The sequence below is a fragment of the Nocardia sp. genome, from assembly GCF_025465275.1.
Classification (GTDB): Bacteria; Actinomycetota; Actinomycetes; order Mycobacteriales; family Mycobacteriaceae; genus Nocardia.
Genome location: NZ_JAODNK010000027.1, coordinates 1 through 57,671 on the forward strand (window position 1 = coordinate 1; position 57,671 = coordinate 57,671).

52 protein-coding genes, 2 tRNA genes and 1 riboswitch (1 of these 55 running past the window's edge) are annotated in these 57,671 nt (G+C 66.2%); of the genes, 24 read left to right on the plus strand and 30 right to left on the minus strand.

What is annotated here, in order from left to right; genetic code table 11:
- Positions 1-2,020 (plus strand): DUF4118 domain-containing protein (locus JWN03_RS06480; protein WP_297611151.1); only part of this gene is annotated, 2,020 nt, incomplete at its 5' end.
- The gene (locus tag JWN03_RS06485) at positions 2,017-2,718 is read left to right on the plus strand and encodes a response regulator (RefSeq protein ID WP_297611153.1); all 702 of its coding nucleotides are present in this window, start codon (positions 2,017-2,019) and stop codon (positions 2,716-2,718) included. The genes JWN03_RS06480 and JWN03_RS06485, both read left to right, overlap by 4 nt.
- Before the next feature lies 1 nt (position 2,719).
- On the opposite strand, the gene JWN03_RS06490 is transcribed toward JWN03_RS06485, so the two are convergent.
- Together JWN03_RS06490 and JWN03_RS06495 are read right to left on the minus strand one after the other, a co-directional pair.
- A complete protein-coding gene (locus tag JWN03_RS06490) occupies positions 2,720-3,901 on the minus strand; it encodes a cytochrome P450 (RefSeq protein ID WP_297611156.1) in 1,182 nt (393 codons plus the stop codon).
- A 1,002-nt stretch (positions 3,902-4,903) separates the two neighbouring features.
- Positions 4,904-6,409 (minus strand): HNH endonuclease signature motif containing protein, encoded by a 1,506-nt coding sequence (locus JWN03_RS06495; protein WP_297611159.1) that lies wholly within the window; start codon positions 6,407-6,409, stop codon positions 4,904-4,906.
- 227 nt (positions 6,410-6,636) lie between these two features.
- On the opposite strand from JWN03_RS06495, the gene JWN03_RS06500 reads away from it, so the two are divergent.
- The 6 genes from JWN03_RS06500 to JWN03_RS06525 all read left to right on the plus strand — a co-directional run bounded on the left by JWN03_RS06500 (position 6,637) and on the right by JWN03_RS06525 (position 10,766).
- Entirely contained in the window at positions 6,637-7,317 is a 681-nt protein-coding gene (locus JWN03_RS06500; protein WP_297611162.1) for an HAD family hydrolase, read from the plus strand.
- 59 nt (positions 7,318-7,376) lie between these two features.
- Positions 7,377-7,841, plus strand: coding sequence for an OsmC family protein (locus tag JWN03_RS06505; RefSeq protein ID WP_297611165.1), 465 nt, complete (start codon positions 7,377-7,379; stop codon positions 7,839-7,841).
- Positions 7,838-8,119: an acylphosphatase gene (locus JWN03_RS06510; RefSeq protein ID WP_297611167.1), complete on the plus strand. Its 282-nt coding sequence runs from the start codon at positions 7,838-7,840 to the stop codon at positions 8,117-8,119. Before JWN03_RS06505 ends, JWN03_RS06510 begins: the two co-directional genes overlap by 4 nt.
- A gap of 93 nt (positions 8,120-8,212) precedes the next feature.
- Positions 8,213-9,100 carry a hypothetical protein gene (locus tag JWN03_RS06515; RefSeq protein ID WP_297611170.1) on the plus strand — a complete coding sequence of 296 codons (888 nt, stop codon included), beginning with the start codon at positions 8,213-8,215 and terminating at the stop codon, positions 9,098-9,100.
- Entirely contained in the window at positions 9,100-10,266 is a 1,167-nt protein-coding gene (locus JWN03_RS06520) for a glutathionylspermidine synthase family protein (RefSeq protein ID WP_297611173.1), read from the plus strand. Before JWN03_RS06515 ends, JWN03_RS06520 begins: the two co-directional genes overlap by 1 nt.
- Before the next feature lie 50 nt (positions 10,267-10,316).
- Positions 10,317-10,766, plus strand: coding sequence for a DUF350 domain-containing protein (locus JWN03_RS06525; protein WP_297611521.1), 450 nt, complete (start codon positions 10,317-10,319; stop codon positions 10,764-10,766).
- Here JWN03_RS06525 and JWN03_RS06530 read toward each other — a convergent pair.
- The 6 genes from JWN03_RS06530 to JWN03_RS06555 form a co-directional block, all read right to left on the minus strand.
- Positions 10,763-11,347 carry a dihydrofolate reductase family protein gene (locus tag JWN03_RS06530; protein ID WP_297611176.1) on the minus strand — a complete coding sequence of 195 codons (585 nt, stop codon included), beginning with the start codon at positions 11,345-11,347 and terminating at the stop codon, positions 10,763-10,765. The two genes, JWN03_RS06525 and JWN03_RS06530, sit on opposite strands and share 4 nt — an antisense overlap.
- Before the next feature lie 138 nt (positions 11,348-11,485).
- Positions 11,486-12,343, minus strand: a complete 858-nt coding sequence (gene mutM, locus JWN03_RS06535; RefSeq protein ID WP_297611180.1) for a bifunctional DNA-formamidopyrimidine glycosylase/DNA-(apurinic or apyrimidinic site) lyase — start codon at positions 12,341-12,343, stop codon at positions 11,486-11,488.
- A gap of 5 nt (positions 12,344-12,348) precedes the next feature.
- Positions 12,349-13,110 carry a ribonuclease III gene (rnc, locus tag JWN03_RS06540; RefSeq protein ID WP_297611183.1) on the minus strand — a complete coding sequence of 254 codons (762 nt, stop codon included), beginning with the start codon at positions 13,108-13,110 and terminating at the stop codon, positions 12,349-12,351.
- A gap of 19 nt (positions 13,111-13,129) precedes the next feature.
- Positions 13,130-13,312, minus strand: coding sequence for a 50S ribosomal protein L32 (gene rpmF, locus JWN03_RS06545; protein WP_297611186.1), 183 nt, complete (start codon positions 13,310-13,312; stop codon positions 13,130-13,132).
- Positions 13,313-13,314: 2 nt separating this feature from the next.
- A complete protein-coding gene (locus JWN03_RS06550; RefSeq protein WP_441342946.1) occupies positions 13,315-13,950 on the minus strand; it encodes a YceD family protein in 636 nt (211 codons plus the stop codon).
- Positions 13,951-14,090: 140 nt separating this feature from the next.
- The gene (locus tag JWN03_RS06555) at positions 14,091-14,837 is read right to left on the minus strand and encodes a DivIVA domain-containing protein (RefSeq protein ID WP_297611189.1); all 747 of its coding nucleotides are present in this window, start codon (positions 14,835-14,837) and stop codon (positions 14,091-14,093) included.
- A gap of 227 nt (positions 14,838-15,064) precedes the next feature.
- Here JWN03_RS06555 and JWN03_RS06560 point away from each other — a divergent pair, with 227 nt between their 5' ends.
- Positions 15,065-15,622 (plus strand): GtrA family protein, encoded by a 558-nt coding sequence (locus JWN03_RS06560; protein ID WP_297611192.1) that lies wholly within the window; start codon positions 15,065-15,067, stop codon positions 15,620-15,622.
- Positions 15,623-15,901: 279 nt separating this feature from the next.
- Positions 15,902-16,873 carry a hypothetical protein gene (locus tag JWN03_RS06565; protein WP_297611195.1) on the plus strand — a complete coding sequence of 324 codons (972 nt, stop codon included), beginning with the start codon at positions 15,902-15,904 and terminating at the stop codon, positions 16,871-16,873.
- 226 nt (positions 16,874-17,099) lie between these two features.
- Here JWN03_RS06565 and coaD read toward each other — a convergent pair whose 3' ends face one another.
- The 3 genes from coaD to JWN03_RS06580 all read right to left on the minus strand — a co-directional run bounded on the left by coaD (position 17,100) and on the right by JWN03_RS06580 (position 21,787).
- Positions 17,100-17,585, minus strand: a complete 486-nt coding sequence (gene coaD, locus JWN03_RS06570; RefSeq protein WP_297611198.1) for a pantetheine-phosphate adenylyltransferase — start codon at positions 17,583-17,585, stop codon at positions 17,100-17,102.
- A 216-nt stretch (positions 17,586-17,801) separates the two neighbouring features.
- Entirely contained in the window at positions 17,802-18,386 is a 585-nt protein-coding gene (rsmD, locus tag JWN03_RS06575; RefSeq protein ID WP_297611200.1) for a 16S rRNA (guanine(966)-N(2))-methyltransferase RsmD, read from the minus strand.
- Positions 18,383-21,787, minus strand: a complete 3,405-nt coding sequence (locus tag JWN03_RS06580; RefSeq protein ID WP_297611203.1) for a pyruvate carboxylase — start codon at positions 21,785-21,787, stop codon at positions 18,383-18,385. Before JWN03_RS06580 ends, rsmD begins: the two co-directional genes overlap by 4 nt.
- Before the next feature lie 325 nt (positions 21,788-22,112).
- Positions 22,113-22,307, plus strand: a riboswitch (cobalamin riboswitch).
- A gap of 143 nt (positions 22,308-22,450) precedes the next feature.
- On the opposite strand from JWN03_RS06580, the gene metE reads away from it, so the two are divergent.
- The 3 genes from metE to JWN03_RS06595 all read left to right on the plus strand — a co-directional run bounded on the left by metE (position 22,451) and on the right by JWN03_RS06595 (position 26,416).
- Positions 22,451-24,712, plus strand: coding sequence for a 5-methyltetrahydropteroyltriglutamate--homocysteine S-methyltransferase (gene metE, locus JWN03_RS06585; RefSeq protein WP_297611206.1), 2,262 nt, complete (start codon positions 22,451-22,453; stop codon positions 24,710-24,712).
- A gap of 216 nt (positions 24,713-24,928) precedes the next feature.
- The gene (locus tag JWN03_RS06590; protein WP_297611208.1) at positions 24,929-26,197 is read left to right on the plus strand and encodes an MFS transporter; all 1,269 of its coding nucleotides are present in this window, start codon (positions 24,929-24,931) and stop codon (positions 26,195-26,197) included.
- 39 nt (positions 26,198-26,236) lie between these two features.
- Positions 26,237-26,416, plus strand: a complete 180-nt coding sequence (locus JWN03_RS06595; protein WP_297611211.1) for a DUF1737 domain-containing protein — start codon at positions 26,237-26,239, stop codon at positions 26,414-26,416.
- Between the two features lie 34 nt (positions 26,417-26,450).
- Here JWN03_RS06595 and JWN03_RS06600 read toward each other — a convergent pair whose 3' ends face one another.
- On the minus strand, positions 26,451-27,350 hold the full coding sequence (locus JWN03_RS06600) for a helix-turn-helix domain-containing protein (protein WP_297611214.1): 900 nt from the start codon (positions 27,348-27,350) through the stop codon (positions 26,451-26,453).
- Between the two features lie 105 nt (positions 27,351-27,455).
- Here JWN03_RS06600 and JWN03_RS06605 point away from each other — a divergent pair, with 105 nt between their 5' ends.
- Positions 27,456-28,670: a DUF445 domain-containing protein gene (locus tag JWN03_RS06605; RefSeq protein ID WP_297611217.1), complete on the plus strand. Its 1,215-nt coding sequence runs from the start codon at positions 27,456-27,458 to the stop codon at positions 28,668-28,670.
- Between the two features lie 216 nt (positions 28,671-28,886).
- Positions 28,887-30,308, plus strand: a complete 1,422-nt coding sequence (locus JWN03_RS06610) for a short-chain fatty acyl-CoA regulator family protein (protein ID WP_297611220.1) — start codon at positions 28,887-28,889, stop codon at positions 30,306-30,308.
- A 477-nt stretch (positions 30,309-30,785) separates the two neighbouring features.
- Here JWN03_RS06610 and recG read toward each other — a convergent pair whose 3' ends face one another.
- Both recG and JWN03_RS06620 read right to left on the minus strand, forming a co-directional pair.
- Positions 30,786-33,056 (minus strand): ATP-dependent DNA helicase RecG, encoded by a 2,271-nt coding sequence (gene recG / locus JWN03_RS06615; protein ID WP_297611223.1) that lies wholly within the window; start codon positions 33,054-33,056, stop codon positions 30,786-30,788.
- On the minus strand, positions 33,057-35,216 hold the full coding sequence (locus JWN03_RS06620) for a DAK2 domain-containing protein (protein WP_297611226.1): 2,160 nt from the start codon (positions 35,214-35,216) through the stop codon (positions 33,057-33,059).
- 308 nt (positions 35,217-35,524) lie between these two features.
- On the opposite strand from JWN03_RS06620, the gene rpmB reads away from it, so the two are divergent.
- Together rpmB and JWN03_RS06630 are read left to right on the plus strand one after the other, a co-directional pair.
- Positions 35,525-35,713 carry a 50S ribosomal protein L28 gene (gene rpmB, locus JWN03_RS06625; protein ID WP_209889521.1) on the plus strand — a complete coding sequence of 63 codons (189 nt, stop codon included), beginning with the start codon at positions 35,525-35,527 and terminating at the stop codon, positions 35,711-35,713.
- 81 nt (positions 35,714-35,794) lie between these two features.
- Positions 35,795-36,292 (plus strand): GNAT family N-acetyltransferase, encoded by a 498-nt coding sequence (locus JWN03_RS06630; RefSeq protein ID WP_297611233.1) that lies wholly within the window; start codon positions 35,795-35,797, stop codon positions 36,290-36,292.
- A gap of 1 nt (position 36,293) precedes the next feature.
- On the opposite strand, the gene JWN03_RS06635 is transcribed toward JWN03_RS06630, so the two are convergent.
- The 3 genes from JWN03_RS06635 to JWN03_RS06645 are packed head-to-tail and all read right to left on the minus strand — an operon-like array spanning position 36,294 to position 38,265.
- On the minus strand, positions 36,294-36,557 hold the full coding sequence (locus JWN03_RS06635) for a hypothetical protein (protein WP_297611236.1): 264 nt from the start codon (positions 36,555-36,557) through the stop codon (positions 36,294-36,296).
- 35 nt (positions 36,558-36,592) lie between these two features.
- Positions 36,593-37,270, minus strand: coding sequence for a uracil-DNA glycosylase (locus JWN03_RS06640; RefSeq protein WP_297611239.1), 678 nt, complete (start codon positions 37,268-37,270; stop codon positions 36,593-36,595).
- A gap of 47 nt (positions 37,271-37,317) precedes the next feature.
- Entirely contained in the window at positions 37,318-38,265 is a 948-nt protein-coding gene (locus JWN03_RS06645; protein ID WP_297611526.1) for a thiamine-phosphate kinase, read from the minus strand.
- Between the two features lie 233 nt (positions 38,266-38,498).
- On the opposite strand from JWN03_RS06645, the gene JWN03_RS06650 reads away from it, so the two are divergent.
- Positions 38,499-39,434, plus strand: a complete 936-nt coding sequence (locus JWN03_RS06650; protein ID WP_297611242.1) for a DUF3515 domain-containing protein — start codon at positions 38,499-38,501, stop codon at positions 39,432-39,434.
- On the opposite strand, the gene JWN03_RS06655 is transcribed toward JWN03_RS06650, so the two are convergent.
- The 3 genes from JWN03_RS06655 to JWN03_RS06665 form a co-directional block, all read right to left on the minus strand.
- A complete protein-coding gene (locus tag JWN03_RS06655) occupies positions 39,431-39,721 on the minus strand; it encodes a DUF6191 domain-containing protein (protein WP_297611244.1) in 291 nt (96 codons plus the stop codon). The genes JWN03_RS06650 and JWN03_RS06655 overlap by 4 nt on opposite strands.
- A gap of 86 nt (positions 39,722-39,807) precedes the next feature.
- On the minus strand, positions 39,808-40,902 hold the full coding sequence (locus JWN03_RS06660; RefSeq protein WP_297611247.1) for a D-alanine--D-alanine ligase family protein: 1,095 nt from the start codon (positions 40,900-40,902) through the stop codon (positions 39,808-39,810).
- 43 nt (positions 40,903-40,945) lie between these two features.
- Complete coding sequence (locus tag JWN03_RS06665) at positions 40,946-41,941, minus strand: NAD(P)H-dependent glycerol-3-phosphate dehydrogenase (protein ID WP_297611250.1); 996 nt, start codon at positions 41,939-41,941, stop codon at positions 40,946-40,948.
- A 317-nt stretch (positions 41,942-42,258) separates the two neighbouring features.
- On the opposite strand from JWN03_RS06665, the gene cofC reads away from it, so the two are divergent.
- The 3 genes from cofC (at position 42,259) to JWN03_RS06680 (ending at position 46,144) form a co-directional block, all read left to right on the plus strand.
- Positions 42,259-42,927, plus strand: a complete 669-nt coding sequence (cofC, locus tag JWN03_RS06670; RefSeq protein WP_297611253.1) for a 2-phospho-L-lactate guanylyltransferase — start codon at positions 42,259-42,261, stop codon at positions 42,925-42,927.
- Positions 42,928-42,989: 62 nt separating this feature from the next.
- The gene (locus JWN03_RS06675; RefSeq protein WP_297611256.1) at positions 42,990-45,185 is read left to right on the plus strand and encodes an RNA degradosome polyphosphate kinase; all 2,196 of its coding nucleotides are present in this window, start codon (positions 42,990-42,992) and stop codon (positions 45,183-45,185) included.
- Positions 45,182-46,144 (plus strand): NUDIX hydrolase, encoded by a 963-nt coding sequence (locus tag JWN03_RS06680; protein WP_297611258.1) that lies wholly within the window; start codon positions 45,182-45,184, stop codon positions 46,142-46,144. Before JWN03_RS06675 ends, JWN03_RS06680 begins: the two co-directional genes overlap by 4 nt.
- 210 nt (positions 46,145-46,354) lie before the next feature.
- On the opposite strand, the gene JWN03_RS06685 is transcribed toward JWN03_RS06680, so the two are convergent.
- The 3 genes from JWN03_RS06685 to leuC all read right to left on the minus strand — a co-directional run bounded on the left by JWN03_RS06685 (position 46,355) and on the right by leuC (position 49,229).
- The gene (locus JWN03_RS06685) at positions 46,355-46,999 is read right to left on the minus strand and encodes an HU family DNA-binding protein (protein ID WP_297611261.1); all 645 of its coding nucleotides are present in this window, start codon (positions 46,997-46,999) and stop codon (positions 46,355-46,357) included.
- Between the two features lie 156 nt (positions 47,000-47,155).
- On the minus strand, positions 47,156-47,764 hold the full coding sequence (gene leuD / locus JWN03_RS06690; protein WP_297611264.1) for a 3-isopropylmalate dehydratase small subunit: 609 nt from the start codon (positions 47,762-47,764) through the stop codon (positions 47,156-47,158).
- 40 nt (positions 47,765-47,804) lie between these two features.
- A complete protein-coding gene (leuC, locus tag JWN03_RS06695) occupies positions 47,805-49,229 on the minus strand; it encodes a 3-isopropylmalate dehydratase large subunit (RefSeq protein WP_297611267.1) in 1,425 nt (474 codons plus the stop codon).
- Positions 49,230-49,363: 134 nt separating this feature from the next.
- Here leuC and JWN03_RS06700 point away from each other — a divergent pair, with 134 nt between their 5' ends.
- Both JWN03_RS06700 and JWN03_RS06705 read left to right on the plus strand, forming a co-directional pair.
- Complete coding sequence (locus JWN03_RS06700; RefSeq protein ID WP_297611270.1) at positions 49,364-50,065, plus strand: IclR family transcriptional regulator; 702 nt, start codon at positions 49,364-49,366, stop codon at positions 50,063-50,065.
- 173 nt (positions 50,066-50,238) lie between these two features.
- A complete protein-coding gene (locus JWN03_RS06705; protein ID WP_297611273.1) occupies positions 50,239-50,742 on the plus strand; it encodes a PPOX class F420-dependent oxidoreductase in 504 nt (167 codons plus the stop codon).
- Between the two features lie 80 nt (positions 50,743-50,822).
- Here the strand turns inward: JWN03_RS06705 and JWN03_RS06710 are convergent.
- From JWN03_RS06710 to JWN03_RS06725, 4 genes are all read right to left on the minus strand, one after another.
- A tRNA-Glu gene (locus JWN03_RS06710) sits at positions 50,823-50,895 on the minus strand.
- Between the two features lie 71 nt (positions 50,896-50,966).
- Positions 50,967-51,041: transfer RNA gene (locus JWN03_RS06715), tRNA-Gln, on the minus strand.
- 136 nt (positions 51,042-51,177) lie between these two features.
- Positions 51,178-52,650, minus strand: a complete 1,473-nt coding sequence (gene gltX / locus JWN03_RS06720; protein ID WP_297611276.1) for a glutamate--tRNA ligase — start codon at positions 52,648-52,650, stop codon at positions 51,178-51,180.
- 13 nt (positions 52,651-52,663) lie between these two features.
- On the minus strand, positions 52,664-53,437 hold the full coding sequence (locus JWN03_RS06725) for a fumarylacetoacetate hydrolase family protein (RefSeq protein ID WP_297611278.1): 774 nt from the start codon (positions 53,435-53,437) through the stop codon (positions 52,664-52,666).
- Between the two features lie 325 nt (positions 53,438-53,762).
- On the opposite strand from JWN03_RS06725, the gene JWN03_RS06730 reads away from it, so the two are divergent.
- Positions 53,763-54,941 carry an MFS transporter gene (locus JWN03_RS06730; RefSeq protein ID WP_297611281.1) on the plus strand — a complete coding sequence of 393 codons (1,179 nt, stop codon included), beginning with the start codon at positions 53,763-53,765 and terminating at the stop codon, positions 54,939-54,941.
- Positions 54,942-55,193: 252 nt separating this feature from the next.
- Here the strand turns inward: JWN03_RS06730 and JWN03_RS06735 are convergent, their stop codons facing one another.
- From JWN03_RS06735 to serA, 3 genes are all read right to left on the minus strand, one after another.
- The gene (locus JWN03_RS06735; RefSeq protein WP_297611284.1) at positions 55,194-56,201 is read right to left on the minus strand and encodes a 3-isopropylmalate dehydrogenase; all 1,008 of its coding nucleotides are present in this window, start codon (positions 56,199-56,201) and stop codon (positions 55,194-55,196) included.
- 119 nt (positions 56,202-56,320) lie between these two features.
- Positions 56,321-56,638, minus strand: a complete 318-nt coding sequence (locus JWN03_RS06740) for a hypothetical protein (protein WP_297611287.1) — start codon at positions 56,636-56,638, stop codon at positions 56,321-56,323.
- Between the two features lie 244 nt (positions 56,639-56,882).
- Positions 56,883-57,671 carry the 3' end of a phosphoglycerate dehydrogenase gene (serA, locus tag JWN03_RS06745; RefSeq protein WP_297611291.1) on the minus strand. 810 nt of this gene lie beyond the right edge of the window, so only the last 789 of its 1,599 coding nucleotides appear in the window; the start codon falls outside the window, past its right edge; the stop codon is at positions 56,883-56,885.

Sequence of the window (57,671 nt, forward strand, 5' to 3'; positions counted from 1 at the left end):
AGCGTTGCGGCGCAGGCTCTCCCACGGCAACGTGTACGCGGCGACCAAGGTGGATGCCGCACTGCGCAATTACTTCCGACCCGGCAACCTGACCGCATTGCGCGAACTCGCGCTGCTGTGGCTGGCCGATCAGGTGGATGCGGCATTGGCGAAATACCGTGCGGACCACAAGATCACCGATACCTGGGAAGCCCGCGAGCGCCTGGTCGTGGCGGTCACCGGCGGAGCGGAATCGGAGACCATCGTGCGGCGCGCCAGCCGCATCGCCGCCAAATCCAGCGCCGAATTGATCGTGGTGCACGTGGTACGCGGTGACGGGCTGGCCGGCGTGTCCACCCAGCGGCTGACCCGGCTGCGTGATCTGGCGACCAGCCTGGGCGCGAGCCTGCACACCGTCACCGGCGACGATGTGCCCACGGCGCTACTGGATTTCGCGCGTCAGGTGAACGCCACCCAGCTGGTGCTCGGCACCTCGCGCCGGTCGCGCTGGGCGCGCATGATCGACGAGGGCATCGGCGCGAGCGTGGTGCAGCAGTCGGGCAAGATCGATGTGCACATGGTCACGCATGAGGAATCCAATCGCGGCTTCCGCTGGTCCTCGCTGGCGCCCCGGGACCGCAAACTCGGATCCTGGTCCGCCGCACTGCTCGTCCCCTCGCTGATTTGCGCGGTGACCGGTCTGTGGCTGGACAAGTGGCTGGATCTCGGCGGCGAGAGCGCGCTGTTCTTCATCGGCGTGCTCGTGGTCGCGCTGTTCGGCGGTGTGGCCCCGGCGGCGCTGTCGGCGCTGCTGTCGGGTGTGCTGCTGAACTGGTTCTTCACCGAGCCGCGCTACAGCCTCACCATCGACCAGCTGGACAACTTCCTCACCATCGTGGTGCTGCTCCTGGTGGCAGTCGCGGTATCGGCCCTGGTGGATGTGGCGGCCAAGCGAACGCGGGAGGCGCGCAGGGCATCTCGGCAAGCCGAGCTGCTGACGCTCTTCGCGGGCGCGGTGCTGCACGGCGCGGGTCTGCCGGACCTGCTGGAGCGGGCCCGCGAGACCTACAACCAGGACGCGGTCAGCCTGGCCACCGATGACGAGATCATCGCCTCGGTCGGCGAGCTGCCGCCCGCCACGGCCGCCGAAGCCACGACCGCCGTGGAGGCGGGCGACGATCAGCACTGGCTGCTGCTGCGTGGTCGCGGCGTCAGCTCCGGCGACCGCCTCGTGCTGGGCGCGGTCGCGAATCAGGCTGCGGGCCTGGTGCATCAGAAGCAATTGCAAGCCGAGGCCGGGGCCGCGCAGGCGGTGCTGGAGGCCGACAAACTGCGGCGCGCGCTGCTGTCCGCGGTCAGCCATGATCTGCGCACCCCGCTGGCCGCCGCCAAGGCCGCGGCATCGAGCCTGCGCAGCGACGATGTGGAGTTCTCGCCGGAGGACACCGCCGAATTGCTGGCAACCGTCGAGGAATCGGTGGATCAGCTGACCGCACTGGTCGGCAATCTGCTGGACTCCTCGCGGCTGGCGGTCGGCGTGATCAAACCGCAGATGCGGCGGGTCTACCTCGACGAGGTGGTGCATCACGCGCTCATGAGCATGGGTACCCGCGGGCTGCGGCGCACCGCCATGAGCCGGGTGAAGGTGGAGGTCGGCACGGTGTCGGTGCGCGCCGACAGCGGGTTGCTGGAGCGGGTGCTTGCCAATCTCATCGATAATGCGGTGCGCTACTCCCCCGATGATTCGGCGGTGCGAGTTACCGCGGAGCACACTGGAAAACGCGTGGCCATTACCGTGGTCGACACCGGCCCGGGAGTACCGACCGGTATGGAGGATCAGCTGTTCGAGCCGTTCCAGCGGCTCGGCGACCGCGATAATTCCACCGGCGTCGGACTCGGGTTGTCGGTGGTCCGCGGCTTCGTGGATGCCATGGACGGCACCGTGCACGCCGAGCCCACCCCCGGTGGCGGGCTCACAATGGTGATCGAACTACAAGCGTGCGACGAGTCGCAGCCTTGCGAGGAACAGGAGATCGGGTGACGAAGCCGGCGCCGGCGCCGACCAAAGTCCTGGTGGTCGATGACGAACCACAAATTCTGCGCGCCCTGCGCATCAATCTGTCGGTTCGCGGCTATGAGGTGACCACCGCATCCACCGGGGCCGCGGCCCTGCGCGCGGCCGCCGAGAAACACCCGGATGTGGTCGTGCTGGACCTCGGCCTGCCCGATATGGACGGCATCGAGGTACTGGCCGGACTGCGCGGCTGGTCGACCGCACCGGTGATCGTGCTGTCGGCCCGCACCGACTCGTCGGACAAGGTCGAAGCGCTGGACGCGGGCGCGGACGACTACGTCACCAAGCCGTTCGGCATGGACGAGCTGCTGGCCCGGCTGCGCGCCGCCGTGCGCCGGTCCGCCTCCACCGCGGACACCTCCGAACCGGTGATCGAAACCTCTTCCTTCACAGTCGATCTGAGCGCCAAGAAGGTCACCAAGCACGGCCACGACGTGCACCTCACCCCCACCGAGTGGGGCATGCTGGAAATGCTGGTGCGCAACAAGGGCAAACTCGTCGGCCGCCGCGAACTGCTGCGCGAGGTGTGGGGACCGTCTTATGCCACCGAAACCCATTACCTGCGTGTGTATCTCGCGCAATTGCGGCGCAAGCTCGAGGACGACCCATCACAGCCCAAACACCTGCTCACCGAGGCGGGCATGGGATACCGCTTCCAGGTCTGAGTCAGCGCGACAGGCGGATCGGCAACGACTTCAGGCCATTGTTGAGGTTGGAGCGGATCCGCCGCGCCGGGCCGATCTGCTCGATATCCGGGAAGCGGGCGAGCAGCTCCTCGAAGAACACCCGGCCTTCCATACGGGCCAGATGTACGCCGAGGCAGAAGTGCTGGGCGAGACCGAAGGACAAGTGCGGGTTGGGATTCCGACGAATATCGAAACGCTGGGAATCGGCGAACACCTCCTCGTCACGATTGGCCGAGGTGTACCACATGGCCACCTTGTCCCCGGACTTGATACTGACGCCGCGGATCTCGGTATCGGCGGTAGCGGTGCGCCGGAAGTAGTGCAGCGGATTGGCATAGCGCAGGATCTCTTCCACCGCACCGGGAATCAGCGCGGGATCTTCGCGTAGCGCCCGCAACTGCTCCGGATGCTGCAGCAGCAGTTGCAATCCCGCCGACAGCATGGTCTTGGTGGTGTCGTTGCCCGCGGTGACGAGCTGGGTGAAGAAACTTCCGAACTCGATGTCGGACATGGCTTTTCCGCCGAACTCACCCGCCAGGATGAGCGAAGTCAGATCAGCCTGCGGCTCCTGCTCGCGCCGGGCCATGGAGAATTGGATGGCATAGATCGCCATCTTGGTCAGCTCGGCCGTCACATCGAAATCACCGACCAGCTCCGGATCCTGCTGGCTGGTGGACTGTTCCGCCCAGTGCCGGATATCCGGCCAGTCGGCAGCAGGAATACCGAACAGCCCGCCGACCACCTGACTGGGCAGCACCCCCGCCACATCGTGCACGAATTCGACGTCGCCATCGACACTTTCGAGCAGCTGCCGGGTCAACTCCCGCACCCGCCCCTCCAGCTCGCCGATCACCCGCGCCTTGAAATGCTCGGCCAGCGGCCTGCGGTATTCGGTATGCCGCGGCGGATCCATCATGAGCAGCATGTTCCGGGTCTGCTCCAGCCGTTCCGCCGGCTGATTCTCCAGAATCACGCCCCCGATCTCAGCCGAGAACAACTGCGGATTGCGCGCCACATGGGCCACATCGGCATGCTTCAGCACCGCCCAGTACCCCGGCTCCCCCGGCATCTCCTGCCAGTAAACGGGCTGAGTCCCCCGCAGCTCCGCGAACAGCTCATGGATAGGCCCACCCACATACAGCTCCGGATCGTAGATATCCACGCCCACAGCACACCTCGGCATTCACTGGCAAGTATCCGTACTCCCTTCGGACGCTAACTCGCCCCCACCCACCCCGAGCACATACCCACCACCAATCCCAGTCAGTGGACAACCCCCGCTACACCCCCATCCCCACCCTCAGCCCCAACCCCGTCACTCTTCGTCTTTATATCTTTCGTCTTCCATCTTTCGTCTTTCGTCTTCCATCTCGAGAAGGTGACCACAGCCGGTCGACCCCGCTGGAACCGCAGCTAATCTCTCCCAACTGCGGAAGGTAAGCCGGGTACGTCTCCCGACGTGCCCAGCACGGCCATCTCGAGCTTTGCTCGCACCCCCTGCCACACCAACCCTGCTCGGGATGCAAGAAACCCAGGTGCACCGACCGTTTCGGCATAGAAACCGTAGGGTGTCGGGGACGGAACAGCGGGTGTCTCGGCGGCACAACGGTTATCAGGTCTGTGCCGCACGGACACGGGCTGTGCGGTCAAGGAGAAGGGCTGTGCGGTGCCCGCTTCGGGGGGATTCGAGGCCGCGAGAAGTCGGTGCACCTGGGTTGCTTGCGTCGAAAGAGGGTGTTGGGTTTCCGGGTGCGAGCAAGGCTCGAGATGGCCGTGCTGGTGACGTCGGGAGGGGTACCCCATTTACCTTCCGCAGTACCGAAGTAGCTGCGGTACCGGCCGGAAGACTGGCTGTGGTCCCGTTTCAGAGACGCAAAAAAGACACAACGAACAAGACGAAAGACGCCCGGACATAAAGAACGAAAAGATCAAGAAGCCAAAGAGCAAAACCCGAAAAGCCAAGCCGGGCAACGGCCTGTAGCACCGACGGGACGAACCCTGTAGGTGGGCACCCAGGGTGGGGAATCCTGTTGTCGCGGTGGGGTATTGCTGTCGGGCGGGCCGAACCAGTCCTGCAGGGGCGCGGTGAGACGGAAGGACCACACCGGGCAACGACCTCTAGCACCGACAGGATCAACCTGCCGGTGACACGGGGGCGGGAAATCTATTGTCGCGCCGGGGGTGTGGTGGTTCGGCGGGCGATCCGGTCCTGAACCGGTTGCGGGCGCACCGGATTACAGAAACTGCGGGTCCGCACCGACGGCGGGACAGCGGTCAGCATCTCACCGGGGTGATGGAGGTGGTTGACCTGCGCAGTCCTGGACGGGTCGACATGGGCAGGAGCGATCCACCCGGTGCGGCCCGGGAATCCCGACTCCGGGCCCAGTTTGATGGTTGTCCACCCGCGGGGGCCGTTCTTGACCAGGGCATGGCAGTGATCGCACGCCAAGGTCAGGTTTCCGATATCGGTGCGGCCGCCCTTGCTGAACTCGGTCACATGATGCACCGCGCACATGCTCGCCGGTGCGGTGCAGCCCGGGCGGGTGCACCCGCGTTCGGTCGCGATCAACGCAAGGCGTTGTGCCGGGTTCGCCAGGCGGGCCTCCCCGATGTGCAGGGGCATGCCGTTCTTGTTCTTCACCAGCACGAACGTCTTGGACCGGCGGGCCGCCAACTTGACTGCGTCCTCGACCGGAACACTGCCCCCGGTCGCCAGGGTCGCCACCCCCGCGGTGCGTTCGACGTCCTCGATGCTCATCGTCAGGATCGTCGCCACCGGCAGCCCGCGATGCGAGCCGAGCTTGGCGGGGTTGAAGTCCGGGTGCAGCACCGCCAGCAACGCATCGTGCTGGCGTTGCACCTTGGTGCGCTCGTCGCGGGCTGCGCAGGCCTCCACCAGGTCCCGGGGCAGCTCACCGTCGTCGGCCCACGGACTTTCCTTGTCGTCCGGGTTGCACATGCCCGGGCGGGCGAGTTTGGCCATGACGGCGTCGAACGCCGCTCGGGCGTCGGGGGTGAGCTCGACGGTGAGGGTGGACATCAGGTCGTAGCGTTGCGGACTCACACTCGCACTCCGCAAGCGTTGCCGGTCGGCGTCCTCGGTGAGCGTGCCGTCGGGGTCGAGAAAGCCCAGGACCCTCTCCCCGATCCTCGGCAACTGCGTCGGATCCAAGGCGCGAGCCTGCCGGGTGAGTTGCTGTTCGGCGTAGGCGCGAGCCTCGGGAGCGACCTTGCCGGGCAACCGGTTCATCACAGCCCGGATCACCCGCACATGATCGAGGGAGATCGCCCCCTCGTCCAGGGCCTGGGCCGCGCACGGCAGCACCGGTACCGGATCGGCCTCGTCGTCACCGACGCGATGCCACACCGCGAGATCCTCCGCAGCGCGCCACCGGTTGATCGCATCCCCGTGCGAGATATGCAGCACCGCTTGCAAATACAACGCCGGGCTCCCCGAACCGTTGCGGGCGGGCAGGGAGCGGGCACACGCTTGCACGATCAGGTCCTGGGTCACCGACGCCAACCGGCGGGTGCTGGTCTCGATCTGTTGCATCAACTCGACGATGTCGTTGTCCGACACCGGAATCAACGGCAGTGCGGTGAGGGAATCGACCGCCGCGGCCAGTGCGGCTGCACCGGTCGCGATTGCGGTTTCTCCCCCTGATTCCATGCCTCTATTCTACTCCCGGGAAACAGACCCGGAAAGGCGAATTATGTTGTGATATAAGGCTATTCAGACTATCTGATCTTTACCTTCCCCCTCCTTTCGTTCCATCTCTTCTCGTTTCGTTCTTCTTGTCCAGGCGTCTTTAATCTCCGCCCTTCCTCCTCGTCCTCCGGACGCAAACACCAGGCCCGAAGCAGCCGCCCGATCGCCCATGGATGACCATGTAGACCATGTCCACCAAGGCAGTCATTTTCGATATGGATGGCGTACTCATCGACACCGAACCCATCTGGGAGGAGGTGCGGCGTGAGTACATCGGCGAGATGGACGGGCGCTGGCTGCCCGATACTCAGGACCGGTTCATGGGGATGAGCACCTCTGAATGGTCTATCTACACCAGCGAAGATCTGCTCGACGGCCGCCGCACGCCCGAGCAGGTGGCAGAGGACGTCATCTCGCGCATGGCCGCCCGCTACGCCGACCATCTGCCGCTGATGCCCGATGCCGCGGAGACCGTGCGCGCCTTCGCCGGACAGTTCGTGCTCGGTCTGGCCAGTTCGTCGCCGCGCCGGCTCATCGATGTGGTGCTGGACCACATGGGTGTCACCGACCTGTTCCGCACCACCGTCTCGACCGAGGAGGTCGAGCGCGGTAAGCCCGCACCCGACGGTTACCTCGCCGCTGCGGCCGGGCTCGGCATCCCGCCCGAGCAGTGCGTGGCCATCGAGGACTCCAGCAACGGCCTGCGCGCGGCTCATGCGGCGGGCATGACGGTCATCGCCGTCCCGCACCCGCGCTACCCACCCGCGCCGGACGCGCTCGCGCTGGCCTCATACATTGCCGACGGCGGTTTGAGATCCGTCACACCGGAGCTCGCGGCGAGCCTGGAACCGGTGCCGGAATTCCGCTGACCTCGCGGGCGTTCCGAACCGAACGGTAGTGAACCGAGAACGAATGCGAGGATCTAGGCATGTCCGAACAGACCGCCGCACCGCAGACCGCCGCACCCGCCCAGGCCGCCGAACCGGTCGAGCTGTGGGCCGAGCGCACCGGAACCCGGGCCTACACCGGTCGCAATAATCGTGGCGGCGAAGTGCTCATCGCCTCGGCGGGGGTACCCGGCGCCTTCACCCCGGGCGAGCTGCTGAAGATCGCGCTGGCCGGGTGCACCGGTTTGAGCGCCGACTTCACGCTGTCGCGCAAGCTCGGCGACAACTTCGATTCCATCGTGCGCGTCTCCGGCGACGCCGACCGCGAGAACGAGACCTATCCGGAGCTCAACGAGTCCGTCGAACTGGATCTCAGCGAACTCGACGAGGAAACCCGGCAGCGCATGCTGGTCGCCGCGCAGCGCGCCATCGACAAGGTCTGCACCGTCGGCCGCACCCTCAAGGCGGGCACCACCGTCAATCTGACCTTCCGCGTAGACGAATGACAGCAACCCCGGTCCGGCTCAGCGCCTGGGTGCACGGCCAGGTGCAGGGTGTCGGGTTCCGCTGGTGGACCCGCTCTCGCGCCCTGGAACTGGGCCTGACCGGGTACGCCCGCAATCATCGGGACGGCCGCGTGCACGTGGTCGCCGAAGGCCCGCACGAGAATTGCGACACGCTGCTCACCCTGCTGCGCTCCGGCGACACACCGGGCCGGGTCAACCTCGTCGTAGCGGACTGGGACGCCGCACAGGGGGGCATAATCGGATTCGAAGAGCGTTGATGCGCGACCGGTCGCTAGTGATCAGCACCGATACGTGGCAGCGCATAGAGTCGCTGAGGCGAACAGAGTTCGGCGAGTCCGAGGAGTCCATCGTTGGCCATTGAACGTCTCGGCGGCACCCCTGAGGACCCCGACCACCGCCCCACCCCGCACGGCCCCGACACCCCGCCCGCGGGCGAATCACACCCCACCGAGCCGATACCGGGCGAATCCAGCACGGCCGCGCCGGGTTCCGCGACGACCCCGGACCCGGGTCCGCAGTGGGCTAATTACCCGCTCCCCGGTATCCCCGTCTACCCGCCGCCGGTCTCGAATCCGACCCTCGACCTCCCGAGCCCGACCGTCGAATTCGACGCGTCCCAGATTCCGGGTCCGTCCGATGCGCCCCGGCACGGCACCATGCAGTCGCAGGAAGCCGGCATCACCCAGCCGCGCCCGCCGACGGTCGCCGAGGCGCGAGCCCGCGAAAAGGCCCGCAAACGCGCCGAAGAACAAGCCCAGGCCGCCATCGACGCCGCCGAAGGCAAACGCAAGAAGCGCAAGAAGGTGCTGCTCGGCGGCGCGGCGGTGGTCGGTGTCGCGGCACTCGTGGGAGGCGGATACCTCGCCTACGACGCCATCACTACCCCCGATGTGACGGCGTCCTGCACAGTGGTGGCCAAGAACGGCGAGACCGTGCCCGTCGGTCCGAATCAGACGATCAAGGCCACCCAGGACAACCAGGAAATCGTCGTCCCCGACCAGTACTGCCAGGACGCGCAGGATCCCAACCGCGGCGGCAGCGGTCTCGGCACCGCGGGCCTGTTCTTCCTGGCCGGCCACCAGTACCGCTACTACTACGGCGGCCCCAGCCAGACGATCGGCCACGCACCCACCGGCGGCAGCACCTCGATCCCCAAGGGCGCGAACGTAAAAACCAAGAGCGGCACCACGATTCAGCGCGGCGGCCTCGGTTCCAAGCTCCACGGAGGAGGTTCCTAGTGCGCCGTGTGCGCAGCACCCCGCGCGCGGGCTGGAAGCAGATCATCGAGAGCCAGGGGTTGGTGTACGGCTCACCCGGCGTCGATACCAATGGGCAGCCGCGGCCCTACTGGGACGAATCGGTGCACTACGAGTTCGATATGGACGAGATCCTCGCGCTCGAAGCCCAGGTCGAAGTGCTGCACACCATGTGCCTGCACGCCATCGACAACATCATCCTCACCGAGCGACTCGCCGATTTCGGTCTGCCGCAATGGAGTTGGGAGCACATCACCAACTCGTGGAAGCGCTCGGACCCGCACATCTACGGCCGCTTCGATCTGCGCTACGACGGTCGCGGCCCGGCAAAACTGCTGGAGTACAACGCCGATACGCCGACCTCCCTGCTGGAGGCGTCGATCGTGCAGTGGCACTGGCTGACCGATCTGCACCCGGACGACGATCAGTGGAATTCCCTGCACGAGAAGCTGGTCGAGCGCTGGGGCGAGATGCGCGACATCCTGCCCAGCACCCAATTGCACTTCACCTGGTCGGGCGCGGACGGCAGCGGTGAGGACAATGTCACCACCGCCTATATGCAGGAGACCGCCGCCGAGGCCGGCTTCGACACCATCGCGCTGCCCATCGAAGAGGTCGGATTCGATACGGAGCTGGAACGTTTCGTCGATCTGGCGGAGGCGCCCATCGAATCCATCTTCAAGCTGTACCCGTGGGAATGGGCGCTCGACGACGACTTCGGCAAGCGCATCACGCAATCGCTGCCCAGCACCATGTGGATCGAACCACTGTGGAAGACAATGCTTTCCAACAAGGCGCTGCTCGCGGTGCTCTGGGAGATGTACCCCGGCCACCCGAACCTGTTGCCCGCCTACCTCGATGACCCGCACGAGCTCACCGAGTACATCCGCAAGCCGAAACTCGGCCGCGAGGGTGCGAACATGACCATTGTCGGCCCGGGCATGGAAACCGCCACCGGCGGCGTCTACGGCGAAGAAGGCTTCGTCTACCAAATGCTGGACCCGCTACCGGAATTCGACGGTATGCGGCCGGTGCTGGGCGCCTGGATCGTGGGCGACACCTCCGCCGGACTCGGCATTCGCGAGACCGTGGGCCTGATCACCGACGATACTTCTACTTTCGTACCGCACCGTATTCCGCAGTCCTGACAGAGCATTCCGCAGTTCTGACCCGACAACCCACGGAGGACCGACCGATGATGACCACCGTCGCGCTCGAAGCGGGATACTGGAGCTCCGTCGGCCGGGGCGTGGGAGCCATCGTCCTCTACGCGCTACTGGGTCTGGGCCTCATGCTGGTCGGCTTCTACGCGGTCGACCTGACCACCCCCGGCAAGCTGCGCGCCATGGTCGCCCAAGGGCTGCCCAATGCCGTGGTCGTCAGCTCGGCTGGCATGCTCAGCATGGCCTTCATCGTGGTACTGGCCATCTACGCCCAAGCCGGCAAGCTCTCCGAGGGCCTCATTGCGGCCCTCATCTACGGCCTCGTCGGCATTGTCGCCCAGGTGATCTCGGTCCGCGTCATCGAATACGCCCTCGGCATCGATATCGGCGAAGTCCTGAAGGCCCCCGAATTCAGCACCGACTCCCTGATCGTGGCCGCCGCCCACTTCGCCCTCGGCCTGGTCGTGGCCGTCGCGATCCTCTAGCGCACCCGGCTGTACTTGAGGAAGGCGACGCCGTCCTCGAAGATGCGACTGGTGAGCACCCGGAAGCGGGTGGCCTCGGGCAGCCTGGCGCCCGCACCGAACAGCGGACGGCCGGTGCCCAGGACGATCGGGTAGACCTTCAGGAAGATCTGATCGATCTCCGGCAGCAGGGTCTGGGCCAGCTCACCACCGCCGCACAACCAGATGCCGAGCCCCTTCTCCCGCTTGAGCTCGCGCACCCGCGCCAGCGGATCGTCGGCGATGAGCTCCACATCCGGGTCCGGGGCCTCCGGCAGCGTCTGCGACACCACGTACTGTCGCAGATGCGAATACGGGCTGGAGGTGCCGGTCCGCACGCCGAAATCGTGTGTCTTGCGGCCCATGATCACCGTATCGAAGGTATTACTGGGCTTGGTGTCGAGACCGAGCGCCTCCCGCACCTTGGTGGGCAGGGTCTCCGGATACTGCGCGACGATCGCGGGACCGTGATCACCTCCCACGGGGAAGAAGTCCACCGAACCGTTCTCGGTGGCAATGAACCCGTCGATGGTGGCCGCGACGTAATAGGTGAGTTTGCGCATTGGTCCCTCCAGCCGGCACCACACGTGCCGCTCCCAAAAAGGTAGCGCTTCAGGCCGTTCCATAGGGAGGCTAAACCGAAGAGTGGGCGGCAGGAATCACCGTCACGGCGCAGGCAGTCACCCCCGCGGCATGATCGGTCAGGTACGGGGGCGCGGCTGGCAGCGCGGGCAGGAGAAGGACGAGCGGTTCATGAACTTCTCGCGGACCATCGGCGCACCGCAGCGGCGGCACGGCTCGTGCTCGCGGCCGTAGGCGTTGAGGGAACGCTCGAAGTAGCCGGACTGGCCGTTCACGTTCACATAGAGGGCGTCGAAGGAGGTGCCACCGGCTTGCAGCGCCTCGCTCATCACCGTCCCCGCCTCGGTGAGCAGACCGTGCAGTGCGGGGCGAGTCAGCTTGGCCGCCACCCGCTCTCCGTGAATCCCGGCCCGCCACAGCGCCTCGTCGGCATAGATATTGCCGACGCCGGACACGATGGTCTGATCCAGCAGTAGTCGCTTGATCTCGGACTGCTTGGCGCGCAAGGCCTTCACCACCCGGTCCGCGTCGAACAGCGGATCCAGTGGGTCACGGCCGATGTGCGCCACCGGTTCCGGCAGCAGCGTCCCCTCGACCTCGACCAGATCGGCCAATTGCCAGCCGCCGAAGGTGCGCTGATCGATGAAGCGCAACTCTTGCCCGGAATCGAGGGCAGCGAGAATGTGCGCGTGCTTCTCCAGCGGAGCATCGGCAGGCTGCACCAGCATCTGCCCGCTCATGCCCAGGTGCACAACAAGTGAGGTGTCGGGCTCATCGAAGGTGAGCCACAGGAATTTGCCGCGCCGCTGAGCGGATTCGACCCGCAGGCCGGTGAGGCGGGCGGCAAGATCCGCACCGCCGGGCTCGTGCCGTCGCACCGATCGCGGATGCTTGACGGTCACAGCGCGAACGACGCGGCCCACCACATGTTCGGTGAGACCGCGTCGTACGACTTCGACTTCGGGAAGTTCCGGCATCAGCGTTACTGCGCCGAACCTTCGGCAGGCTTCTCGGCGGCGTTCAGCTGCTGGTAGGCAGTGCCCGCGGCCTTCTGCTCCGCTTCCTTCTTGGAACGGCCCACCCCCTGGCCGTATGCCTTCCCACCGATCACCGCCGTGGCGGTGAATTCTTTGTCGTGGTCGGGCCCGGTGGAGGTGATTTCGTAACTGGGCACGCCGATACCGCGCTCGGCGGTCAGCTCCTGCAGGCTGGTCTTCCAGTCGAGCCCGGCTCCCATGCGGGGGCCACGCTCGAGCAACGCCGCGAACAGCGTCAGCACCACAGTGCGTGCCACATCGATGCCGTGCTCGAGATGCACGGCCCCGAGCAGTGATTCCATGCCATCGGCAAGGATGCTCGGCTTGTCCCGGCCACCGGTGAGCTCTTCGCCCTTACCGAGCAGCAGGTGCACACCGAGACCGCCCGGACCAAGCACCCGGGCCACCTCGGCGAGGGCGTGCATATTCACTACGCTCGCGCGCAGCTTCGCCAGCTCACCTTCGGATTTTTCGGGATGCTCGAGGTACAGACGTTCGGTAATGCTCAGGCCGAGCACGGAGTCGCCCAGAAATTCCAGGCGCTCATTGGTCGGCAGCCCGCCGTTTTCGTAGGCATACGACCGGTGGGTGAGCGCGAGGCGCAACAGGTCCGGTCGCAGGCCGACGCCGAGCGCTTCGAGCAGGCTGGAATGGTCGGCGAAGTCACCCACGGCGGGCACCTCCGCCGCGTCCTTGCTGGCGGTCACGGTCGGCTGGATCAGAGAATCAAACCGCAGCGGTGACCTGGCGGCCCTTGTACGTGCCGCAGGAGGGGCACGCGATGTGCGGCAGGGTCGCCTGGCCGCACGCCCGGTTCGGGCAGGTGATCAGGGTAGGCGCACTGGCCTTCCACTGGCTCCGGCGCGAGTGGGTGTTGGAACGGGACATCCGGCGCTTCGGAACGGCCACGACTACTTCTCCTCTGTCCTCGGACTCACGGCGCTACTGTGCCCCGTGAGTTCAGAATCTGTTGATGGGTCCGGCGCAGCGCCAGAGGCACCGCTTCCGGGGGCTGAATCATGGACGACTTCGTCGTCTACGACGCCGATTTTCGCGAGCCCGGCCCAGCGAGGGTCAAGTATCTCATGACCGTGGCCGGAACCTGCAATCGCCATCCGTACACCGCATTCCGGGCACAATCCCGCACAGTCCGGCTCGCACACCGGTTGTAGCGACAGTTCCAACCCGACGGAGTCGATGACCACCGGCTCGAGTTCGATCATGTCGTCCACCAGACGATGGATCTCGTCTTCCTCGGTGGTCTTCTCGGTATTGCTGTCCGGGTAGGCGAACAGCTCGGTGAGGTACAGCTCGACCTGGTCCGTGAACGGTTCCAGGCAGCGCGAGCATTCACCCTCGACGGGCGCCGACACCGTGCCGATGATCAGCACGCCCTCGGACACCGACTGCATGGTGAGATCGAGCTCGACCTGCGCACCTGCGGGAATGCCGACCAGTTCGAGGCCGATCTTCTCGTCGGTGACGACGGTCCGCTTCAGCTCACGCATCGAGCCGGGCTTACGCCCGAGGCTGCGCGTGTCCAGCATGAAGCCGACGTCGTCGGACGTCGTAAGACGATGACGCGGCTTGGAACCGGATTCGGCGGACATCAGGGACTCACTCACGCTCGGTATGGAATGGGCAACCACTCAACAATACCGAAGCGCTCCCCGTCGGCCCAAACCGGCTACCGGCGGAACTCCGCCGCGTAATCCTGCACGTTCGTGCCGGAACGCACCTGGTGGCGGCCGCGCCCGATAATCCGGAGGGTGCTGTGCAGGGTCTCCTCGAAGTCGGCCAGCTTGCCGTCGACGTATTCGTCACACTCGGTGCGCAGGCGGTCGGAGTCGGCTGTCGCGCCGTCGATGAGGCGAGCCGATTCGGCGTGCGCGGCTCGCACCACCTCGGTCGCCGAGACCAGTCGCTCCTGCTCGGCCTTGCCTTCGGCGACGGAACGGTCATAGGAGGCTTGACCGGACGCGACCATGCGATCAGCCTCGGAACGGGCCCGGCCGGTGACCGCCTCGTACTCGTTATTGCCGTCGGTGACCACGCGCTCGGCCTCGGCCTCCGCCGAACCGACGAGGTGTTCGGCGTGCGCGCGGGCCTCGGCGACCATGCGATCGGCGTGCGCCTTGGCATCGGAGAGGATGCGATCGGCTTCCTCGCGGGCGCCGGTGACGGTCTGATGCGCCTGCTCGTTCGCGCCGGTCACGGTGGTATCTGCGGAATCGCGGGCGTCGGTGACGATCTTGTCGCGGTGGTCGAGCACGTCCTGAGCGTCGTCGAGCTCGCCGGGCAGCGCCTCACGCACATCGTCGAGTAGTTCGAGCACCTCACCACGCGGCACGATGCAGTTCCGAGTCGGCGGGATACCCCGCGCCTCTTCGATGATGGCCACGAGTTCGTCGAGTGCTTCGAATACGCGGTACATGTGCTACCCCACTCTCCTGCCTGGACTAAACGGCGAGACTCCTCCGTTTCTATAAGTCTGCCCTCCCGTGCGCGGTGGACAAGGTTCGTTCCCGGCGTGTCGGAGAGCTGTTTCACACATCGGAAAAGAAGTGGAGGAAACCCCTCCAGTTGATGTTAAATTTAGGTAGCAGAAAAGTGTTGGGTCGGGGCAACGGAAGCACCCCGACGTGTTCGAGGGAAAAGACCATGGCTGTGCTGGACATCCCGCAGCGGGGCGCGACACCCGTCCCCGGTCTCGCCGACGCATATTCATACGGCACCGAGGCGATCGCGTACGGGTCCGAAGCCGTGGCCACCGGTACCGAGGCCGTCCGGACAGTCGGAGTGCGCTGGACCGCACAGCTCGGCGACTGGTTGCGCAGCGACCACACCCTCGCCCAGCTGATCCGCTTCGCACTCGTCGGCGGGCTCAGCAATGTCGGCTACCTGCTGCTGTTCCTGGCCTTCTACGGCGAGGGGCCGCAGCTGGCCAATCTGACCGGCTCGATCGTGAGCACCGCGATCGCCAATGAACTGCACCGGCGGCTGACCTTCCACGCGGCCGGCCGGGTGCGCTGGTACACCGCGCAGATCGAGGGCGGCGGGCTGGCGCTGGCGGGTCTGGCCATCACCTCGGGTGGGCTCGCGATTCTCACCAGCACGGCGCCCGGACTGGGCGGCTTCGCGGAAGCCGCTGCGGTACTGGCGATCACGGCCGCCGTGGGTACCTTCCGCTTCCTGACGCTGCGGCTCTGGGTGTTCTGAGCTCCAGCTTTCCGAATCCTCGCATTCGCCGACCGGACCGAAATCCGGCGGGGGGTGCGAGGATTCGCTGTTTCCGGAGGTAGGGAACCTATTCGGGCGTGTCTGCGTCAAAGCAAGCATCGACCGAATGAAAGGGGTTCCGAAGATGCGGCGATCGCATGGATGCCTTGGGGGACGGCGGGATACGCGCGGGCCCGGTGTGCAACGACCGCTGGGCCGGGTCGACAGATCATGTGTACAGCACAGTTGGCGGCGGGGGCGTCCGCGTAAGGAGGGCGAATGACTCCTGATCGGACCCGTAGCGAGGGGGTGGAGGCCGTCTCCCGACGCCAGTGTGCGCCGCGGAGATTGGCGCGCAGGCTGCTCGAAGGGTGCGGCGCTCCGGTGCCCGGTGCCGCGGATCCGGCGGGGCACAACTGGCAGGACCGGCATCGGCTGCTGATCGAAGCGGTACTGCCGGAGATGGCCGAAGCAACTGTGGTGAGCCATCAATCGGCGGCGGTCCTGTACGGCACCACCCTCTGGCGCACACCCCTGGACCGAGTCTGCGTGACCCGCAATCGCCGGGGCGGCGGCCGCATCCGGCCGTACGCGAAAGTGTATGGCTCCCCCATAGATTCGGCGGCGGAAGTCGACGGCCTGCTCGTCACCACGCCCGCCCGCACCGTTGTCGATCTGGCGCTCACGCTGCCGTTCGATGCGGCCGTGGTCGCCTGCGACGCCCTCACCGGCGCCTTCGGACTCACCGCACCCGAGCTGACAGCCGAACTGGCACAGGCGAAATGCCGGCACGGCATCACGCAGGCCAAACAGGTGGTCGCCATGCTGGACGGGCGCAGTCAGAGCATCGGCGAATCACTGAGCCGGGTGATGCTGCACCGCATGCATCTGCCCATGCCGCGATCACAGGGCAATGTACTGACCCCCGACGGCCGGTTCGTGGGGCGCGTCGACTTCTACTACGAGGACGCGGGCGTCCTCTGCGAGTTCGACGGCCCGATGCGGTACGGCCGACTACTGCGGCACGGTCAGCCCGCGGCCGATGTCGTCCGTCGCGAGCAGATCCGCGAGAACTACCTGCGCGCCTTGGGTTTCCAGGTGGTCCGCTGGACCTGGAACGAGCTGCAGGGTGATGCGGCCGGCCGCCGTTTGCGCGCCGCCCTGGCACGCGGACGCTCGGTGCGCGCCGACGGCCGCATCGAACCCGCGCCCGCGCTCGAACCGCGCCGGGCCCCGGTGCGCCCGCTGTGAGGCACTGGGTATGGACGCGTCCACCGCTACTAGTTCGCCCCGTCGTGAACGAGCACGACGGGGCGAAAGCAGGTCACGCCATTCAGTTCAGGCGCCTCACCGTGAACGGCGGTTCGGGCCCGCACCGCGTAGTTAGCCGGGCGCACACCGCACGGTCAGTTCTGGCGGGGCACGACGCAGTTCAGTTCAGGCAGGGACCGCACGGGCGAGGGGACGCCCGTGCGGTTCAGCCGCGGCGTTCCGCAATGCGCGCGAGCAGCTGCTTGTGCACGGCCGGCGGCAACAGATCGGCGATATCGCCGCCGTAGGAGGCGACCTCCTTGACCAGCGAGCTGGAGACGAAGCCGTAGAGCGGGTTGGTGGTGATGAAGAAGGTGTCGACCCCCGACAGCTTCCGGTTCATCTGCGCCATCTGCAGCTCATACCCGAAGTCGGTGGCATCCCGCAGACCCTTCACGATCGCGGTGATCCCCTGCGCCCGAGCGAAATCCACCGTCAGGCCCTGCCACGACTCCACCCGCACATTGGGCAGTTCGGAGGTGACCTCCCGCAGCAGATCCATCCGCTCCTCGACGGTGAACATCCCCTTCTTGTTCGGGTTGATCGTCACCGTCACGACAACTTCGTCGAACTGCGCGGCCGCCCGTGCGATCACATCGAGATGTCCGTTGGTCACCGGGTCGAACGACCCCGGGCACAGTGCTCCAGCCATGGCCGCACGCTACCCCAGCCCACCGGTCCCCACCGCCCCGGACTCGCCGTCGACAAGCGGCACCCACACCTACTTACCCCCGCGAACGCCGCCACAATCACCCGCCCGAAACCTCACGCCCGCCATGCCCGACCAAAGGCGGGTGCGACCGTCGACCAGGAACTGACGGCGGCAATTACTCGTGCAATGCCGCCGTCAGTTCCTGGTGATCTTGGTTCAGGGCTCGTATTCGGCTAAGTCGAGGCGGGTCTCGCCGTAGGTGCGGGACTTCAGCGGGGAAAAGCCGGTGGGCCAGGTCAGTTCGGGACTGCGAGTGGAGCGTTCCACGACGATCAGGGCTTCGGGGTGGAGCCAGCCGCCTTCGGCGAGGGCACGGAGGTCGTCCTCCACCTCGGCGACGTCCAGGTCGTAGGGCGGGTCGGAGAAGACCAGGTCGTAGGGGCCGCCCGCCGGGGAGGATGCGCCGGTACCCACCGCGGTGCGGCCCAGGAGAGCGGCCACCGTATTGGTGCGGAGTTCTGCGCCGGGGAGACCCAGGTCGGTCATATTGCCGCTGATCACCGTGGCGGCCTTGCGGTCGGCTTCGACCAGCAGGGCGTGGGATGCGCCGCGGGACAGCGCTTCCAGGCCGAGGGCGCCGGAGCCGGCGTACAGGTCCAGGACGCGGGTGCCGTCGAAATCCATGCGGGACGCGAGCACATTGAAGAGCGCCTCGCGAACACGATCCGAGGTGGGGCGGGTGCCCGCGGGCGGGACGCGTAGTCGTCGTCCGCCCGCGGTGCCTCCGATGATTCGCGTCATTCGGCGGCTGTCTCGGTGATGTTCACGTCCACCAGCAGATCGCCGCCTTCGACCTGCTGGACCTTGCTGATGGCGACCCGGCGCACCGTGCCCGCCCGCGGAGCGGTGATGGCGGCTTCCATCTTCATGGCCTCGATGGTGCCGATGGTATCGCCCACCGTGACCGAATCACCTTCGGAGACAGCGAGGGTGACCACACCGGCGAACGGGGCGGCGATATGGCCGGCATTGTTCTTGTCGGCCTTCTCGGCGGTCGGGACTTCACTGGCGATGGAGCGGTCACGCACGGTGATGGGGCGCAGCTGGCCATTGAGAATGCACATGACCGTGCGCATACCGCGCTCGTCGGGCTCGGAAATGGCTTCGAGGCCGATGAGCAGGGTGACGCCCTTGTCCAGCTGGACGCGGTGCTCTTCGTCGTGGCGGAGGCCGTAGAAGAACTGGTTGGCGGACAGGTTGGTGGTATCGCCGAACTTCTCGCGGTGGGCGAGGAATTCGGCGGTGGGTGCGGGGAACAGCAGCCGGTTCAGCGTCCCACGACGCTGATCGGAGCTACCCGCGAGACCCGCCTCGTCGTCGGCGGTGAGCTGGGTTTCCGGCTTGGCCGGGCCACGGCCCGCAAGCGCGCGGGTGCGGAACGGTTCGGGCCAGCCTCCGGCCGGAGTGCCGAGTTCGCCTCGGAGGAAGCCGATTACGGAATCCGGGATGTCGTAGCGGCCCGGGTCGGAGGCGAAGTCCTCGACATCGACACCGGATCCCACCAATGCCAAGGCGAGATCGCCGACAACCTTGGAAGACGGGGTGACCTTGACCAAGCGGCCCAGAATGCGGTCGGCCGCAGCATATTTCGCTTCGACCTCCTCGAACTGGTCGCCCAGGCCGAGAGCGATGGCCTGCTGGCGCAGGTTCGACAATTGGCCGCCTGGGATCTCGTGGGTGTAGACGCGGCCGGTCGGGCCCGGCAGTCCGGATTCGAAAGGCGCGTACACCTTGCGCAGCGACTCCCAGTACGGCTCCAGATCGCACACGTTCTGCAGGCTCAACCCGGTGTCGTGCGGTGAATTCGCCGCTGCCGCAACGATTGCCGACAGCGCGGGCTGGCTGGTGGTACCGGCCATCGGTGCACTCGCACCGTCGACGGCGTCAGCTCCGGCCTGCCAGGCGGACAGATAGGTGGCCAGCTGACCGCCGGGTGTGTCGTGGGTGTGCACGTGTACCGGCAGGTCGAACTCTCGCCGCAGCGCGGTCACCAGGGTGGCGGCGGCCGGTACCCGCAGCAGGCCCGCCATGTCCTTGATGCCGATGATGTGCGCCCCGGCCTCGACAATCTGCTCGGCGAGCTTGAGGTAGTAGTCGAGGGTGTAGAGGGTCTCGTTCGGATCGGACAGGTCGCCGGTGTAGCTCATGGCGACTTCCGCTACGGCAGTACCGGTTTCGCATACCGCATCGATCGCGGGGCGCATCTGGTCGACATTGTTGAGGGCGTCGAAGATGCGGAAGATATCGATGCCGGTCGCCGTCGCCTCGGAAACGAAAGCACGCGTGACCTTTTCGGGGTACGGCGTGTAACCGACGGTATTGCGGCCACGCAGCAGCATCTGCAAGTTGATGTTCGGCACGGCCTCGCGCAGTGCGGCCAAACGCTCCCACGGGTCCTCGTACAGGAACCGCAGCGCCACATCATAGGTTGCGCCACCCCAGCATTCGATGGACAGCAGCTCTGGCGTCAGGCGCGAGACATGCCCCGCTACATCCAGGAGACCGTTGGTCCGCACGCGGGTGGCCAGCAGCGACTGGTGCGCATCACGGAAAGTGGTGTCGGTGACCGCCACACCCTGCTGCGCACGCAGCGCGCGGGCGAAGCCCTCCGGTCCCAACTCCAGCAGTCGCTGCCGCGATCCGGGCGGCGGCGGCACGGTGGTGTCGATCGCGGGCAACTTGTCGTGCGGGTACAGCTTGGTAGGCCGGGTGCCGTGCGGTTTGTTCACCGTGACGTCGGCCAGGTAGTTCAGAATCTTGGTACCGCGGTCGGCAGAGCTCTTCAGCGTCAGCAACTGCGGGCGCTCCTCGATGAACGAGGTGGTGACACGGCCGGCCTTGAAGTCCGGGTCGTCGAGCACCGCAAGCAGGAACGGGATATTGGTCGTCACGCCACGAATACGGAACTCGGCCACCGACCGCCGGGCGCGGGCCATGGCGGTCGGGAAGTCGCGGCCACGACAGGTGAGTTTCACCAGCATGGAATCGAAGTACGCGCCGACCTCAGCGCCGACATTGGTGCCACCGTCGAGGCGTACACCCGCGCCGCCGGGGCTGCGGTAACCGGTGATACGGCCGGTGTCGGGGCGGAAGCCGTTCGCCGGGTCTTCGGTGGTGATGCGACATTGCAACGCCGTACCCCGGATGACGATCGAATCCTGGCTCAGGCCAAGGTCTTCCAGGGTCTCCCCCGCTGCGATACGCATCTGCGACTGCACGAGGTCGACATCGGTGATCTCTTCGGTGACCGTGTGCTCCACCTGGATACGCGGATTCATCTCGATGAAAACGTGATTGCCACGCTCATCGAGGAGGAACTCCACAGTGCCCGCGCAGCTGTAGTTGATCTCCTTGGCGAATGCCACCGCATCAGCGCAAATCCGGTCCCGCAGTGCGGGATCCAGATTCGGCGCGGGCGCCATCTCGATCACCTTTTGGTGACGGCGTTGCAGCGAGCAGTCGCGCTCGTACAGGTGGATGACATTGCCCTGCTGATCAGCCAGGATCTGCACCTCGATGTGACGGGGGTTGATCACCGCCTGCTCGAGGAACACCGTCGCATCACCGAACGCCGATTCAGCCTCACGCGCAGCGGCTTCGATGGACTCACGCAGCTGGGCCTTGTCGGCGACCCGGCGCATACCCCGCCCGCCACCACCGGCGACCGCCTTGACGAAGAGCGGGAAGTGCATGCTCTCGGCAGCGGCCATCAACTCGGCGACATCCGAGGACGGCTCACTGGAGGCGAGTACCGGCAATCCGGCAGCCTTGGCCGCGGCAATCGCCCGCGCCTTGTTACCGGTCAGCTCGAGCACATGTGCCGACGGCCCCACGAAGGTAATGCCCTCCGCCGCACAGGCGGCCGCCAAATCCGGGTTCTCGGAAAGGAATCCGTACCCGGGGTAGATGGCGTCCGCGCCGGCGGACTTGGCCGCACTGATGATCTCCGCAATGGACAGGTACGCCCGCACCGGATGCCCGGGCTCCCCGATCTGGTACGCCTCGTCGGCCTTCAACCGGTGGACCGAGTTGCGGTCCTCGTACGGAAACACCGCGACCGTGCCGATGCCGAGTTCGTAGGCCGCGCGGAATGCGCGAATGGCGATCTCGCCGCGGTTGGCGACCAGGACTTTGGAGAACATTCGCCTAAGGTACCTGCCCCGGTATGCCCGGCGGGCATCGAAGCCGCGTTCGCAGCAATCTTCACAGTCACATACCGGGCGGTTGCGAATTTCTGTTCATCACCTGGACACATGCACTCCTGTGAGGTCCACGCATCGCGGCCGCCGGGGTTCGCCGACTTGCTAAGGCGAGGCAGTGAAGAGCCACCGGTACGGACCGGCCGGACTACCCGTCGGTAGCAGCGAAGTGTCTCCCGCGCCGGGCCGATCGACAGAGCCGATATGCTCATCTGGCAATCGGTTCGCTCGGTGCATGTGTCGGAAGCCTCCGCTCATCACGCCGCGCGTCGAAGCCGGTCCATTCGATTCGGGTGGGCGGGTGAGAGGGAATCCGGTGAAAATCCGGAACTGTCCCGCAGCGGTATGCAGGAACGACCGCCGTCAGAAGCACTGGGTGTATACCTGGGAAGCGACGGCCATTAGGTCGGCCGAAAGGCCGGTGCCTGCGAGTCCGAAGACCTGCCGAATGCGCCGGATACGCCGTATCCGGCGGTCTCCGCCTCGTGGACTGGGTGGACGGACCGGTGATTCCCGCACGCCGCGACAACGGCGCTCCCGGGGACTCCTGCGTTCGTGCTCACCTGTGGCGTCGACCAGTGGCAATGGAACACTTGGAGCACAGCCGTGACCAACAATTCCCCTTTCACCGCAACAGTTCTCGGCCTGCCCCGGATCGGGCCGAACCGTGAACTCAAACGCGCGACCGAGTCCTACTGGGCCCGGCGCAGCAGCGCGGACGAACTGCACGCGGTCGCCGCCCAGCTGCGCCGGGCCCAGCTCGCCGAGCTCGTCACGGCCGGACTGGATTCGATTCCGGTCGGCACCTTCTCCTATTACGACCAAATGCTGGACACCGCCGCCATGTTCGGCGCACTGCCGCCGCGTGTTGCCGGTATCGCCGATCCGCTGGACCGCTACTTCGCGGCCGCCCGCGGCAATGATTCGGCCGAACCCCTGGAAATGACCAAGTGGTTCGACACCAACTACCACTACCTGGTGCCGGAGTTCGGTGCGCACACCGAGTTCACGCTGAACCCGGAGAAGATCCTCGCCGAGCTGCGCGAGGCGCTGGCGCTCGATGTGCCCGCCCGCCCGGTGATCATCGGCCCGCTCACCTTCCTGAAGCTGGCCAAGGATGCCGAGGGCGATCCGCTGCGGCGAATCGACGCCCTGCTGCCGCTGTACTTCGAGCTGCTGGCCCAGCTCGCAGCGGCAGGCGCGCAGTGGGTGCAGCTCGATGAGCCGGTGCTGGTCACCGATCTGACGGAGGCCGAACTCGCCGTCGCGGGCCGGGTGTACGAGGAGCTGTCGGCGACCGCCGATCGGCCCGCACTGCTGGTGGCCAGCTACTTCGGCCGCCCGGGTGCGGCCCTGCAGGTGCTGGCGGCGACCGGGGTCGAGGGCATTGCCCTGGATCTCACCACCGGGGCCACCGTGGATGCCGTGGCGGCGCTTCCGGCGCTGGCGGGCAAGCTGATCGTGGCCGGCGTGGTGGACGGCCGCAATGTGTGGCGCACCGATGCCGATCGTGCGCTCGCCACCCTGGGCACGCTGCTCGGCAGCACCGGCGCGCTGGTGGTGTCGACCTCCTGCTCGCTGCTGCACGTGCCGTATTCGCTCGGGGCGGAGACCGATATCGATGCGGCGCTGCGCTCGTGGCTCGCATTCGGTGCCGAGAAGGTCTCCGAGGTGCGCCTGCTGGCCACCGCACTGCACGCGGGCACCGAGGCGGTAGCCGATGAATTGGCTGCTGCCCGTGCGGCTCTCGCCGCCCGCGCCACCGATCCCCGGCTGCGCAATGACACCGTGCGGGCCCGCCTCAGCGCGCTCGGCACGTCCGCCACCCACCGCGCCCCGGCAGCGGATCGCCGTGTGCTGCAGCAGGAACGGCTCTCGCTGCCGCTGCTGCCGACCACCACGATCGGCTCCTACCCGCAGACGACCGCGATCCGGAAGGACCGGGCGGCCTTCACCAAGGGCACGATCACGGCCGAGCAGTACCGCGATCGCATGCGCGCCGAGATCGCCGATGTCATTGCCTTGCAAGAGAAGTTGGGCCTGGACGTGCTGGTGCACGGCGAGCCCGAGCGCAATGACATGGTGCAGTACTTCGCCGAGCAGCTGACCGGCTTCCATGCCACCGCGAACGCCTGGGTGCAGTCCTACGGCAGCCGCTGCGTGCGCCCGCCGATCCTGTACGGCGATGTGGCACGGCCGAATCCGATGACGGTCGAGTGGATCGAATACGCGCAGTCGCTCACCGATAAGCCGGTCAAGGGCATGCTGACCGGTCCGGTGACCATTCTCGCGTGGTCGTTCGTGCGCGACGACCAGCCGATCGAGGACACCGCCCGCCAGGTGGCGCTCGCGATTCGCGACGAGACGGTCGATCTGCAGGCCGCGGGCATCCGCGTCATCCAGGTCGACGAGCCCGCCCTGCGCGAGCTGCTGCCGCTGCGCGCCGACGCCAAGCAGCAGTACCTGGAGTGGGCGGTCGCCGCCTTCCGCCTCGCCACCGCCGGCGTCTCGGATGCCACCCAGATCCACACCCACCTCTGCTATTCGGAGTTCGGTGAGGTCATCGGCGCCATCGCCGCCCTCGACGCCGACGTCACCTCCATCGAAGCGGCCCGCTCCCACATGGAAGTCCTCGACGACCTCAATGCCGCAGGCTTCGCCCTCGGCGTCGGCCCCGGCGTCTACGACATCCACTCCCCCCGCGTCCCGGAAGTCGACGAAATCACAACTTCCCTGCGCGAGGCCCTGAAAGCAGTTCCCGCAGAACGCCTCTGGGTAAACCCGGACTGCGGCCTCAAGACCCGCGGCCCGGCCGAGGTCGAAGCCTCCCTCCGCAATATGGTCGAAGCGGCCCGCGCGGTGCGCTGATTCGCCCCTAGCCTGACCTTCGGGGGAAAGGCCCGCAGTCATCCGGCTGCGGGCCCTTTTCGCTGCGGGCACCCCGAACTGACCAGGGATGTCGCCAAAGGGCCGACAAGATCGGCGGAGACGCGCCAGTATTGATGCGCTTGCTGTCTCCGGTGATTTCCGAACCGGTCGGGTTCTTGTCGTCGAGGCAGCGCGCCGGCCGAGACGAGGGGAACCATGACTACGGTACCGAGGACCAAACTCACTGCGGATCAGCGCAATTCGTTCTTCGCCGCGCAGCTCGGCTGGACCATGGATGCGTTCGACTACTTCATCGTGATCTTCGTCTATGCCGATATCGCGAAGAGTTTCGACAGGTCCAAGGGGGAAGTCGCCTTCATTACGACTGCGACGCTGATCATGCGGCCGGTGGGGGCGCTGATCTTCGGATTGTGGGCCGACCGGATCGGGCGGCGCGTTCCGCTCATGGTGAATGTGGCCGTGTACTCGGTGGTCGGATTCCTCTGTGCGTTCGCGCCGAACTTCACCGTGCTGGTGATTCTGCGCATGCTCTACGGGATCGGCATGGGTGGCGAGTGGGGTCTCGGCGCTGCCCTGGCGATGGAGAAGATTCCGGCGGAGCGGCGCGGCTTCTTCTCGGGGCTACTGCAGGAGGGCTACTCGTTCGGGTACCTGCTGGCCTCACTCGCCTCACTGCTGGTGACGAATTGGCTCGGGCTGTCGTGGCGCTGGCTGTTCGCACTGTCGATCATCCCCGCCCTGATCATCCTGATTCTGCGCACCCGGGTGCGTGAATCCGAGGTATGGGAATCCACTCAGAAGCAGCGGCTCGTCACCAAGACCTCGTTCCGCGACATCATGACCAACCCGGTCATTGTTCGCCGCTTCGTCTACCTGGTGCTGCTCATGACGGCATTCAACTGGATGAGCCACGGCACGCAGGATGTCTATCCGACCTTCCTTTCCGCCACCCAGCACGGCGGTGCGGGGTTGTCGACCGTCACCGCCAAGTGGATCGCGGTGATCTACAACATCGGTGCGATTATCGGCGGCCTGGTCTTCGGCAGCCTGTCGCAGCGGTACGGGCGCCGGTACACGATCATCTTCTGTGCACTGCTCGGGTTGCCGATCATCCCGCTGTTCGCGTACTCCCACACCGCGGCCATGCTCTGCCTGGGCTCGTTCCTGATGCAGCTCATGGTGCAGGGCGCCTGGGGCGTCATCCCCGCGCATCTCACCGAGATGTCCCCCGACGCAATCCGTGGCTTCTATCCCGGTGTCACCTACCAGCTGGGCAATCTCCTGGCCTCGCTGAACCTGCCGATCCAGGAACGCCTCGCCGAATCGCACGGTTACCCGTTCGCGCTCGCCGCCACGATCATTCCGGTCCTGATTGCGGTCATATTCCTCACCGCGATAGGCAAGGAGGCCAAGGGAATTCGATTCGGCGCCGAGCCCGCGGCGGGCGCGGCACCGGCGGGCTGACCGGTGATCCGTCATACGCCCCGGCTTAGGCTCGGGCGTATGACCGACGACCCGCGCCTGCGTTATCGCCTCATCACCGGCCCCGACGACGCCACCTTCTGCGAGCGGATCAGCCGGCTGCTCGAGGACGGTTACCGGCTGCACGGGTCGCCGTCGGTGACCTTCAACGGCACGAATGTGATTGCGGCCCAGGCGGTTGTGCTGGACTCCGAGGAGTAACCTGCCGCAGCGGAGGTGCAGGCGGGCAGCGGTATCAGGTTCGGGCGTGGTTCTTGCTGTTGATGCCGTCGCCGATGCGGCGGGCGGCGGTGGCCAGTTCGGCCAGGTAGCGGCGGCGTTCGTCGCGGGTGACATCCATTCGGAGGGGGCCGATCTGAAGTTCCATGACCGCATGCCCGCCGCCGTCGAAGACCGGTGCGCTCATATAGCTGATCGGCAGTGGGATCTCCTCGTCGAACGTCGCCTGGTCGTAGGCGCTGCCGATAATGGCGCCGAGCTGGGCCAGCACCCGGCCGCGCAGATCCTTGCTCGCCGGGTGATCGGCGAGGTGATCGGCGACTTCGGAGAGCACCCGGACGGTGGGCATGCTGTCGGGTTCCAGCCGCCAGGCGCAGTAACCGGTGGCACGCAGAGTGGACAGGACATCCCGGTATTCCTCGCGCCGTTCGGGTCCGCGGGTCTGCAGCCAATCCTGTTGGAGCGCAGGGCCGGAGTGGGCGATGATGGCCGCGCCGGCGGGTGCGCGCAGCGGTATGCGCGCGCCGGACTCGATCCCCACGGTGAGCCGATCGCGGGTCACGGCGACGAACTCGATGCGCTCACCGGCGACAGCGGTCAGAGCCGCGCCGCAGTCGACGCGCGCGGCCAGTCGCTCCAGTTCCTCGTTCAGCCAGATCCGATCACCACGGGTATCGGCGACCCGTCGGCCGAGCGCGGCGACGGCCGGGCCGAGTTGGTAGGTCAGATCCGGCAATCGTCGCACCCACCCGCGTTCGGCGAGCGCGGACAGGATCGCCCCGGCGGTGGAGCGGTTGAGGTCGAGACTGTCGGCGATCTCGGCGGAGGTGAGTGTGTTCCGCTGTGCCGCGAGCAGTTCCACGATGGAGATGACGCGCTGGGTAGGCGGCGAGCTCTCCGTCTTGCCAGCGGGCACGTGCGTCTCCTAACCTCTCGATACGAATAACCGAATCATTCTATTCGAATAGTCGCATCGAGGAGCGGGCATGGCAATACGCTGGACACCGGAGCCGACCTCCTCGTGATCGCCGATTTCGCCGACCACTGGCTGCTGTACTGCTCGATTCCGCTCGTCGCCGCGCTCATCGGCTGGGTGACCAAGATCGTCGCCGTGCAGATGCTCATGTATCCGCTCGAATTCCGCGGCATCCCACCGTGGTTCGGCTGGCAGGGCGTCATCCCGCGCTCCGCGCCGCGCATGGCGACCATTGCGGTCGACCTCATGTTCGGCAAGCTCATCGATCCGCAGGACATCATCGCCCGCATCGATATCGCCGAACTGACCACGCGCCTGCGCGAACCCCTGGACGCGGGCGTGGACTACATGGTCCGCGAGATGATGATGAAGCATCAGCCGCGGCTGTGGGTGAACATGCCCGAGGCCGGGCGGCGCGCCATTATCGAACGCGCGCAACGGGATCTGCCGCAGCTCATCGAGGATATCGTCGTCGATCTGCGCACCAATCTCGATCAGGTGATGGATCTGCGGGGCATGGCCATCAGCGCGCTGGTGGACGATAAGACACTGCTGGTGGAGATGGTGCGCCGGGTCGGCCGCAACGAACTGCGGTTCATCGTGCGCTCGGGGCTGATCTTCGGCACGGTGCTCGGTTTTGTGCAGATGATCACCTGGGCGTTCACTCATTCCTCTTGGCTCATGCCCGCTTTCGGCGGTTTCACCGGTTTGGTCACCGACTGGCTGGCACTGCAGATGATCTTCCGACCGATCCGTCCGGTCGGTATCGGGCCATTGCGCTGGCAGGGCCTGTTCCACAAGCGCCGCGACGAGGTCTGCACCGATTACGGCGATCTCATCGCCACCGAAATCCTCACCCCCGCACGCATTCTGGAGGCGGTGCTGAACGGAGAGCGGGCCGACCGGTTGGCTTCGATACTCGATCACCACGTCACCGAATTTCTCGACCTGCAAACCGGACCGGCCAAACCGCTCATGCTCATGGTCGCGCGCGAGAGCTACACCGGCCTGCAACGCGATGCCGTCACCTTCGTGCTCGATCATGTGCGCGCCGCTGCCGATTCCGGCTTCGACCGGCACGCCATCGAAGCCCTGGACGTGCGCAGCCTGGTCATCGAGAAGACCAAGCAGCTCAGCGACGACGAATACGAGGGCCTGCTGCGGCCCGCGTTCAAACAGGACGAATGGAAACTGGTGGCCATCGGCGCGGTGCTCGGATTCCTCGTCGGCGAACTTCAGGTTCACGTGTTGCTGACGTGATACGGCCGATTTCGCCGCCGCATTCGGCGGTGGTTCGGCCTCGGTGAACGCAGGGCCCGCGTACGATGAGGACTCTGCGCGAAAGTGCCCGAATTGCCGAATTCGCATGCTACGCAGTCAGTCCGCGACGGCGAAATCCCATGCAGCAATAAGAAAAGCGGACAAGTACCTTCATATTGCGATGTTTGCAAACCCTGATCGGTAGCATCTCGCATTGTGCGCAAGATGTATGCGGGTGCCCGACTACGACGGTTGCGCGAGGAACGGCGGATGACCCAGGCGGCCTTGGCCAAATCCCTGGATCTGTCCCCCAGCTACCTCAACCAGCTCGAGCGAGATCAACGGCCACTGACCATTCCGGTGCTCCTCAAACTGAACTCCACGTTCGATCTGGATGTGCAGTTCTTCGCCGCGGATTCCGATGCCCGCCTCGTCTCCGATCTACACGAAATTCTGGTGGAGGCCGCCGGCGGTAATGCCGCACCGGTCGCCGAGGTCGAAGATCTGGCGACCCGCATGCCGGAGGTCTCGAAAATCGTTGTGGCCATGCACCGTCGACTACGGGCGGCCACCGATCAACTGGATCTGCTCTCCGCCAAGGTCGCCACGCCCACCGGCGCTCCGGGCGTGCCGATGCCGTACGAGGACGTGCGCGACTTCTTCTACGACCATCACAATCACATTGCACAGCTGGATCTCGCGGCGGAGCGATTGTTCGATGACTGCGGGCTCACCGTCGGCTCGCTGGACCGGCAGCTCGCGCGAGTGGCCGAGGAGCGCGCGGGCGTCACGGTGCTGGTGCGCGGCGACGGGGCCGACCCGAATGTGCCCAAGCGCCACTATGAACCGGAAACCCGGACACTCACGCTCGCCCGAAGACTCCGGCCCGGGCAGCGCGCCTTCCAGATCGCGTCCACCCTCGCATTCCTGTTGCACGGCAATCTGCTCGACGAGGTGCTGGACGACACCCCTTCGCTCACAGGGGAATCCCGCACCCTGGCCCGGGTCGGCCTGGCCAACTACTTCGCCGGCGCGCTGGTGCTGCCGTACAGCAAATTCCTGCGCTCGGCCGAAGAGCTACATTACGATATCGACCTGCTCAGCCTGCGTTTCGAGGTCGGCTTCGAAACCATCTGCCACCGGCTCAGCACCCTGCAGCGGCAGGGCCAGCGCGGCGTGCCCTTCTTCCTGATCCGCACCGACCGCGCGGGCAATATCTCGAAACGCCAGTCCGCCACCGCATTCCACTTCTCCAGAGTCGGCGGCAGCTGCCCCCTCTGGGTAGTACACGAGGCCTTCGCCCACCCCGGCCGCATGCTGACCCAGGTCGCCGCCATGCCCGACGGCCGCCGCTACCTGTGGATCGCCCGCACCACCACCCCCACCCCCACCGGATTCGGCACCGCCGGCAAAGAATTCGCCATCGGCCTGGGCTGCGATATCGAATACGCCGACCGCCTGTCCTACTCCCGCGGCCTGCAACTGGAAGACCCCACCACCGCCATCCAAATCGGCGCCGGCTGCAAGGTCTGCGAACGCCCCAGCTGCGCCCAGCGCGCCTTCCCCCAAATAGGCCGCCCCCTAGCCATCACCGAAAACACCAGCAGCGACCTCCCCTACCCCCGCCTCCCCCAGTAAGGCCGCACCAAACAGCCCGTCCCCCAACCGAACAGCCCATCTCCCCGACCGAACAGCGCCCCCAACCGAACAGCCCATCTCCCCGACCGCACAGCGCACCCAACCGAACAGCGCGTCTCTCTGACCGAACAGTGCGTCTCTTGATCGAACAGTGCGTCTCTTGATCGAACAAACCTTGTAAACGCTGTTCGGCACCGAGACAGGCTGTTCCGTCGACAGACGTGCGAAAAAGAAGCCGTGCTGGGCACGTCGCCTGCCGTACCAGGCTTGGGCTCCCAGCTCAGGGCGGAACCCTCGGCCCCCTAACGGGGGGCCTGGCCCTGGTCACCTTCTCCAGACACAAACACACGACGCACCACAGCGGATCCGGCATCGAGTGGGCTCTTACAGTGGCGTTTACGGCGTGTCGCCACGATGAGAGCCCACTCGATGGAGCGTCCTGTCGGTTGGTGGGGGCGCCAGGGTGGGGGCGGCGGGTTAGGACTTGGCCAGGTATTCCAGGCGTTCGCCGTCTACGGCGGCGTTCATCATGCTGGCCAGTCCGGGGTGTTTTTGGAGGCCGGGGTCGGCGGTGACTACTTCGCGGGCCAGTTGTTGTGCGGCGGTGATTACTTCTAGGTCGTCCAGGAGGGAGAGGAGGCGGAGACTGCGGGCGGTGCCGGATTGGGCGGAGCCCAGGACGTCGCCTTCGCGGCGCTGGCGGAGGTCCAGGACTGCCAGTTCGAAGCCGTCGGTGGTGCCGGCTACCGCTTCCAGGCGGGCCATTGCCGTTCCTACCGGGCCGGATTCGGTGATGAGGAGGCAGAGGCCGGGGTGTTTGCCTCGGCCGACGCGGCCGCGGAGCTGGTGCAGCTGGCTCACGCCGAAGCGGTCGGCGTCCACGATCACCATGACGGTCGCGTTCGGGACGTCCACGCCTACTTCGACGACGGTGGTGCAGACCAGGACGTCGATCTCGGCATCGTTGAAGGCTCGCATGACGCGGTCCTTCTCATCCGAGGGGAGACGGCCGTGCAGCAGGCCGATGCGCAGGTCTTTCAGCGCGCCGGTGCTGAGCATCTGGTAGATGTCGACGGCGGAGTGCGTGGTGGGGCCTTCCTTCTCCTCTTCGGCTTTCACCTTGCGGCCCTTGGTTTTACCGTTCTCTTCCTCATCGCCGATGCGGGAGCACACCACGTACGCCTGACGCCCGGCCTGCACCTCCTCGTGGATGCGCTCCCAGGCGCGATCCACCCAGGACGGTTTCGCCTTGGCGGGCACTACCTTCGAGGTGATGGGTGAGCGGCCGCGCGGCAGCTGGGTGAGGGTGGAGGTCTCCAGATCACCGAGGGTGGTCATGGCGATGGTGCGCGGGATGGGGGTGGCGGTCATGACCAGCAGGTGCGGGCTGATGCCGTTCTTGGCCTTGGCGCGCAGGGCATCTCGCTGCTCCACACCGAAGCGGTGCTGTTCGTCGACCACCACCATGCCGAGGTCGAAGAACTCCACCGAATCCTGGATGAGGGCGTGCGTGCCGATCAGAATGCCCGCCTCGCCGGTGACGGCGTCCAGCAGCGCGGCCCGCTTCTGGCCCACCGACATGGAGCCGGTCACCAGCACCACCTTGGTGGCGATATCGGACGCACCCAGCTCACCGGCATTGCCGAGATCACCGAGCATATTCTTCAGCGACCGATAGTGCTGGGAGGCAAGGACTTCCGTCGGCGCAAGCAGTGCGCACTGCTGACCGTTGTCGACCACCTGCAGCATGGCGAGCAGGGACACGATGGTCTTACCGGAACCCACCTCGCCCTGCAGCAGCCGGTGCATGGGATGGGTGCGCGACAGATCGGCGGAGATCTCTTCGATGACAGTCTGCTGACCCTCCGTCAATTCGAACGGCAGCCGCTTGTCGAAGGCGGCGGCAATGCCGTCGGTGCGCGGCAGGCTCGCCTTCGCTGTGCGTCCTTCTGCCTGATGCCGCCGCTCGGCCAGCACCAACTGCAGGGCGAGGGCTTCGTCGAAACGCAGTCGGCCCCTGGCCTCTTCGATATCGGACTTGCTCTCGGGTAGGTGGATGAGCCGCAGCGCATCGGAGACCGGCACCAGCGAGTGCTCGGCGCGCAGTTCTTCGGGCAGTGGATCCTCGATGGGATCGAGCTGATCGAGCACCTGCCGCACACAGCGCAGCAGATCCCAGCTCTGCACCTTCGCGGTGGCCGGATACACCGGAATGAACTCCCGCTCGAAGAACGAGATATCCACGCCCCCGGCGCCTTTCGCGCTCTGCGCCAGTCCGCGCAGGGCACCGCCGCCGCGGACCGAGGTGAGGCTCTCGACCGAGCCGTCGCCCTTATCGGGCAGGATCAGATAGTCCGGATGCGAGAGGTTCCACCGGTCCGGCCGCCACCAGTGCACGGTGCCGGACATCATGGCCCGCACACCCTCCTTCACCAGGTGGCGCACCTTGTCGCCATTGAAGAAGGTGACCTCGATCGGCTTCGCGGAGCCGGTATCGAGGTTCACCTTCAGTAGGCTTCCGCGCCGATTCTTCATGGGACGCAGGTCGGTTTTGGTGACCCGGCCCATGACGGTGATGTGCTGCCCCTCCTCCGGCGCCTCCTCGGTGAGCGGCTGCCCCTGCGTGGCATAGCGCAGCGGATAGTGCCGTAGCAGGTCCTCGACGGTGCTCATATCGAACGCCTCGGCCAGCGGTTCGGCGGCCTTCACGCCGAGCACATGGTCGAGCCGATCACCCAGTGTCGCCACCTATTCCACCCCGATCTGCACCAGATCACCGGCCTGACCACCGGGATACACCACCACCTCGACGCCCGGGAACGAGGCGCCGACGTGCTCGGCCAATTCCTCCGAAAGACCCTGCGGCGCTTCCGCACCGACGAGCATGGTCACCAATTCCCCACCGAGACCGAGCATTCGGTCCAGCAGGGTGCAGCCGGCGGAGGCCACATCCGAATCGATGACCACCACATCGTGCCCGACGAGGCCCAGCCCGTCACCCGCCTCGCAGGTGCCGACAATCGTGAGCGCGCGCTCCGGCGCGATTTGCAAAGCGCCCCAACGGGTTCCGGCCGCCGCCTCGGACATGGCGAAGACATCGTCGGCGGCGATCCGCCCACCGTCGTGCATGGAAAGCGCCGCCAGCCCCTGCACCATCGAGGCGCTCGGCAGCATGAGCACATCGCGATTCCCGTCGCGCGCGGCCACACTCACCGCCATCAACTCGTGTGCGGGCAGTGCGCCGTTCGGCAGCACCAGCACCTCACGATGCGGCAGTCGGCGAATCCCGGCCAGCAGCGACTGGGCCGTCACTTCGCCCTCGAGCACCTCGGCCCCCGCATCCTCGAACAGGCGCACCGCGCCCGACCCGGAGGCCACCGCCAGGATCCCGCGCTCCACCGGCCCGCCCGGCGCATGCGCCGACACAGCCAGCGTCTCGATCCGAATCCCGCTCAGCCACCCCGCCGCCAGCCCGGCCTCGACCGCCGCGCCCGCATCCGCACAATGCACATGCGCCGACCACATCCCGCCCCCATCCCCCACGACAACAACCGAATCCCCCAGCCCGTCAAGCTGTTCCCGCAACCCCGAGACCCGCTGCTCATCGGTCCCACTCAGCAAGTACATGACCTCGTACCGCGGCGCATACCCCCCGGCGAACCCCTGCTCCGCCGTCTCATGCCCGCCGCCACCAAGACTTCCACCCCGCATCCCGATGCCACTCGGCCCCAACGCATTCGGCGTACCCATCGAGCCGCCGACATGCGGCGCATGCGCGGCCGCCGCACCTGCCGTGCCAACCGCATTCCCGGTTGCCATGCCGGCCGCAGTCGAGGCACTCGCACCGGCCACGGCGGCGGCTGTCCCGGAGCTCCCAGTCGCCGCGCCAGCGGTACCGGCAATATTCTCCGCATTCGTGGCCGTTGGACGGGTCGCGTTGGCGACTGTCCCGGAGCTCCAGGACGCCGCACCCGACGGACCGACCGCGCTCATGCCGCCCCCGGGTCGCGCGCCGCGCTCGCCATTCCGTACGTATGCAGGTCGGGCCGCCGGCTGTCCACCGGTCGTAGTCACCAACTCGTCCAACAGGACCAGCAGTCCCCGCGCGCCGGCGTCCACGACCCCAGCCTGCCGCAGTACTCCGAGCTGTCCGGGGGTCTCACCGAGCGCCTTCGCCGCACCATCAGCAGCGGCGAGCGCAACAGCGGCCAGCGTCCGCTCCGGGCAGTCGGCAGCGCGCTCAGCCGCACAGTCGAGCACGGTCAACATGGTCCCCTCGACCGGCGAACTCAGCGCCTCCCGCACCAGCAGCGCCGCTCGCCGCAGTCCTTCCCGCAATGTCTGTTCATCGAGCGGCTCATCACTCACCGCTTCGGCCACCCCGCGCAGTACCTGCGACAGGATGATTCCCGAATTCCCCCGGGCCCCGATAGTCGCCGCCCGAGCCATGGCCCCGGCAACCTCTCGCGCCGACAACCCCGTACTCGGCGGGGCGTCGGTACTTCGGCCGAGTCGATCGCCAGCGGTAGCCGGGTCCACTCGCCCAGTGGCATCCAGACCCTGTTCTATAGGTCGGGCCGCAGCGCCGGAACCGTCCTCACCGAATCGGTCTACAGTCGGGAGAGCGCTCGCCTGAGCAGTGTTGGCGGTCACCTGCTCGTCGGCGCGACCCGAATCGGCGCTTCCTGCCTTGCCTGCCGCGCCGCCGGTGCGGTCTGCGGCGAGGGCTTCGGCGGCTCGTACTGCGGCGCGCATGGTGCTGAACAGGTTGGTGCCGGTGTCGGAGTCCGCTACCGGGAATACGTTCAGCGCATTGATCTCGTCACGGTGGCGTTCGAGGCCGTCGAGGCAGCCCTGCCCCCAGCGCAGCAGCGCAGCACCGTCGAGCACGTCCCCAACCGCGGGCACCGTCACCGTCCTTCCGCCGCATTTCATGGCCTTACGACCCCGGCCGCCAGCCTAGTCGGGAACACCGACACCCCGCCGTCACCTGCCGTTCGCCCGTGTTCCCCGCTGTCGGGCGGGGGGCAATTGGACATGGCAGTTGGGGGGCGGTTACTCTTGTGCGGTTGCCCGACGCGGGCACTGATCCTTATCAGGTATCAGAAACGCGTTCGCTAGCGATCCGCTGGCAGGCACGTCCCCAGACATTACGTTTCCGGACTCGCTGTTTATTTCGAGCAGCGTCCGAACATGACATGAAGGAGCTCGCGACTATGGCTGCCGTCTGCGACGTCTGCGCCAAGGGCCCCGGCTTCGGTAAGTCGGTTTCGCATTCGCACCGGCGCACCAACCGTCGTTGGAATCCGAACATCCAGACCGTCCGCGCCCAGGTTGCCCCCGGCAACACCCGGCGCATGAACGTGTGCACCTCCTGCCTGAAGGCCGGCAAGGTCACGCGCTGATTTAAAACAGCTTTCGAACAAAAGCCCCGGCACCCAGAATGGGTGATCCGGGGCTTTTGCTGTGCAATGGGAGGGTTCGAAGTGGCTGAATGGCAGGTACTTCCGCTGGGAGCCGAGCACACCTACGGTCTGGCCGAATGCCATATCGCCTGCTGGCGTGAGGCTTACCAGGATTTGGTGCCCGCACACGTACACGCCGCCTTCGACGTCGACCGCCGCGCGCAGCAGTGGGAACGGATCCGGGTCGAGTACGCGGGAATTATCGCGGTCGCGGTCGCCGACAATACGGTCGTCGGATTCGCCAGCAGCGGCCCCAATAGGGATGAATCACCCACCGCCGAGCGGGAACTCAGCGCCATGTACGTGCGCGCCGCCTGGTACGGCACCGGTTTGGCATCCGAACTCATGGAGACGGTGCTGGCCCAGGACGCCGATACCTCCCTCTGGGTGTTCGAGGAGAATCCGCGTGCCCGGGCCTTCTACCGCAAATACGGCTTCGAACTCGACGGCACCCGCCGAGTCGAAGCCTTCACGCCCGCAATCGAAGTGCGCATGGTGCGCCGCGGGCGGTCGAGCTGAATCAGCGATTGCCGGTGAAGCAATCCACCTGCTGGCTGATCGACTGGAACATGCACGCCGTCTGCGACGTCACCTGAGACGACATCGACGTAGCGCTATTGGTATCGAACAGGCTGGCCACAGGCGATGAATTGGTCGTCGTCGTGGTGGTCGCGGCCGGAGCCGGTTCCAGCGTCAGCGGCTCGGCATTCGCGACCGCCGGAGCGGCCAGCGCGGCACCCGCGGCGAGAACGGCGAAAACGCCACGGGCAGTCTTCTTCTGCATACACATGCTCCTGAATCGGATCAACGGATTCGCGCTTAGGGCAGACGCCAGTCCACCGGCGCGGCACCCAATGTACCCAGCAATTCGTTGGTTCGTGAGAACGGCCGCGATCCGAAGAATCCACGCGAGGCCGACAAGGGTGACGGATGGGCGGATTCGAGGAACGGAGTCGACCCCAGCATCGGCTTCAAAGTCGACGCGTCCCGGCCCCACAGAATCGCGACGAGCGGCTGGTCACGGGCGACCAATGCGCGAATCGCCTGCTCTGTCACCGCCTCCCAGCCTTTACCGCGATGCGAGGCGGCTTGACCCGGTTGCACGGTCAGTACTCGGTTCAGCATGAGCACCCCCTGATCCGACCACGGCGAAAGATCACCGCACGACGGCGTCGGGTACTCCAGATCCTTGGTGTACTCGGAGAAGATATTGCCGAGGCTGCGCGGCACCGGCGAAACATCCGGTGCCACCGAGAAACTCAATCCCATGGCATGGCCCGGGGTCGGATACGGATCCTGGCCGACGACCAGCACCCGCACCTTGTCGAACGGCCGCTGGAATGCGCGCAGCACATTCTCCCCATTGGGGAGATAGCCACGCCCCTCGGCGTTTTCGGTACGAAGGAATTCGCCCATCTCGGCGATGCGATCGGTCACTGGTTCGAGGGCCTCAGCCCAGCCCGAATCCATGACCTCCGACAGTGGTTTGGCGCCCATGTCGGGAAAACTTATCGTGACCGGATTCGCGGCGGAATCCCGCCCACCTATGCGAAGGATTCCCAACCGGTAGGTCCGTTTCGGGCGGTCCCGTCGACGGTCACTCCCGACCCGGCGACAACCCGTCCGACAGGCCGCCAACCTGCGGGCACAGCGCTGGAGGCGGCGAAAGTCGCGGCGAAGGCATGATCTTCGCCGCCGGCCAGAATCCAGTCGAGCGCATTCCCGCCGAGCGTGGCGGCAATCGACTCCAGCACCGGGTCGTGCAGGGCGGCGGAGTCGAGATCGATGGCAACACCGGAAGATTCGGCGATATGTCCCATATCGGCGAGCAGGCCGTCGGAGACATCGGTGAGGGCCGTAATGACCGCGGACACCGGTAGGTCCAGCACAGCCTCGTACGGCGGCTGTGGAACCCGGTGCACGGCAACCACATCGGCGAAGGAAGTGGCATCCACGTCAGAGTTGCCGGCATCGAGTACCGCATAACCCGCGCCCGACCAACCCAGCAGTCCGGCCACCGCCACCACATCACCGGGCCTGGCGCCGGACTTGAGAATCGGCTCGCGCTCCCCCGGATCACCGAAGGCGGTCACCGAAATCACCAGCAGCGGGCTGCGCACCACATCACCGCCCGCGATCGACGCACCGGCCCGCTCCGCCTCCGCCCACATACCGTCCGCGAGCTCGGTCACGAAGTCGACCGGGGTGTCCGAGGGGCAGCCGAAGGACACCACGAAGGCGCTCGGCGTCGCACCCATGGCCACCACATCCGCGGCGTTCTGGGCAATGGCCTTGCGCCCGATATCGTGCGCGCTCGACCAATCCAGCCGGAAGTGCCGATCCTGCACCAGCATGTCGGTGGTCACCACGAACCGACCGGCCGGTGCGGCCACCACGGCCGCATCATCCCCCGGCCCGAGCAGCACATTCGGAGCCTGAATACGCCCAGCATTCATCCGCGCGATCAACCCGAACTCCCCGAGCTCACGCACAGTCCCGGAACCACCTGCCCCTGCAGCACTGTCGGCGGCGCCACCCGGTGTACGACGCGCAGTGGCACTACTCGCGGCGCCGTGCGGACTGCTGCTGGCGGTGATGACGGTCTCCTCGGCGGTGAGTGGGCTGCGGATCGCGGACCTGAGAACGGTACCCTCGGACACGCAATCGACGACCACCAGCCGGGACAGCTGTGCCCGGCACGGCACGATCGGGGACCGACGACCGGATGAGCAACGACACCCGCGGCAGCGAACCGGATTCCACCCACCCGGACGCCACCAGCGAATCGGCCTCCGCAACTCGGACGACCGCAGCGCTGGACGCGAACAGCCCTGCGACAGCCGACTCCACCGCCTCCGAAGGATCAGGCAAAGCCGCCGGCACAGCCGCCGCTGCCGAAGGTTCAGTCGAGACCGCAGGCGATTCCCACGCTGCCAGCGGTTCGGGCGACGGCGCGGACACAGCTGCCGACTCAGCCGAGATCGCGGGCGATTCCGCAGGTATCGAAGGTTCAGCCGAGGCTGTAGGCGATTCTGGCTCTGACGAGGGCGCCGATGATTCAGGCGATTCCGCGACCGACGGCGCAGCTGCCTCCGATGCGGGCACGGTGGTCGAGGAACACGAGGAGCGGCGTTCGCCGGCGCTCATCGCCACGGCGATCGCGTTGCCGATCGCGCTGATCGCGGGTGTGCTCGTCATGGGTGTCATGGCCAATCGGCATCCGACCCGGGACGCGTTGGTGCTGGGGTCGGTGCAGGCGCCGGCAGCCGGTGGGCCGGAGTGTTCGGCGCTGCTGCCCGCGCTGCCGGAGAAGCTCGGCGATTACACGACTTCCGAGTTGGTGCAGCCCGCGCCCGTCGCGACCAAGGCGTGGCAGTTGCCGGAGGGTGGCGACGCCATTGTGCTGCGGTGCGGTATGGATCGGCCGCTGGAATTCAATCGGGCGTCGCCGCTGCAGGTTGTGAACAATGTCAGCTGGTTCGATGTGCGCGACCAGACCAGTGGTGCTACCTCCGGCACCTGGTGGGCGGTCGATCGCGGCACGTATATCGCGCTGACCATGCCGGACAATGCGGGACCGACTCCGCTGCAGGAGATTTCGGATGCCATCACCAAGGTGATCCCGCAGAAACCACTGGATCCGGGACCACTTCCGGGCTAAGGCTTGCGCAGCGTGGCCTTGCCCTTGGTGAGGTCGATCTCCAGGCCGTCGGTCCCGTCGCCCGGATTCTCGCGATGCATGAGCACCGACTGCCGCTGCTCGAATTCGTGCTTCTTCCCGGATTCGAAGACCGAGCCGAACTGCTCGAATCCGATGGCGGCGGCACTGCGCTCCTCGGCGTCGGTGCCCCGCATCCACGGCAGCCCCGCGCGGCCGGTCACCTTGCGATAGGCCAGCTCGGCGAAGGCCACCGCAATGATCAGCAGGGCCAGGCCGGGGATCGTCATAGCCATAATCACGCCAGCCAGATTACGCCGCGGCGCTGTGCCTGCCGTCACCCTGAAGTCGCACGGCTATCCACCGATAGGTGGATTCAGCGCAGGCCGATCCCCCGGGAGAGAGCGGTCTCCACCAGATTGGTCACCAGATCCCTGTGATCCAGACCGGTGGCCTCCCACATCTTCGGGTACATGGAGATGGCGGTGAAGCCGGGCATGGTGTTGATTTCATTGATCACCGGACCCTCCGCGGTCACGAAGAAGTCGACACGCGCCAGTCCCTGGCAGTCGAGCGCCCGGAACGCTTGCACGGCGAGCTCGCGAATCTGTTGCGACACATCGTCGTCCAGCTTGGCCGGCACATCGAATTCGCAGACGTCGTCGAGGTATTTGGTATCGAAGTCGTAGAACTCGGGCCCCTCGGGCGTTTCCTCCGGCATCCGAATCTCCGCCACCACACTGGCTTCCACCCGACCGTCCGGGAATTCCAGTACGCCACACTCGACTTCGCGACCCACGATGCCGGCCTCGATGATCACCTTCGGATCATGTTGGCGCGCAGCGGTTATGGCGGCGTCCAGTTCAGACCAGTCGTCGACCTTGGCGATACCGATGGAGGAGCCGCCCCGCGCGGGCTTCACGAACACCGGCAGGCCGAGACGATCACGGTCGCCGTCCGACAGCGTGCCGATGCCCGGCCGCAGCACCACCTGAATGCCGATCGGAAGCCCTTCGGCCGCAAGGAGTTTCTTGGTGAATTCCTTGTCCATACCGGCGGCACTGGCCAGCACGCCCGGCCCGACATACGGGATTCCGGCGAGCTCCAGCAGCCCCTGCAGGGTGCCGTCCTCACCGAAAGCGCCGTGCAGCACCGGGAACACCACATCCACCCGGCCGAGTACGGCGTCCAGGCCGTCGAGCTGGACCAGGGTGCCGGGGCGGCTGGGATCGACGGCCAGGGTCAGCGAGGTGCCGGCGGTATCCACCGAGGCGAGGCTGGCGTCGCCGGTCAGCGCCTGCGAATCGGCGGCGCTCAGCACCCAGGTGCCGTCCCGGGTGATGCCGATCGGAACCGCCTCGTACCGTTCGGGATCGAGGCTGGCCAATACCGTACGGGCCGACACACACGAGACGCCATGCTCGTTGCTGCGCCCGCCGAACACCACCGCCACCCGGATCCTGTTGGTCATGCCCGGAACCCTATCGGGCGCGGATGCCGCCGCGGTTACGTGGTCACTCCGGTTTGAGCCGACGCCCCAGCAACTGCCCGACCGCCTCGGAAGTGGCCAGACCCTCATGGCACACCTGGTGCATGGCATTGGTCAGCGGCATCTCCACCCCGTGCTTTGCGGCGAGCGCCCGCACCGATGTGCAGGACTTCACACCCTCGGCGACCTGCCCATGAGTGGCCTGCTGCGCGGATTCCATGGTCCCGCCCGCGCCCAGCACATGCCCGAAGGATCGATTGCGCGACAAGGGCGAAGTGCAGGTGGCGACCAGATCGCCGACCCCGGCCAGCCCCGCGAGGGTGACCGGTTCCGCGCCCACCGCGACGCCGAGGCGAATGATCTCGGCCAGCCCGCGGGTGATGAGACTGGCAATCGAGTTGTCGCCCAATCCCATTCCGGAGGCGATACCGCAGGCCAGCGCGATCACGTTCTTGCAGGCGCCGCCGATCTCGCAGCCGATCACATCGGCATTGGTGTACGGCCGGAAGTATCCGGTGGCACTGGCCAGCTGCACCGCCTCGGCGCGCGCGGTATCGGTGCAGGCGACCACGGTGGCGGCCGGTTGCCGATCGGCGATCTCCCGCGCCAGGTTCGGCCCGGACAGCACCGCTACCCGGCTCGGATCGGCGCCGCTGACTTCGGCGATCACCTGGCTCATGCGCAGCAGCGTGCCGGTCTCGATGCCCTTGGCCAGGCTCAGCAGCGTGGCGTCACCGGGGATATCGCCCTGCCACTCGGCGAGATTGGCGCGCAGCGACTGCGACGGCACCGCCAGCACCACAATGTCCGCACCCGCCAGCGCAATGCGGTGATCGTCGGTCGCCGCGATCGGCGGCAGCTCGACGTCCGGCAGATACCAGGGATTGCGATGCTCGGTGGCAAGCGCCTTCGCCACTTCCGGCCGCCGAGCCCACATGGTGACCTCGGTTCCAGCCTCCGCCAACACCTTCGCGAACGCGGTCCCCCAAGAACCCGCTCCCAACACCGCAGCCCTAGCCATCCTGCCAATATATGCGCGCGCGAAATCCACCGCGCCGAGCACCGCACAGCGGGTACTCAGAGACTCGGGAAGCGATGGCGCCGCGCACGGGTTATCGACTTCCAAGGACGGCCGCTCACTTCGCCGTCATATTGGAGTGGGAGGATTCGGACATGTGCACGCCCTGGCGCATCGGCACCCATAATTCGCGGCCCGGCTCGGTCTGGACTGACGGAGCGGGGGAGCGCAGCGGAGGAGCGGAGGAGGGAAGACCGAGCTTGCAGGGCCGCGAATCCGCCCGGAGCGAAGCGGAGGGCAAAATAAACACAGTTCACGCCGTGATTGCGGTGAAGAACCTCGAGCTGGCCAAGAGCCGGCTCGCCGATCGCCTGCCTCCGCAGGATCGGCCACGGCTGGTGCTGGCCATGCTCACCGATACGGTGCGCGCGGCAGTCTCGACGCAGCAGATCGCCTCGGTGACCGTGGTGACCCCGGATCCGGTGGTCACCGAACTGGTGCGCAGCCTCGGCGCGTACGTCCATCCGGAACCGCTGGGTCCCGGTGGCCTGAATGCCGCGCTGTCGGCCGGGGCAGCCGCGGCCCGGCACCGGCACGGCGCGGTCGATCTACTTGCCCTGCAAGCGGATCTGCCCGCACTGCGCACACAGGAACTGTCCGACATGCTCGCCGCCGCCGGGCCGTCCCGCTCGGTGGTCACCGATCACGAGGGCAGCGGCACCGTCGCCCTGCTCGTCCGCGACCGCACGGCGACGCTCGATCCGCTCTTCGGACCGGATTCGGCCCGCCGCCACATTGCGGCGGGTGCGGTGGAGTTGCTGGGCGACTGGCCCGGTCTCCGCCAGGATGTCGACACCGCCGAGGACCTCGATCGCGCCGCCGCGCTCGGGGTCGGTGAGGCCACCGGAACGCTGCTGCGTGAAATCGGCGTGTCTCGGGCGTGTCGGGAAGCGAAACAAGTGCATCGGACGAGTTCCTCACTGTGCTGACCGGGCGTGATCTGCGCTGCAATGGACGGTGTCAGAACGGCACCCCGCCCACGACATAAGGAATGATCGTGAGAGTGAGCGATACGGACACCGTCAAGCAACCGCCGCTACTACCCGCGGCCCCGCCCGCGGCAACCCCACCGCCCACGGCCTCGGCAACTACACGTTTGCCACAGGACCGCTACCTGAACCGGGAACTGAGCTGGCTCGATTTCAATGCCCGCGTGCTGGCGCTGGCCGAAGACACTTCGCAGCCACTGTTGGAGCGCGCTAAATTCCTCGCGATTTTCGCGTCCAATCTCGACGAGTTCTATATGGTCCGGGTCGCCGGATTGAAACGTCGTGCGGAAACCGGATTATCGGTGCGCTCGGCCGACGGCCTCTCACCCAGCGGGCAGCTGGAGATGATCGCGGCCCGCACCCAGGAGATCGCGGCTCGTCACGCACAGGTCTTCCTCGACCAGGTGCTGCCGGCGCTGACCGCCGAGAACATCGCCATCGTCCGCTGGCACGATCTCGCCGAGGACGAAAAGCAGCGGCTCTCCGGGTATTTCCAGGATCAGGTCTTCCCGGTGCTGACCCCGCTGGCCGTCGATCCCGCGCATCCGTTCCCGTACATCAGCGGCCTGAGTCTGAATCTCGCCGTGACGGTTAAGGATTCGGTCACCGGTGGCGAGCACTTCGCCCGCGTCAAGGTGCCCGACAATGTGGACCGCTTCGTCCGGGTGCGCCGCTCCCCCGCCACCCGGGATTCCGCTGCGGCACAGGGTGCGCCGCTCGCGCCCTTCCTCCCGATGGAAGAACTGATCGCCGCTCACCTCGATCAGCTGTTCCCGGGAATGGAAGTGGTGGAACATCATTCGTTCCGCATCACCCGCAACGCCGACCTGGAGGTCGAGGAGGATCGCGACGAGGACCTACTGCAGGCCCTGGAACGCGAACTCGCCCGCCGCCGCTTCGGAACCCCGGTGCGGCTGGAAGTCTCGGACGATATGACCGAGCACATGCTCGATCTGCTGCTGCGCGAACTGGATGTCGATCCCGGCGATGTCATCCAGGTGCCCGGCCTGCTCGATCTGTCCTGCCTGTGGCAGGTGTACGGCGTGGACCGGCCCAACCTCAAGGATGCGCCGTACGTGCCCGTCACCCCGCCCGCCTTCGGTGAACGGGAAACGCCCCGAAACGTTTTCGCGGCCCTGCGCGAGGGCGACGTGCTGGTGCACCACCCGTACGACTCGTTCTCCACCAGCGTGCAGCGTTTCATCGAGCAGGCGGCCGCCGATCCGCAGGTGCTGGCCATCAAGCAGACGTTGTACCGCACCTCCGGCGACTCCCCCATCGTCAATGCCCTCATCGACGCCGCCGAGGCCGGTAAGCAGGTGGTGGCTCTGGTGGAGGTCAAGGCCCGCTTCGACGAGCAGGCCAACATCAAATGGGCACGCGCACTGGAGCAGGCGGGCGTACACGTGGTGTACGGCCTCGTCGGGCTCAAGACGCACTGCAAGACCTGCCTGGTGGTGCGGCGCGAGGGCGCCACCATCCGTCGCTACTGCCACATCGGCACCGGTAATTACAATCCGAAGACCGCACGGCTGTACGAGGACGTCGGATTGCTCACGGCCGCACCGGAGATCGGCGCGGACCTCACCGATCTGTTCAACTCGCTCACCGGATACTCGCGAAAAGCCAACTACCGCAACCTGCTGGTGGCCCCGATCGGCGTGCGCGCCGGCATCATCGAACGCATCGAACGCGAGGTCGAACTGGCCGCCGCGGGCGAGGCGGCGCGAATCAGGCTGAAGGCCAATGCCATCGTCGACGAGGAGATCATCGACGCGCTGTACCGGGCCTCCCAGGCGGGCGTGCCGGTACAGATCGTGGTGCGCGGCATCTGCGGACTGCGACCGGGCGTGCCCGGCATGAGCGACAATATCGAGGTGCGCTCGATTCTCGGCCGCTACCTGGAACATTCGCGGGTACTGCACTTCCAGGCGCAGAACGAGTACTGGATCGGCAGCGCCGACATGATGCACCGCAATCTGGATCGGCGCGTGGAAGTGCTGGCGCAGGTGAAGGATCCGCGCCTGTCCGGGCAGCTGGGCGGCATGTTCGACTCGGCGCTCGATCCCACCACCCGCTGCTGGGTGCTGGGGCCGGACGGCGGCTGGCAGGCCCAGCCCGATCCCGATATCGCGGGCGAAGAGATTCGCGACCACCAGGACTACCTCATGCGACTGCGACGACCGGATCGCCCGTGAGTCCCAAGAGTTCACCCGCTGCCGAGTTCCCGGACCCCAGGGTCAAAGCGAACATCCCGGCAGCGGGTGCGGTGCTGTGGCGTTACGCGGACGACGGGGCGGTCGAAATCGCCCTCGTACACCGCCCCAAGTACGACGACTGGTCGCTGCCCAAGGGCAAACTGGATCCCGGTGAGACCGCCCTCGTCGCCGCGGTACGGGAAGTGGCCGAGGAGACCGGGATCCGGTCCCGCCTGGGCCGCTACCTCGGGCACGTCACCTATCCGGTGACCGGCCATCGCAAGCTCAAGCGCGTCGACTACTGGGCCGCACAGATTCTCGGCGGCGCCTTCGAATCCAATGCGGAAGTCGATGTGCTCCAGTGGCATCGGACCGATGGGCTGATGGATGCGTTGTCCTACCCCATGGATCGCCACATGGTGCGCAATTTCCTTCGGCTACCGGCGGATACGGCCACACTGCTCATGGTTCGCCACGCCAAGGCCGGCCGTCACGACCGTTCCGATGATGCCGACGACGAGCGGCCGCTCGAAAAGGCCGGTCGCGCACAGGCTCGCGCACTGACGCCGAATCTGCTCGCCTTCGGCGCCGACGAAATCCATTCGGCCCCACCGCTGCGCTGTGTCCAAACCGTTACTCCGCTCGCGGAAGCCGTGGGCGTGGACATCGAACTGGAGCCGCAGTTCTCCGAATCCGGTTATGCCGCTGCCCCGGACGCGGCCCGCAAACGCCTGCGCGACCTGGTGTCCGCACAGTCGGTGCCGGTGATCTGCAGTCAGGGCAAGGTGATTCCGGAGCTGCTCGGGTGGTGGGCCGACAAGGACGGCGTCACCCTGCCATCGGCCCGCAATCGCAAGGGCAGTGTCTGGGTGCTTTCGGTACACCAGGGCCGCCTGGTCGCGGCCGACCATATCGACCGGGCACTGACACCGGTCGACCATTCCACGCTAGGTAAATAGCGCCACGGGGATTTCGCACTATAACTGTGCGGCAATTGATGTCGGGCCCGTCAGCGCCCTATTTCGTCCCGCAAAAAGGCCCTGGGGGCCGGGTTCTCCCGCCCTCAGGGCCTTTTCGTGCCTGGTCATGCGAAACGGCCCGGCAGTGCCGGGCCGTCTCACATGTCGTGCTGCGTCGAAAACCCGTCAGCGACGGGCTGTTCGAGCCCGTCAGCGACGGGCAGTACGCTTCGCGGCAGTCTTCTTCGCGGCCGGAGCCTTCTTCGCGGTCGTCTTCTTGGCCGCAGTGACCTTCTTGACCGCGCTGGCCTTGACCGCGGTCTTCTTGGCCACGGTCTTCTTGGCAGCGGCCTTGACCGGAGCCTTCTTCGCGACGGCCTTCTTGACCGCGACCTTCTTCGCAACAGTCTTCTTGGCCGGAGCCTTCGTAGCTGCCTTCTTGGCCGTGGTCTTGGCCGGAGCCTTGGTCGCAGCCTTCTTCGCGGTCTTCTTCGCCGTGGTCTTCTTGGCGCCGGGCTTACCCGACACCGGAGCAGCCACACCACGTTTCACGGCCGGGCCGCTCGCGGTGATCTTCTGCTTGCCGGCGATGATCGCCTTGAACTGAGCACCGGGACGGAAGGCCGGCACCGAAGTCGGCTTCACCTTGACGGTTTCACCGGTGCGCGGGTTCCGAGCGACGCGAGCGGCGCGCTTACGCTGTTCGAAGACACCGAATCCCGTGATAGTGACACTCTGACCTTTGTTCACAGCACGCACGATCGTGTCGACCATCTGCTCAACTGCAGCAGTTGCCGTGCGCCTGTCAGTACCCAACTTCTCGGTCAGAACATCGATCAGTTCCGCCTTGTTCATTGAATCCTCCGCAGACTAATGGCCCGTCGTCGGACCGACTAGGTACCACGGTAAACCTTCTTTGGGCAAGAGTCTATCTGCCACACCCATTTTGATGAGAGATGGCACACGACCAGCTACCGCGTTTGGGGGCGTTCAGCTAACGCCCCCCAATGATTACGTCTGCGAAATACGGGCCGGAATGGTCCTGGGTTTCCAAGTCGGCCTTGCGTTTTCGAACTGGTCGATCTCGTCGTGGCGCCGCAGAGTGAGGCCGATGTCGTCCAGACCTTCCAGCAGGCGCCACCGTGTGTAGTCGTCAATATTGAACGGCAACACAACGGTTCCGGCCGTGACGGTGCGCGCCTCGAGGTCGGTTTCCAATTCCAGACCCGGCTGTTCCTCGAGCAACTTCCAGAGCAATTCCACATCGCTCTGGGCCATCAGCGCCGTCAGAAGCCCGTCCTTACCGGCGTTTCCGCGGAAGATGTCGGCGAAGCGAGAGGAGATCACCACCCGGAACCCGTAGTCCTTCAGCGCCCAAACGGCATGCTCGCGTGAGGAACCGGTACCGAAATCCGGACCGGCGACCAGCACACTGCCGCGGTTGTAGGGCTCGGCGTTCAGAATGAAGTTCGGATCCGTTCGCCATGCCGCGAACAGTCCGTCCTCGAAACCCGTTCGGGTAACGCGCTTCAGGTAGACGGCCGGGATGATCTGATCGGTATCGACGTTGGATCGGCGAAACGGGACACCGATCCCCTTGTGGAGCTTGAAGGCTTCCATCGTGATTCTCCTGATGTCTATGTGGCCGAAGGGAGCTGAATCAGTTCAGATCCGCCGGTGAGGACAGGGTTCCGCGCACCGCGGTGGCGGCCGCGACCAGCGGCGACACCAGATGCGTTCGAGCGCCCTTGCCCTGTCGCCCTTCGAAGTTCCGGTTCGAGGTCGAAGCGCAACGCTGACCGGGCGAAAGCTGATCGGGGTTCATACCCAGGCACATAGAGCAACCCGCCTGCCGCCATTCCGCGCCCGCCGCGGTGAAAATCTCGCCCAGGCCTTCCTTTTCCGCCTGCAACCGCACGCGCATGGAGCCCGGCACAATCAGCATGCGAACACTCTCGGCAACTTTGCGGCCCTTCAGAACGTCCGCCACGGCGCGCAAATCCTCGATGCGGCCATTTGTGCAGGAACCCACGAAAACGGTGTCCACGGTGACATCTCGCAGCGCCATACCCGGCGTCAGGTCCATGTACTGCAGTGCTTTCTCGGCAGCCTGACGCTCGTTCTCGTCGAAGATCTGCTCCGGGTCCGGCACCGAGTCACCCAGCGGCAGGCCCTGTCCCGGGTTGGTACCCCAGGTCACGAAGGGGGTCAGCGTGGAGGCGTCGATATGCACCTCGGTATCGAAAACCGCGCCCTCGTCGGTCTTCAGGGCTTCCCAGGCCGCCACGGCGGCATCCCAGTCCGCGCCCTCGGGGGCGTGCGGGCGGCCCTTCAGGAATTCGTAGGTGATCTCGTCCGGCGCGACCATGCCGGCACGCGCGCCCGCCTCGATCGACATGTTGCACATGGTCATCCGCGCCTCCATGGACATGGCGCGCACGGCCTCGCCGCGGTATTCGAGCACATAGCCCTGGCCGCCGCCGGTGCCGATCTGCGCGATGACCGCGAGGATGACGTCCTTGGAGGTGACACCGGGGGGCGGGGTGCCGTCGATATTGATGGCCATGGTCTGGAACGGCCGCAGCGACAAAGTCTGCGTCGCCAGAACGTGTTCCACTTCGCTGGTGCCGATACCCATTGCGAGCGCGCCGAATGCACCGTGTGTGGAGGTGTGCGAATCACCGCAGACCACGGTGGTGCCGGGCTGGGTCAAGCCCAGCTGCGGGCCGACCACGTGCACGATGCCCTGATCGAGATCGCCCATCGGGTGCAGGCGGATACCGAATTCCTCGCAGTTGCGGCGCAGCGTGTCCACCTGCAGGCGCGAAATCGGGTCGGCGATCGGCTTGTCGATATCGACGGTCGGGACATTGTGGTCCTCGGTCGCGATGGTGAGGTCCGGGCGGCGCACCGGACGACCGGCCGCGCGCAGGCCGTCGAAGGCCTGCGGGCTGGTCACCTCGTGCACCAGATGCAGATCGATGTAGATGAGGTCGGGTTCGCGGTTCGCGCCTTCGCCATCACCTTGTACGACGACGTGCTGCTCCCAGACCTTCTCCGCCAGAGTGCGTGGCCGATCGGCCATATCTCCATCACCTCTCGATAGGACATAACCCGCGCCCGGGCTGTTGACGCGGGGAGCGCGCCGCGCTGGACCGGAAGGTCCGGGTGCCGGGAGCTATTTGCAATTCCCAGCATGCGAGACGCTAATATCGTTCTATGAGACAGCATAGCGGTATCGGTGTTCTGGACAAAGCCATGGCGGTCCTGCACGCCGTCGCCGAGCAACCCTGCGGCCTCAATGACCTGTGCGCCCGCACCGGCCTGCCCCGGGCCACCGCCCATCGCCTGGCCGTGGGCCTGGAAACGCACCGGATGCTGGCCCGCGACAGCCAGGGTCTGTGGCGGCCGGGCCCGGCCCTGTCGGAGCTGGCAACCACCGCCAGCGACCCGCTGCTGGACGCCGCCGCCACCATCCTGCCGCGCCTGCGCGAGATCACCGGAGAGAGCGTGCAGCTCTACCGCCGGGACGGCAATGCCCGCGTCTGCGTGGCCTCCATGGAACCGGCGTCCGGACTGCGCGACACCGTGCCCGTCGGCGCGCGCATGCCGATGACCGCCGGCTCGGCCGCCAAAGTCCTGCTGGCCTGGGCCGATCCCGAATTGCAGCGGACCGTGCTGCCGGAGGCGGTATTCGGCGAACGCGCACTCGCCGAGGTGCGCCGCCGCGGCTGGGCGCAGAGCGCGGCCGAACGCGCCGCGGGCGTGGCCAGTGTGTCCGCGCCGGTGCGCGAGGCCGGCGGCACCGTGATCGCGGCCGTCTCGGTCTCCGGACCCATCGATCGCATGGGCCGCCGGCCCGGCGCCCGCTGGGCCGCCGACCTCGTGGCGGCTGCGGACGCCCTCCACAAACGCCTCTGACGGCCTCGCACAGCGGCTTTGACGCCCCCGCCGGGAATCCGGTGGGGGCGTCGGCATTTTGGCGCCACACAGCGGGGCTTACAGCAGGGCCGCACAGCGGGTGTACGGCGGCCCGAACAGCTCCCGCGCAGGGGCTGTGACCCGGCTCATACGCCGTAAATTACAGTCGGCTGATGGGAGTTAATCAACGCGCTCAGATCACGATGTCCGACCAGGAGATCGCGGAATTCCTGCAGCGCAGCCGAATCGCCACGCTTGCCACCCTCGGTCCCGCGGGCACCCCGCACCTGACCGCCATGTGGTACGGCCTGATCAACGGCGAAATCTGGTTCGAGACCAAGGCCAAATCGCAGAAGGCCGTGAATCTGCGCCGCGATCCGCGGGTGACCGTGCTGGTCGAGGCCGGCGATACCTATGACCAGCTGCGCGGGCTGTCGATCGAGGGCCGCGCGGAGATCATCGAGGCCGATCCCGACGCGCTGCTCCAGGTCGGAATCAGTGTGTGGGAGCGCTACACCGGGCCCTACAGCGAAGAGATGAAGCCGTTCGTGGATCAGATGCTGAACAAGCGCATCGCGATTCGCATCGTGCCCGAGCGCGTGCGCAGCTGGGACCACCGGAAACTCGGTATGCCCGCGATCCCGCTGGGCGGCAGCACCGCCGGCGCGCTGGACTAGTACATACGCGCTGGACAGCGGGTCCGAGTACGGAGAAAAGCGAAGGGCCCCAGCCGCATCGGCTGGGGCCCTTCGCTTTGTAGTCCCGACGGGATTTGAACCCGCGCTACCGCCTTGAGAGGGCGGCGTCCTAGGCCGCTAGACGACGGGACCAGGATTGTTGGTGAATTTTGTGGTGGCAGTGCCACCGAATCTCCAACTAAAAGAGAGCCGTGAAGCTCTCTTGGCTGGGGTACCAGGACTCGAACCTAGAATGGCTGTACCAGAAACAGCTGTGTTGCCAATTACACCATACCCCAATGACCCGGGCATTCGGCCTGCTCCCAGAGGAGCTTCCCGACCGCTTTGCGAGCCGAGAAGAGATTAGCAGGCCGATGCGGGTCTTATACAAATCGGCTGGTCAGAGGCCGTTTTTCGACCTCTTCGCGACCAACGTCAGGAGGCAGACCCAGCCGCCAGGGCACTGCGCAGCCGATCCATGGACACCTGACGGCCCAGCAGTTCCAGCGACTCGTACAGCGGCGGGCTGATGTGCGATCCGGTGACCGCCACCCGCACGGGTGCGAATGCCTTGCGCGGCTTGAGACCGAGCTCGTCGATCAGTGCCGCCTTGAGTGACTCCTCGAGTGCGGCGGCCGTCCATTCGGAAATGCTATCCAGCGCCGTCACGGCCGCCTGCAATACCGGAACCGCATCGGGACCGAGATTCTTTTCCGCTGCGGCCGGGTCGATCGCGAACTCTTCTTCGGGTACGAACAAGAACTTCAAGAGATCCCATGAATCACCCAGAACCACGATGCGGGTCTGCACCAAATCTGCGGCTGTTGCGAAGAGCTTCTCATCGATCTCCGCGCCGATATGGCCGTTTTCGGTGAGATACTCACGCAGTCGGTGAGCGAAATCACCCGACTCCAGCAACCGAATATGTTCGGCGTTCAGCGCATCGGCCTTCTTCTGGTCGAAACGGGCCGGGTTCGAATTAACTTTCGAGATATCGAACGCCGCCACCATCTCCGTCATGGAGAAGACGTCATGATCATCGGCGATGCTCCAGCCGAGCAGCGCCAGATAATTCAGCAAACCCTCGGGAATGAACCCGCGGTCGCGGTGATGGAAGAGATTCGACTCCGGATCACGCTTCGAGAGCTTCTTGTTGCCCTGTCCCATGACAAACGGAAGATGCCCGAACTCCGGCGTGCGCTCGGCTACGCCGATACGCTGCATGGCCTCATAGAGCGCGATTTGCCGCGGCGTGGAGGACAAAAGATCCTCGCCCCGCAACACGTGGGTGATCTTCATCAGCGCATCGTCTACGGGGTTTACCAGCGTATAGAGCGGATCGCCATTACCGCGGGTAAGTGCGAAGTCCGGAACCGTGCCGGCCCGGAAGGTGGTCTCACCGCGCACCAGGTCGTGCCAGGTGAGGTCGTGAGCGGGCATGCGCAGCCGGATGACCGCCGGGCGTCCCTGGGCCTTGTAGGCGGCAATCTGCTCGGGCGTCAGATCGCGATCGAAATTGTCATAGCCGAGTTTGGGATCACGGCCGAGGGCCCTGTGCCGGGTCTCGACTTCCTCAGGGGTGGAGAAGGATTCGTAGGCCTCCCCCGCCGCCAATAGCCGCGCCACCACATCGAGATGAATGTCACGACGCTGTGATTGCCGGTACGGGCCGTACGGACCGCCGACTTCCGGGCCCTCGTCCCAGGTCAAGCCGAGCCACCGCAGCGCATCCAGGATTGCCTGATAGGACTCTTCGGAATCCCGTGCGGCATCGGTGTCTTCGATACGGAAGACGAATTTGCCGCCGGTGTGGCGGGCGTACGCCCAATTGAACAGAGCGGTCCGGACCAAGCCGACATGCGGTGTGCCGGTTGGAGACGGGCAGAATCGGACCCGAACTTCAGTCATGTCTCTCTCTCGATCAGCGCTTGGCGGCAACGGGATTGGTGAGGGTGCCGATGCCTTCGACGGTCACCGACACGTTCTGACCGGCCTGGATCGGGCCGACACCCTCGGGAGTGCCGGTGAGGATGACATCGCCGGGCAGCAGCGTCATCACGGTGGTCACCCATTCGATCAGCTTCGGAATATCGTGCAGCAGAAGTGAAGTCCGGCTGCGCTGTTTGACCTCGCCGTCGAGCTCGGTGACGATCTCCAGATCCGAAGCGTCCAGCGAGGTCTCGATCCACGGGCCGAGCGGGCAGAAGGTGTCGTAGCCCTTGGCGCGGGTCCACTGACCGTCGTGGCGCTGCTGATCGCGCGCGGTGACATCGTTGGCGACCGTGTAACCCAGGATGACCTCGTGCGCGCGGGCGGCGGGCACGTCCTTGCAGGGGCGGCCGATGACAATGGCCAGTTCACCCTCGTAATCCACCTGAGAGGAGCTGGGCGGCAACATGATCGGCACGTTCGGGCCGATGATGGAGGTATTCGGCTTCATGAAGATGACCGGATCGGCCGGGGCCGGTCCGCCCATTTCGGCGGCGTGCGCCGCGTAGTTCTTGCCGATGCAGATCACCTTGCTGGCGAGGATCGGCGCGAGCAGTCGCACGTCCGCGAGCGGCCAGCTGCGGCCGGTGAACGTCGGATTGCCGAACGGATGTTCGGCGATCTCGCGGACCACGGCGTCACCGCCGTCTCCTTCGATACTGACGAAAGCGACCCCATCTGGGCTGGCAACTCGACCTAGGCGCATGGCTGGCATCCTATCGACCGGCTTCCACCTGCCCGAACGCGCCCGACCGCGGGGCACGAGGGGCGGTCGGCACGGTGCCGGGCACCTCGTCGGGCAGCACGCCGAGAGGGTGCGGCATTCGCCCCCGCATCGCCTCGCCGAAAATGTGGAAAGCCCTTGTACGCAAGACAACTCGGCCCAAATCGGGCCCCCGTGAATACCCGAAACGGGTGTGAGCAAATAAACAGCTCCCCTCGGAAGTAGTCCTGCGCCTCAGATGTACCGTATGATCCGATTTCAAAGAGTAGGAACTAAGTTCCATATATTGAGATACGAGGCGAATACCATGACCACCGTGACACACATCGGATCGGCCAAACGGTGGCGCATGCTGGGCCTCGGCGTCTTCGCGCAGGGCTCGAGCGCAGTTTTCATCAACGGCACGCCATTCCTGCTGCCTGCCTTGACCGATCGCGGTTTGTCACTGGCCACCGCGGGTCTGCTGGTCGCCATGCCCACGCTGGGCCTGGTGTGCACGCTGATCGCCTGGGGTTACGTGGTCGACCGCATCGGTGAGCACAAGGTGCTGGTCGCCGGTCCCGCGCTGATGCTGATCGCCGGCGTGGCCGCCGCCACCGTCACGAACTACGTCGCGCTGGGCGCGCTGCTGTTCCTCGGCGGTATGGGCGCTGCCAGCACGAACGGCGCCAGCGGCCGGGTCATCGTGGGCTGGTTCGCGAAGGATCAGCGCGGCTTGGCCATGGGCATCCGGCAGACCGCGCAGCCGCTGGGCGTCGCCATCGGCGCGCTGACCATTCCGGCCGTCGCTGCGGCACACGGCTTCTCGACCGCCATCCTGGTGCCCGCGCTGATGGCGGGGGCCGCCGCCGTCGCCTGCCTGTTCGGCATCGTCGACCCGCCCCGGCCCGAATCCACCGGGGACACAGGCCGTCCCACGAATCCCTACCGCGGCGATTCCACGCTGTGGCGCATTCACGCCGTATCGGTGCTGCTGTGCATTCCGCAGGCCGCCCTGTGGACCTTCGCGCTGCTGTGGCTGCATCGCGACGTCGGCTGGTCGCTGGCGGCGGCCGGGGTGCTGGTCACCCTGACCCAAATCCTGGGCGCGGGAGGGCGTATCGGCGCGGGCATCTGGTCCGATCGGGTCGCGAGCCGGCTGGGCCCGCTGCGCACCGTGGCCATCGCGGCCGCAATCTCCATGGCCGCCTTGGCCTTAGCGTCCTGGGCGCACTGGTGGTGGGCCGCCATCCCCATTCTGGTGGCCGCCTCGGTCATCACAGTCACCGATAACGGCCTGGCCTTCACCGCGGTGGCCGAGATCGCGGGCCCGTACTGGTCCGGCCGCGGCCTGGGCATCCAGAACACGGGTCAGAATCTGGCCATGGCCGCCGTCGCCCCGGCCTTCGGCGCGCTCATCACCGTCTCCGGTTTCTCGATCACCTACCTGCTGGCGGCGGTGGTCGCGGCGGCCGCAGTCCCCTTGGTACCCAGGGAATCCCGCTGAGTAGAACGAACCGCTGATATCCGGCAAATCCGGAAGACCTGCACCCGTTACGTTTTCGCATCCGAATGCATGAATGCGATATGTCTCACTGCCGCAGTTGGTTTCGATGATCGACAGTCCGAATCGCCCTGTTAGTACCGTACTCGGCGGTAATTACGGTGTGCGCCTCGGTGATTGAGGGGCATCCGCAAGCGGCCCCACAGGACAACGGCCCCGCACCCAGGAAGGGTGCGGGGCCGTTGAAATGTCGAATCAGAGTGCGGCAGCGATGCGGTCGCCGACCTCCACAGTCGAGGCGGGAGCGGTACGCGAGGCCAGGTCCTTGGCGACGGCGGCCTCGATGCGGGCGGCCTCCTCGGTCTTGCCCAGGTGGTTCAGCAGCAGCGAGACCGAGAGGATGGCGGCGGTCGGGTCGGCCTTGGACTGACCGGCGATATCGGGAGCGCTGCCGTGCACGGGCTCGAACATCGACGGGTTGGTGCCGGAGGCGTCGATATTGCCGGACGCGGCCAGGCCGATACCACCGGAAACGGCGGCGGCGAGGTCGGTGATGATGTCGCCGAACAGGTTGTCGGTGACGATCACGTCGAAGCGGCCCGGATCGGTCACCATGTGGATGGTCGCGGCATCGATGTGCTGGTAAGCGGTTTCGATGTCCGGGTACTCGGTGGCGACCTCGTTGACGGTGCGCGTCCACAGCGAGCCGGCGAAGGTCAGCACATTGTTCTTGTGCACCAGGGTCAGGTGCTTGCGACGCTGACGCGCGGCCTCGAAGGCGTAGCGGACCACGCGCTCGACGCCGAAACGGGTATTGGTACTGACCTCGGTGGCGACCTCGTGCGGGGTGTTCACGCGAATCGCGCCGCCGGTACCGGTGTACGGACCCTCGGTGCCTTCGCGGACGACGACGAAGTCGATCGCCGGATTGCCGCTCAGCGGGCTGGTGACACCCGGGTACAGCTTAGACGGACGCAGGTTCACGTGATGATCGAGCTCGAACCGGGTGCGCAGCAGCAGTCCGCGCTCCAGCAGACCGCTCTGCACCGACGGATCGCCGATCGCGCCGAGCAGGATCGCGTCGTGCTGCTTCAGCTCCGGCAGCACATTGTCCGGCAGGATCTCCCCGGTCGCATGGAACCGCTTGGCGCCCAGGTCGTATTCGGTCTTCTGCACACCGGGGACCACCACATCGAGCACCTTGAGTGCCTCGGTTATGACCTCGGGACCGATTCCGTCGCCCGGGATGACAGCGAGTTTCATGAAACATTGCTCCGTTCGAATATGTGCGCCCGTGACACTTTCCGCGGCTCGCGAGGAGCCCGCCAGCCACGATAGCGGGTGGCCCCACCACCCCTGTCACCAGGGCGAACCGCTCTCAGCTACTGGGACGGCAGGATTCCGGCGAGCCTGCACTGCTCCTGCACCCGCACCGCGGCGGCGTCCTGCTTGGCGTACTCCGCCCGGCACCAGGCCAGCGCCTGATCACCGCAGGCCCGCTGTTGCTGCCCACCCATCGGACCGGCTGATTGCACTGTGACACAACCATTCTCGGAGCGGCTGTAGTCGGGCGAACGATCGAAGAGCACCCACGCCGCGACCCCTACCGCAAGAATCACGGCGACCACGACAGTCCCGATCAAAAGGCGGCGCCGCTCGCGCGCTGTGAGCGGATCCGTAGGCGGTGTCTTCCCTCGCATTCATCAATGATCCGAGGAATCCCCGCTCTTCGCGCCGACACGGCGAAATCGGCCGCTCACAGCACTGCGTCCCCTCCCACAACCGTGGGAGGGGACGCAGTGACAACGGCGACAACTGATTTCGCGAGGCCCGGGTAACTCCCCGGGTACCCCCAAAATCGGCTCGGCACCCAACCGCAGGCACGCATCCGGGACCGGCGACGGCTCTCAGCCGTGCGCTGAAGGTACGGAGAGGCGGCCGAGCCTAGCTCAGGTCTACCTGGGCGACCTTCGCGGCGCCGACGGCCTCGGCGATCGCGGCCTGGACGTCCGCGGGGACCTCCTTGTTGACGCGCAGGACGACGGTGGCGCCGTCCTGATCGAGGTCCTGGGTCAACTGCGCAGCCAGGATGTCGATGCCGGCCTCGCCGAGCTTGGTGGCGAGACGGCCGAGCTGACCCGGCTTGTCGTCGTACGCCAGCACGGCCAGGTTCAGGCCCTCGGCGCGCATATCGTAATTGCGGCCGTTGATGTTCACGATCTTCTGGACCTGATGCGGCTCGGTCAGGGTGCCCGCCACATTCAGGGTGCTGCCGTCGCCGAATACGGCGCGCAGGTCGACCAGGCTGCGGTGGGTCGGGCTCTCCGACACGGTGGTGACGGTGGCCTCGAGGCCGCGCTCCTTGGCCAGCGACGGGGCGTTGACGAAGGTGACCGAATCTTCGATGAGGGCGGAGAAGACGCCGCGCAGGGCCGAAAGCTCCAGCACCGCAACATCATTGGCGGTAAGTTCGCCGCGCACCTGCACCTCGAGGCTGACCGGCAGCTCGGAGGCCAGTGCGCCCAACAGGGCGCCCTGCTTGCGGACGATCTCCAGCCACGGGGCGACCTCTTCGGACACCGAACCGCCGGTGACGTTCACCGCGCCGGGCACGAACTCACCCGCGAGGGCGAGCTGCACGGACTTGGCGACATCGGTGCCGGCGCGATCCTGCGCCTCGGAGGTGGAGGCGCCCAGGTGCGGGGTCACCACAACCTGCGGCAGCTCGAAAAG

Excerpts from the sequence above, each read along its gene's own strand:
- JWN03_RS06495 (WP_297611159.1), bottom strand. The coding sequence starts at position 6,409 with ATGGAATCAGGGGGAGAAACCGCAATCGCGACCGGTGCAGCCGCACTG.
- JWN03_RS06500 (WP_297611162.1), top strand. The coding sequence starts at position 6,637 with ATGTCCACCAAGGCAGTCATTTTCGATATGGATGGCGTACTCATCGAC.
- JWN03_RS06505 (WP_297611165.1), top strand. The coding sequence starts at position 7,377 with ATGTCCGAACAGACCGCCGCACCGCAGACCGCCGCACCCGCCCAGGCC.
- JWN03_RS06510 (WP_297611167.1), top strand. The coding sequence starts at position 7,838 with ATGACAGCAACCCCGGTCCGGCTCAGCGCCTGGGTGCACGGCCAGGTG.
- JWN03_RS06525 (WP_297611521.1), top strand. The coding sequence starts at position 10,317 with ATGACCACCGTCGCGCTCGAAGCGGGATACTGGAGCTCCGTCGGCCGG.
- JWN03_RS06530 (WP_297611176.1), bottom strand. The coding sequence starts at position 11,347 with ATGCGCAAACTCACCTATTACGTCGCGGCCACCATCGACGGGTTCATT.
- mutM (WP_297611180.1), bottom strand. The coding sequence starts at position 12,343 with ATGCCGGAACTTCCCGAAGTCGAAGTCGTACGACGCGGTCTCACCGAA.
- JWN03_RS06550 (WP_441342946.1), bottom strand. The coding sequence starts at position 13,950 with ATGCTGGACACGCGCAGCCTCGGGCGTAAGCCCGGCTCGATGCGTGAG.
- JWN03_RS06555 (WP_297611189.1), bottom strand. The coding sequence starts at position 14,837 with ATGTACCGCGTATTCGAAGCACTCGACGAACTCGTGGCCATCATCGAA.
- JWN03_RS06560 (WP_297611192.1), top strand. The coding sequence starts at position 15,065 with ATGGCTGTGCTGGACATCCCGCAGCGGGGCGCGACACCCGTCCCCGGT.
- JWN03_RS06565 (WP_297611195.1), top strand. The coding sequence starts at position 15,902 with ATGACTCCTGATCGGACCCGTAGCGAGGGGGTGGAGGCCGTCTCCCGA.
- coaD (WP_297611198.1), bottom strand. The coding sequence starts at position 17,585 with ATGGCTGGAGCACTGTGCCCGGGGTCGTTCGACCCGGTGACCAACGGA.
- rsmD (WP_297611200.1), bottom strand. The coding sequence starts at position 18,386 with ATGACGCGAATCATCGGAGGCACCGCGGGCGGACGACGACTACGCGTC.
- JWN03_RS06580 (WP_297611203.1), bottom strand. The coding sequence starts at position 21,787 with ATGTTCTCCAAAGTCCTGGTCGCCAACCGCGGCGAGATCGCCATTCGC.
- JWN03_RS06590 (WP_297611208.1), top strand. The coding sequence starts at position 24,929 with ATGACTACGGTACCGAGGACCAAACTCACTGCGGATCAGCGCAATTCG.
- JWN03_RS06595 (WP_297611211.1), top strand. The coding sequence starts at position 26,237 with ATGACCGACGACCCGCGCCTGCGTTATCGCCTCATCACCGGCCCCGAC.
- rpmB (WP_209889521.1), top strand. The coding sequence starts at position 35,525 with ATGGCTGCCGTCTGCGACGTCTGCGCCAAGGGCCCCGGCTTCGGTAAG.
- JWN03_RS06635 (WP_297611236.1), bottom strand. The coding sequence starts at position 36,557 with ATGCAGAAGAAGACTGCCCGTGGCGTTTTCGCCGTTCTCGCCGCGGGT.
- JWN03_RS06640 (WP_297611239.1), bottom strand. The coding sequence starts at position 37,270 with ATGGGCGCCAAACCACTGTCGGAGGTCATGGATTCGGGCTGGGCTGAG.
- JWN03_RS06650 (WP_297611242.1), top strand. The coding sequence starts at position 38,499 with ATGAGCAACGACACCCGCGGCAGCGAACCGGATTCCACCCACCCGGAC.
- JWN03_RS06655 (WP_297611244.1), bottom strand. The coding sequence starts at position 39,721 with ATGACGATCCCCGGCCTGGCCCTGCTGATCATTGCGGTGGCCTTCGCC.
- JWN03_RS06660 (WP_297611247.1), bottom strand. The coding sequence starts at position 40,902 with ATGACCAACAGGATCCGGGTGGCGGTGGTGTTCGGCGGGCGCAGCAAC.
- JWN03_RS06665 (WP_297611250.1), bottom strand. The coding sequence starts at position 41,941 with ATGGCTAGGGCTGCGGTGTTGGGAGCGGGTTCTTGGGGGACCGCGTTC.
- JWN03_RS06675 (WP_297611256.1), top strand. The coding sequence starts at position 42,990 with ATGATCGTGAGAGTGAGCGATACGGACACCGTCAAGCAACCGCCGCTA.
- JWN03_RS06685 (WP_297611261.1), bottom strand. The coding sequence starts at position 46,999 with ATGAACAAGGCGGAACTGATCGATGTTCTGACCGAGAAGTTGGGTACT.
- leuD (WP_297611264.1), bottom strand. The coding sequence starts at position 47,764 with ATGGAAGCCTTCAAGCTCCACAAGGGGATCGGTGTCCCGTTTCGCCGA.
- leuC (WP_297611267.1), bottom strand. The coding sequence starts at position 49,229 with ATGGCCGATCGGCCACGCACTCTGGCGGAGAAGGTCTGGGAGCAGCAC.
- JWN03_RS06700 (WP_297611270.1), top strand. The coding sequence starts at position 49,364 with ATGAGACAGCATAGCGGTATCGGTGTTCTGGACAAAGCCATGGCGGTC.
- JWN03_RS06705 (WP_297611273.1), top strand. The coding sequence starts at position 50,239 with ATGGGAGTTAATCAACGCGCTCAGATCACGATGTCCGACCAGGAGATC.
- gltX (WP_297611276.1), bottom strand. The coding sequence starts at position 52,650 with ATGACTGAAGTTCGGGTCCGATTCTGCCCGTCTCCAACCGGCACACCG.
- JWN03_RS06725 (WP_297611278.1), bottom strand. The coding sequence starts at position 53,437 with ATGCGCCTAGGTCGAGTTGCCAGCCCAGATGGGGTCGCTTTCGTCAGT.
- JWN03_RS06730 (WP_297611281.1), top strand. The coding sequence starts at position 53,763 with ATGACCACCGTGACACACATCGGATCGGCCAAACGGTGGCGCATGCTG.
- JWN03_RS06735 (WP_297611284.1), bottom strand. The coding sequence starts at position 56,201 with ATGAAACTCGCTGTCATCCCGGGCGACGGAATCGGTCCCGAGGTCATA.
- JWN03_RS06740 (WP_297611287.1), bottom strand. The coding sequence starts at position 56,638 with ATGCGAGGGAAGACACCGCCTACGGATCCGCTCACAGCGCGCGAGCGG.